This is a genomic window from Acidaminobacter hydrogenoformans DSM 2784, assembly GCF_900103005.1.
GTDB lineage: Bacteria > Bacillota > Clostridia > Peptostreptococcales > Acidaminobacteraceae > Acidaminobacter > Acidaminobacter hydrogenoformans.
This window is the reverse complement of the sequence record NZ_FMWL01000004.1, coordinates 173,015-218,935: the sequence shown is the minus strand read 5'-3', so window position 1 is coordinate 218,935 and position 45,921 is coordinate 173,015. Positions and strand designations below refer to the sequence as shown.

The 45,921-nt window shown below is 49.3% G+C and carries 39 protein-coding genes and 1 pseudogene (1 of these 40 running past the window's edge); all 40 read right to left on the bottom strand.

Annotated features, from left to right (window positions below):
* Positions 1-254: 254 nt before the first annotated feature.
* Positions 255-1,625: a GlmL-related ornithine degradation protein gene (locus tag BLP63_RS06165; RefSeq protein WP_092590032.1), complete on the bottom strand. Its 1,371-nt coding sequence runs from the start codon at positions 1,623-1,625 to the stop codon at positions 255-257.
* A gap of 226 nt (positions 1,626-1,851) precedes the next feature.
* Complete coding sequence (gene oraE / locus BLP63_RS06160) at positions 1,852-4,059, bottom strand: D-ornithine 4,5-aminomutase subunit OraE (RefSeq protein WP_092590031.1); 2,208 nt, start codon at positions 4,057-4,059, stop codon at positions 1,852-1,854.
* A complete protein-coding gene (locus BLP63_RS06155) occupies positions 4,059-4,436 on the bottom strand; it encodes an ornithine aminomutase subunit alpha (RefSeq protein ID WP_092590030.1) in 378 nt (125 codons plus the stop codon). Before BLP63_RS06155 ends, oraE begins: the two co-directional genes overlap by 1 nt.
* Before the next feature lie 153 nt (positions 4,437-4,589).
* Positions 4,590-6,032, bottom strand: a complete 1,443-nt coding sequence (gene ortB / locus BLP63_RS06150) for a 2-amino-4-oxopentanoate thiolase subunit OrtB (protein ID WP_092590029.1) — start codon at positions 6,030-6,032, stop codon at positions 4,590-4,592.
* Complete coding sequence (gene ortA / locus BLP63_RS06145) at positions 6,025-6,333, bottom strand: 2-amino-4-oxopentanoate thiolase subunit OrtA (RefSeq protein ID WP_092590028.1); 309 nt, start codon at positions 6,331-6,333, stop codon at positions 6,025-6,027. Before ortA ends, ortB begins: the two co-directional genes overlap by 8 nt.
* 50 nt (positions 6,334-6,383) lie before the next feature.
* Positions 6,384-6,605: a hypothetical protein gene (locus BLP63_RS16670; RefSeq protein ID WP_139159785.1), complete on the bottom strand. Its 222-nt coding sequence runs from the start codon at positions 6,603-6,605 to the stop codon at positions 6,384-6,386.
* Between the two features lie 33 nt (positions 6,606-6,638).
* Positions 6,639-7,688 (bottom strand): 2,4-diaminopentanoate dehydrogenase, encoded by a 1,050-nt coding sequence (ord, locus tag BLP63_RS06140; protein WP_092590027.1) that lies wholly within the window; start codon positions 7,686-7,688, stop codon positions 6,639-6,641.
* Positions 7,689-8,189: 501 nt separating this feature from the next.
* Positions 8,190-9,671, bottom strand: a complete 1,482-nt coding sequence (locus BLP63_RS06135) for a sigma-54 interaction domain-containing protein (protein ID WP_139159784.1) — start codon at positions 9,669-9,671, stop codon at positions 8,190-8,192.
* A 149-nt stretch (positions 9,672-9,820) separates the two neighbouring features.
* On the bottom strand, positions 9,821-11,053 hold the full coding sequence (locus BLP63_RS06130) for a serine hydroxymethyltransferase (RefSeq protein ID WP_092590026.1): 1,233 nt from the start codon (positions 11,051-11,053) through the stop codon (positions 9,821-9,823).
* Positions 11,035-11,391 (bottom strand): annotated as a pseudogene (locus BLP63_RS06125) (SoxR reducing system RseC family protein); the annotation flags it as partial. The pseudogene BLP63_RS06125 and the gene BLP63_RS06130, both read right to left, overlap by 19 nt.
* A 213-nt stretch (positions 11,392-11,604) precedes the next feature.
* Positions 11,605-13,398, bottom strand: coding sequence for an aspartate--tRNA ligase (aspS, locus tag BLP63_RS06120; protein WP_408605863.1), 1,794 nt, complete (start codon positions 13,396-13,398; stop codon positions 11,605-11,607).
* Positions 13,399-13,885: 487 nt separating this feature from the next.
* A complete protein-coding gene (gene hemZ / locus BLP63_RS06115) occupies positions 13,886-15,493 on the bottom strand; it encodes a coproporphyrinogen dehydrogenase HemZ (protein WP_092590023.1) in 1,608 nt (535 codons plus the stop codon).
* Positions 15,490-16,122, bottom strand: a complete 633-nt coding sequence (locus BLP63_RS06110) for an MBL fold metallo-hydrolase (protein ID WP_092590022.1) — start codon at positions 16,120-16,122, stop codon at positions 15,490-15,492. Before BLP63_RS06110 ends, hemZ begins: the two co-directional genes overlap by 4 nt.
* A gap of 330 nt (positions 16,123-16,452) precedes the next feature.
* Positions 16,453-16,902 carry a D-aminoacyl-tRNA deacylase gene (gene dtd / locus BLP63_RS06105; RefSeq protein ID WP_092590021.1) on the bottom strand — a complete coding sequence of 150 codons (450 nt, stop codon included), beginning with the start codon at positions 16,900-16,902 and terminating at the stop codon, positions 16,453-16,455.
* Between the two features lie 131 nt (positions 16,903-17,033).
* The gene (locus tag BLP63_RS06100; protein WP_092590020.1) at positions 17,034-19,229 is read right to left on the bottom strand and encodes a RelA/SpoT family protein; all 2,196 of its coding nucleotides are present in this window, start codon (positions 19,227-19,229) and stop codon (positions 17,034-17,036) included.
* Between the two features lie 179 nt (positions 19,230-19,408).
* Positions 19,409-19,921 (bottom strand): adenine phosphoribosyltransferase, encoded by a 513-nt coding sequence (locus BLP63_RS06095; RefSeq protein ID WP_092590019.1) that lies wholly within the window; start codon positions 19,919-19,921, stop codon positions 19,409-19,411.
* A 105-nt stretch (positions 19,922-20,026) separates the two neighbouring features.
* On the bottom strand, positions 20,027-22,318 hold the full coding sequence (recJ, locus tag BLP63_RS06090) for a single-stranded-DNA-specific exonuclease RecJ (RefSeq protein WP_092590018.1): 2,292 nt from the start codon (positions 22,316-22,318) through the stop codon (positions 20,027-20,029).
* 107 nt (positions 22,319-22,425) lie between these two features.
* Entirely contained in the window at positions 22,426-22,848 is a 423-nt protein-coding gene (locus BLP63_RS06085; RefSeq protein ID WP_092590017.1) for a LapA family protein, read from the bottom strand.
* Positions 22,849-23,190: 342 nt separating this feature from the next.
* Complete coding sequence (secF, locus tag BLP63_RS06080) at positions 23,191-24,078, bottom strand: protein translocase subunit SecF (protein WP_092590016.1); 888 nt, start codon at positions 24,076-24,078, stop codon at positions 23,191-23,193.
* A gap of 12 nt (positions 24,079-24,090) precedes the next feature.
* Positions 24,091-25,392: a protein translocase subunit SecD gene (gene secD / locus BLP63_RS06075; protein ID WP_092590015.1), complete on the bottom strand. Its 1,302-nt coding sequence runs from the start codon at positions 25,390-25,392 to the stop codon at positions 24,091-24,093.
* A complete protein-coding gene (locus BLP63_RS06070; protein ID WP_092590014.1) occupies positions 25,382-25,915 on the bottom strand; it encodes a gamma carbonic anhydrase family protein in 534 nt (177 codons plus the stop codon). Before BLP63_RS06070 ends, secD begins: the two co-directional genes overlap by 11 nt.
* Positions 25,912-27,294 (bottom strand): thioether cross-link-forming SCIFF peptide maturase, encoded by a 1,383-nt coding sequence (scfB, locus tag BLP63_RS06065; RefSeq protein WP_092590013.1) that lies wholly within the window; start codon positions 27,292-27,294, stop codon positions 25,912-25,914. The genes BLP63_RS06070 and scfB overlap by 4 nt, the downstream gene beginning before the upstream one ends.
* Positions 27,295-27,503: 209 nt before the next feature.
* Entirely contained in the window at positions 27,504-27,644 is a 141-nt protein-coding gene (gene scfA, locus BLP63_RS06060) for a six-cysteine ranthipeptide SCIFF (protein WP_092590012.1), read from the bottom strand.
* A 124-nt stretch (positions 27,645-27,768) separates the two neighbouring features.
* Positions 27,769-28,038, bottom strand: coding sequence for a preprotein translocase subunit YajC (yajC, locus tag BLP63_RS06055; protein WP_092590011.1), 270 nt, complete (start codon positions 28,036-28,038; stop codon positions 27,769-27,771).
* 36 nt (positions 28,039-28,074) lie between these two features.
* Positions 28,075-29,205, bottom strand: a complete 1,131-nt coding sequence (gene tgt / locus BLP63_RS06050; RefSeq protein ID WP_092590010.1) for a tRNA guanosine(34) transglycosylase Tgt — start codon at positions 29,203-29,205, stop codon at positions 28,075-28,077.
* Between the two features lie 73 nt (positions 29,206-29,278).
* Positions 29,279-30,301 carry a tRNA preQ1(34) S-adenosylmethionine ribosyltransferase-isomerase QueA gene (gene queA / locus BLP63_RS06045; protein WP_092590009.1) on the bottom strand — a complete coding sequence of 341 codons (1,023 nt, stop codon included), beginning with the start codon at positions 30,299-30,301 and terminating at the stop codon, positions 29,279-29,281.
* Positions 30,302-30,333: 32 nt separating this feature from the next.
* A complete protein-coding gene (locus BLP63_RS06040) occupies positions 30,334-32,157 on the bottom strand; it encodes a SpoIID/LytB domain-containing protein (protein WP_170829327.1) in 1,824 nt (607 codons plus the stop codon).
* 13 nt (positions 32,158-32,170) lie between these two features.
* Positions 32,171-33,229 (bottom strand): Holliday junction branch migration DNA helicase RuvB, encoded by a 1,059-nt coding sequence (gene ruvB / locus BLP63_RS06035; protein ID WP_092590007.1) that lies wholly within the window; start codon positions 33,227-33,229, stop codon positions 32,171-32,173.
* Positions 33,230-33,258: 29 nt separating this feature from the next.
* Complete coding sequence (ruvA, locus tag BLP63_RS06030; RefSeq protein WP_092590006.1) at positions 33,259-33,855, bottom strand: Holliday junction branch migration protein RuvA; 597 nt, start codon at positions 33,853-33,855, stop codon at positions 33,259-33,261.
* A 48-nt stretch (positions 33,856-33,903) separates the two neighbouring features.
* Positions 33,904-34,647, bottom strand: a complete 744-nt coding sequence (locus tag BLP63_RS06025) for a radical SAM protein (RefSeq protein WP_170829326.1) — start codon at positions 34,645-34,647, stop codon at positions 33,904-33,906.
* Positions 34,644-35,012, bottom strand: a complete 369-nt coding sequence (locus tag BLP63_RS06020; RefSeq protein WP_170829325.1) for a zinc-ribbon domain-containing protein — start codon at positions 35,010-35,012, stop codon at positions 34,644-34,646. Before BLP63_RS06020 ends, BLP63_RS06025 begins: the two co-directional genes overlap by 4 nt.
* Positions 35,013-35,276: 264 nt before the next feature.
* Complete coding sequence (locus BLP63_RS06015; RefSeq protein WP_092590003.1) at positions 35,277-36,668, bottom strand: DUF4179 domain-containing protein; 1,392 nt, start codon at positions 36,666-36,668, stop codon at positions 35,277-35,279.
* Between the two features lie 3 nt (positions 36,669-36,671).
* Positions 36,672-37,334 (bottom strand): RNA polymerase sigma factor, encoded by a 663-nt coding sequence (locus BLP63_RS06010; protein ID WP_092590002.1) that lies wholly within the window; start codon positions 37,332-37,334, stop codon positions 36,672-36,674.
* A gap of 302 nt (positions 37,335-37,636) precedes the next feature.
* The gene (locus BLP63_RS06005; RefSeq protein WP_092590001.1) at positions 37,637-39,154 is read right to left on the bottom strand and encodes a YjjI family glycine radical enzyme; all 1,518 of its coding nucleotides are present in this window, start codon (positions 39,152-39,154) and stop codon (positions 37,637-37,639) included.
* Positions 39,155-39,485: 331 nt separating this feature from the next.
* Positions 39,486-40,889, bottom strand: coding sequence for a Na+/H+ antiporter NhaC (nhaC, locus tag BLP63_RS06000; protein ID WP_092590000.1), 1,404 nt, complete (start codon positions 40,887-40,889; stop codon positions 39,486-39,488).
* 177 nt (positions 40,890-41,066) lie between these two features.
* A complete protein-coding gene (locus BLP63_RS05995; RefSeq protein WP_092589999.1) occupies positions 41,067-41,921 on the bottom strand; it encodes a response regulator in 855 nt (284 codons plus the stop codon).
* 3 nt (positions 41,922-41,924) lie between these two features.
* Positions 41,925-43,202 carry a sensor histidine kinase gene (locus tag BLP63_RS05990; protein WP_092589998.1) on the bottom strand — a complete coding sequence of 426 codons (1,278 nt, stop codon included), beginning with the start codon at positions 43,200-43,202 and terminating at the stop codon, positions 41,925-41,927.
* Positions 43,203-43,389: 187 nt separating this feature from the next.
* Complete coding sequence (locus BLP63_RS05985) at positions 43,390-43,968, bottom strand: xanthine phosphoribosyltransferase (RefSeq protein WP_092589997.1); 579 nt, start codon at positions 43,966-43,968, stop codon at positions 43,390-43,392.
* Between the two features lie 107 nt (positions 43,969-44,075).
* Complete coding sequence (locus BLP63_RS05980; RefSeq protein ID WP_092589996.1) at positions 44,076-45,902, bottom strand: ABC transporter ATP-binding protein; 1,827 nt, start codon at positions 45,900-45,902, stop codon at positions 44,076-44,078.
* Between the two features lie 5 nt (positions 45,903-45,907).
* Positions 45,908-45,921 carry the final stretch of an ABC transporter ATP-binding protein gene (locus BLP63_RS05975; protein ID WP_092589995.1) on the bottom strand. It continues 1,801 nt past the right edge of the window, so the window shows 14 of its 1,815 coding nt (coding positions 1,802-1,815); its start codon lies off the right edge, out of view; it ends in the stop codon at positions 45,908-45,910.

Genomic DNA, 45,921 nt, shown 5'->3' with positions numbered 1-45,921 from the left:
GGGGTCAGACCTCGAAAGAAATCAAATTATTTCAATCAAAGTCTGACCCTTTATCCGCAACGTAGTGTGATGATGGCTGGATTTGTCGCGAATCCTTTTACAGGGGGTCAGACCTTGATAGAAATCTATATATTTCAATCAAAGTCTGACCCTATACCCACGACGTAATGTGATGATGGCTGGATTTGTCGCGAATCCTATTTAACACGTGGGTCAGACCTTGAAGGAAATCAAAATACATCTAAAATCTGATGTTATATCAATTTCATACTTTTCTTTAAAAGCTTTAGTGCTGCTTCTGGATATTCTTTTGATAAAACACCAAGTGATGCCATAATATAATCATTATCTACCAGAATTTTTGCCTCAGGTGTTGGCAATAGTTTATTTCCTTTATTACTTTTAGCAACTTCCTGCATGATCTCCACTCGATTAGGAAGACGCGTTAAGGCACCACCCGTTCCAATAATATATTGGATGCTTGTAAGGTCCTTTCCTTCTGCCATGCGAGTTTTTCCTGATCCTCCAAATAGATCCCTAAAAGCACCTGCATGGCGATGCGCCGACTGAACAACTGCTTCTAATGTCAAACGTTCAACAAATTTGATCTGAAGAGCTGTTTTTGGTATTGGCGGATGAGTTTCAATTAATTTTTCAAGTGTTTCAGCATCAATTTGAAGATCCTGTATTAGTTTATCCCTGCCAATTTGCTCTACAATATTCAGCATATTGACATAAACACCCAGATCTCCTTCAACTGTTCTTTTTGCAGTAGGTTCAGGGTTGATGAGAATTCGGTTGATTTCTTCACTGCCATCTGTTACTGAATGGAGATCTGTAGTAGCACCACCAACATCAAATACAATGAGATCACCAAGCTCTTCTTTGAGTAACTTTGCTGCTTCCATTACAGCACCTGGTGTTGGGATAATTGGTCCATTAACCAAATCCCTTACATGGCTCATTCCAGGTGCATGAATTATGTGTTCTTCGAACACATCCTGAATGACTTTCCTGGTTGGTTCGACATTCAACACATCTATCTTAGGATACACGTTATCAACAAGATATAATAGACTTGACTTTTCGTTTTCCTCAAAAACTTCTTGGACATCATCATGGTTTTGTACGTTACCGGCATAAATGACGGGAACTTTTGTTTCCAGACCTGCAATCATTTCTGCATTGTGCATTGCAGTGTCTCTTTCACCATAATCAACTCCACCTGCTACTAAAATAATATTCGGCATTATGTTCTCTATATGTTTTAGATCGCTTCGTCGAAGTCTACCAGCTGTAACAAGGTGAATATTAGCACCCGCTCCTAATGCGGCTTCCCTGGCAGCTTTAGCCGTCATGTCATAAACAAGTCCATGCACTGTCATCTTTAATCCACCTGCTGCCGAGCTTGTGGCAAGCAGTTCATTGTAATCAATTGAATCAACGCCAAGATTCGAACGAAGATCGTCAATCGCATTGCTGAGGCCAATGTTGACATCACCATCAAGCACGGTTGTTGGCGCTTGTCCTTGTCCAACAAAAGTCGGATCTATACTTAAATTTGTAAATGCATTAACTACTGTAGTTGTACTTCCTATTTCTGCAACTAGCACATCAAACTTCATAATTATCCCGCCTTTACAACATTGGGGGTCAGACCCGCTTTTAACAAGTCACATAAACAGATTATAACCTATAGGCAATTTAAAGCCTACAACTATTTTTCAATTTTGTATTTTCATTATTAACAAAATTAACAGCGGGGGTCAGACCTGCGAAAACCAAAGCACCGTGTCCACACACCAGTACCGGCTGCCTGGGTCTGACCCCCGCTGTACTCATCTTAAATCCCTATTTCTGCTTCTCTTCCCTGCACTTCACAAGGAACGTCGCCAGGTGGACACCTTTCGTGCCACGGCCGAAGCCCTCGTCCATGCCGTTCTTACGCGCGATCTCTGGCGTAACCTGCGTGCCGCCTGCCGCGAGGCAAAGCTTGTCGCGCACGCCCTTCTCGATTGCGTACTCGTGGAGCTTCTTCATGTTCTTGTAGTGAATGTCGTCGTGTGAGATGATCGTTGACGCGAGGATGCCATCAGCGTTCAGCTCGATCGCCGCATCCACAAGCTTCTCGACCGGTACGGAAGTACCGAGGTACTCGACCTCTATGCCGTACTTCTCAATCCCACCGTGCTTGATGTCAATGATCTCGCGCATGCCAACAGAGTGCTCATCTTCGCCGACCGTTGCAGCGACAAGGAGCATCGGCTTTTCATCAACAATCGCACGGATTTCTTCATCTGTCAGGATCTCAGGCTCAGCAGGAATCTCCAGCTTATCGAGGTCGATCTCAAAGCCTACGACACCCTTGACCTGAACCCGTGTGCCTTCCGCTGGATGCATGATCTCAAGGTGGATGACCTCCACGTCTGTGAGGTTCATCTTCTTCGCGAATTCAATCGCCGCGAATTCTGCTTTGCGCTTGGAGGTTGGGAGGAAGAGGTCGATGGTCACGACACCATCGGCAAGCCATTGTACTTCAGGTTTGATGACATTGGTGTCATAATACTTCGCCACTTCTTCAATGCGCTTCTCAACGTTATCGTTCTCGTCGAGCTCGTTGATATAAACAATCTTGGAGCGATCTTCCAGCGTACACCCGTCAATCAGCTTCGCCGGATCCGCCGCAAACGCCTCGCCGTACTGAGCCACATTATTGTAGCCATAGTGCGCCGTAACCGGCGCCATGTAGTCGTCCTCGCGCTTGAACACCGCGCCTGCGCCCACGCCGCCGTCGATTTTGCGGGCAATGCCGTCACCGTTACGCTCAGGATATTTTGCCGAGTCAACGAAGAAGCCCTTTTCGACCGCCTCAAAATAGCCGCCAACCTCAAGGATTTCCTCCATGTAAAGCACCGCGCGCTCTTTCAGCTCACGAGCGGTCTCCCGCAGGAAGCCCTCTTTTTTAAGCTCGACCATTTCCATGAGCGCGTCCATGCCCACGAACGTCTGCTTCGCCGTATCGCACGCCTCAATGTTATACACGTGCCAAGGCACGTTTCTGCCCTCGTCCGGCGTGATCGTGGACTGGATGTCCGCGCTGGTGAGCTTGGAAATCATCATGTTGAGGACGTGTGTGACCGTCGCTTCCCTCGAGGAGGATGTGATGTACTTCGTGTTCATCTGGGCGCGCATCCTGTAGCCTTCGAAGAAGTCACGAAGCGCAACCGCGTATGGCAGGTCAAATTTAAGTGCAGGTGCAGGGCTTGCCGATGGTGGCACCGTCGACAAACAAATATTTTCCCGCTTCATCCCGACCTTTTCCGAATATTTTGAGTTGATTGCGTGCTGGACAATGAGCTCCGGCATGACTTTCCAGGCCTCGCGCGCCGTCGCATTGGCATTGTGGGCGCCGTCAATCTGGGCCATATCCGCCCACGCCATGAGTGCCTTGGACTCAGCGGCATCGATGAAGGAACGAACCATGTTGACGTTTCTGTAAAGGACGTTGTACTGCGGGTCCTGGTGGGCGCCGTTAACGCCTTCCTCGGCGAACATGACAGCAACATCCGGACCTGCGACGCCTGAAACGTAAGAATGGTAATTGATCGGTCTGCCAACTTCTTCCTCAATAATATCGAGGGCTTTTCTGTGGGCTCTGACTTGCTTTCTCGTAATTGGAATGCCGCCAATGCCCTGTGGGGAGCCTTCAATCAAGCCGTCAAAGTGGGACTGGCCAGCGGTTCTGATAACCATGATGTGGTCAGCGCCATGCCATGCTGCCATGCGCATGCGGCGGATGTCGTCCTCAAAACGGCCGGACGCGATCTCTGTGGTGATCGTGTTGAGGGGCTGGGGATCGAGGTTTCCAAAGTATTGAATGTCGCAAGGAATACCTATGCCGTTTTCGAGCGGCTCACTGCAGTCTGAGAATTCAAATGGTCCAAGCTTCAGGCCTGGTGCAGGCTTTCTCCAAGTCCAGCCGCGACGCTTTGGCGCGTAGCTTTCAAGGTCGCTGATAATGGCGCGGATATCAAGTTTGTCAGTGTATTGAGTCGTCATTATCGTTTACCCCCTTTAAAAATTGCTACAGCGTCGTCCCAGTACTTGCCTTCTACCAAGGCAAGGCCAGCTTCGCGTACAGAAACATTTTTTTCTTTGGCAATGCGGTAGACGACGTTGCCCGTACCATGGCCAATCAGGCCGCGGTCGATGGCGCCCTCAACAATCGGCTTAGCTTCGAGGCTGGAGAAGCCCATGCGAAGCAGTACAGATCTTTCGACAGAAGGCGTTGTATGTGTGCGTGCCAGCTCCAGAAGCGGATCAACCACCTTTTCTGTCAACTGCCAAAAATAATCCTTTAGTTGCTCGTCGCTCATGTTTTTTAGATGCTCGCGTCTTGCTTCGAAATCATCTGCTCTTCTTTCAGAACCTTTCATTTGAAACCTCCTCTTAATTTTGTGGGATTTTCGCGGGTCTGACCCCGTTTTGTGGAGCCAACACCATTTTTGCGGGTCTGACCCCGACAGTCTATTTTTTTAGGCCCGACCCCGTCAGATTTTTGGCGGGTCCGACCCCATTCACATTTTTTCCTAAAACAATTCCTTCAGTGCCGTCCGGACAAATGCCTCATCCGTCTTGGTCTCAGCCGCGAGGAACGCCACGTCAGCATCACTGACGCCTTCAAGCTTTTCAATTTTATTATTGGCAATCGCATTCTTGATCAAAGACTTACGAAGCTTTGTCATATCCATATCCACTGCCTTAATCATGCCAGGGTTCTCAGGAATTACAATCGTCTTCCCAGCGACCTCTGTCTTAGGCTCACCAAAAACAATCTCAATGCCGTTGTTCCGAGCAAAAGAAAGCTGCGACGCATGATGCTTGCCCGCGCCCGTGTACTCCGTCTCCTGAACCACAATAATTTGATCCTGATCCATCTCCTGAGCCAGCGAGAACGCTGCCGCAAGGGCCGTATTCCCCGCCGGACCACGCTCAAGACCTTCAATTTGCGCCATGGCTTCCGTGATGTAGAACACCTCGCCCTGATTGACCAGCAAATAACGGTCCATGTAGCGAAGCGGACGCGCTGCGGAACGCGGTACGTCAGAACGGTCCGGCCAGGTCGAGAACGGAACGCCAAAGCCCGTGTGCCCCGTTGTGAAGGATTTCTTGTTGAACATGGTGTCACTCGCCATGTGCAGCCCAGCAAGGTTGACACTCGCCGCTACGACCTTTGTATTGACCGCCCCAGCCTTAATCAGGCCCCGCGCCGTCCCCGTCAGGTTGCCGCCGCCAGCATTCGTGGCAATGACCACATCCGGGTCTTTGCCTACGCGCTCGCGCATCTGCATGATGAGCTCATAGCCAAGGGTTTCAACACCCGCAATACCGAATGGCGTATACAAAGAAGCGTTAAAGTAACCCGTTTCTTCCAGCAGTCTCAGGAACGTGTAAAACAGCTCCGGTCCAACGGAAAGCTGAACGACCTCAGCCCCATGGGCCTCGCACTTACGGGCCTTCTCGACGATCTCCGGCTGACCCACGCCTCTGGAATCGAAGCACTCCTGAACCACAATACACTTCAAGCCCTGCATAGCTGCCTGCGAAGCCACCGCCGCGCCATAGTTTCCGCTGGTCGCCGCAATGACGCCCTTGTAGCCAAGTCGCTTCGCGTGATAAACCGCCGTTGCTGCCCTGCGCTCTTTAAAGCTGCCAGACGGATTCCCTGCCTCATCCTTGACAAAAATCCTTGCACCCTTGCCCGGCGCCGCATACTTCCTGGCGAGCGCCGTTATATTTTTAAGTTCAAAAATCGGCGTATTCCCAACACTCGTTTGACTCTGGATCTTCTGAATCTCCTCGAGGGTATAGCCGGTTTCCTTCATCATTTTTTCGTAGTCAAACGCGATCGCGCCGCTCTCAAAATCCGCGTAGTCAATGCCGACCGCTTTTTTCATAATTTCATTGCGACGGCTCATGACCGCCTCATACGAATTGTCCACAATCGCTGGATTACTTACTGCATTACTCATTATCGTCACCTCCGAACAAAATGCTTCGAAGCTGGCATGAAATCACATGAAGCTCCGGCACATAATCCCCAAATGAATGGGAATAGGTCGGGAACACCTCGACCAGCTCACCGGAAACCTTCCTTCCAGTCAGCGTCACGACCTCAACCGTTTCGCCAATCTCCGCGTCGCTCTCCGCAATCCCCTTGACCCAAAGCTCAAGCGGCACGGCCTTCGTATCATCAGGCACCTGCGGCGCACGCTGCGCCGGCGTCAACACTGTATCGTGGACGCGCACCCAATCCCCTTTTTTCGCTGCCATAGTGAACACCATCCTTTTCATCTCAACCTCAGTGAACTGGAGATCCTCAACTATGCCCTGATCCCCAAAATTCTAAATTCAACACCAGTACATTTTTCTGCCGATGGTCCCCCATCCCCCCAACCCCCACCCCGCCAGCACTTCGAAAAAGCGGCTTGGTGATTTTTGGTGGATTTATGACCATCGGCGGAAAAAGTTACTGCACTGGCGCAGCCCACCAAAACACTGGCAGGCCCCCAGACGCAGTTTATATTCAAGATTTCTTTGCGCACTTCCAAGAACCGCCTTCGCGGCAGAAACGCTTACTACTTAATAAAATCTCTGAAATCGCCCATGATCGCGCGTGGCACTGGAAGGTCAATCATGGTTTGAAGGCCCGGCGCCGCGTTGATGACGTGAGGGATCATGTTGACGCACATAGCGTAAGTGCCAATGCCGCCCTCTACCTCAGGCGTGTTCGCCATGTTGATCGCCGGTGAGCCTTTGATGGTGATGTAGTCGCCCGTCTGAACGCCAACCATTTCAGGTTCAATTTGCTGTGGGTGATACATGAGGATTTTCGCTTCGCCATCGACATGGCCCTGGCCAGTCATGTTGACACCAGCAACGTCGCCAGCAGCTGCAAAGCCGTAAGGAGACTTTCTGTCCACTTGTGTAACGATTGGGCTCATTTGCTGCTCGAACTTGTCGACCTTCCAGCCAATCGCGTCAGCGATCATATGAATGGACTCTGAAAAGCCTACGTGACCAGCGAGTGTACCGTCCTGGAGGCCCTTATCGAAGGCTTCAACCGTGATGCCGACGCCTTGCTCATGCATAACGGCAGGACCAAATGGAGAAAGGCTGTTGACGCGCTTTGCGACAATGCTCTCAACATCTTCCATGCACCCTGTCATACAGACGACGAGAAGGTCCATCATAAGACCTGGGTTGATGCCTGTGCCGAGGATGGAAACGCCGTTTTCCTTAGCAATGCGGTCGAGCTCAGCTGCGAGCTCAGGGCTTTGCGCCTGCGGGTAAGCCATTTCTTCAGCAGTGGAGATGACGTTGATTTTCTTTTCGAGGCAAGCCTTGAGTCTTGGGAACGCCTCTTTTGTATAGGAATCAGTAGCCGTCATGATGACGTCGCAGCACTTTTCAGTGATCGTCGCGTCAAAATCATTGCTGATGATGACAGGCTTACGGTCGCCGCGCTCGACGCCCAGAACTTCGTACATGTCTTTGCCAACACGTGCTGCATTGCGGTCGACTACAGCGACGATCTCAATGCCTTTTTTCTTGAGAATCATTCTTGCCATACCGCTGCCCATTGCACCGAAGCCCCAGATTGCTACTTTAACATTTGCTCTTTCCATTATAATTGCCACCTCCGAAAATTTACCCAACGCTCGTGGGTCTTGCCAATTATATAAGCAAGCTTCGTGCCAAAAAGCTTATGTTATGTTAAAATTCGAGTCGATTTCCAAAAAACAAAAAATTTCTGCCGATGGTCCCTTCATCCCACACTCAACCGCCACACAATGAATCAAATTATGCAAAGCGCACTCAAAGCCTCATTATAACCACAATTAATGAAGGTAATGCTGCATTTTTTCACATTCCTTATTTCCCTTACCCGATTTTCTTGCCAATATTGAATATATAGTCAAAATTAATTGTTTTTTTATATTAAAATTCTCTAAAAAGAGCATAACTATTCATAATTTTCAGACATTAATGATATTTTTTGAGTATGTTATAATCAAATCATTTTAAACAACGAAAAAAGCAAAATATTTTGCGGTAATAGCGCAAAATATTTTGCTTTTTCTCTTGTAAGTCCCTGTCCCCCGCTGCGAAGCTCCGGAGGATTGGGACTATTCCACCATACGCTCTGATAATTGCTTCAATTTGTATTGTAAATTCTGCCTCGAAAGCCCCAAACTCTGCGCCGCCTTCGAAATATTCCCTTCAAAATGAACCATTGCAGCTTCGATTTCCCCATGCTCAATGCTTTTCAAATAATCGTTCAGGGTCTCGTCGCCACGCTGAAGAACTGCGCAGGTCCGACCCCCTGCATCTTCCTCGACAACATCCGAGGAGGTCTGACCCCCTGCATCTGTTTCTCGAACTTCCGCGCGGGTCTGACCCCGAAGAAGCTCCGCCACATGGGACGGCAAATGCTCTCGCCCAATGACATGCTCATCCGTCACCATATTCATGGCGGACTCAATAAAATTTTGCAGCTCCCGCACGTTGCCCGGCCACATGTAGTCCCGGAACCACTGAGCCACCTCACCGGAAAGCATCCACACATCTTTTCCAAGACTCTCATTATACTGTCGGATAAAATGATCCACCAGCAGCCCAATATCCTCCTGCCGTTCATAAAGCAGCGGCAGCTTAATATAAATGACATTCAACCGGTAAAACAAATCCTTCCTGAACTTGCCGGACTGCATCAGCTCAAATGGATCCTCATTCGTGGCCGCAATGATCCTGACGTTGATTTTAACGTCACTTTGACCACCCACCCTGCGGACATAGCTTTCCTGAAGTACCCGCAGCAGCTTGGCCTGCAGTTCCTCACTCATGGAGTTGATCTCGTCGAGAAAAAGCGTGCCGCCATTGGCTTGTTCGAAAAGCCCCGGCCGGTCCAGCGCCCCGGTAAAGCTCCCTTTGACCGAACCAAAGAGAATACTCTCCAGCAGTGTATCCGGGATTGCCGCGCAGTTCTGAGCTATAAACGGCTTGTCCCAGCGCACGCTGGCACTATGGATACTCTGGGCAAACAGCTCCTTGCCGGTTCCCGTGTCTCCGTGGATCAACACGCTGGAAGTCGTGTCCGCAGCCCTTCGGGCGATCCGAATCGCCTCCATAAATGACGGACTGCGCCCAATCAAATGATCAAAGGTAAAATGCGTGCGCACCTGAAACTTGTACTTTTCAGGATTTATCAGCTTAGCCTGAAGGTCGAGGATCTTTTCGGACATGTTTGTGACATCCGTAAAGTTTTTCGAAATCTCCACAGCCCCAATCATCTCTTCCCCATCGAAAATTGGAAAAGTCGTATTCACCGTGGTGATCCGCTTCCCCTTCAGGTTCAGATAGCTCTGCATCTTCTGCTGCACTGGTTTTCGGTGAGACATTGCCATCAGCAGCGTGCTGTTCTCTTGAGTCCAGTTCGGAAAAACCTCCAGCAAATGCCGCCCTATGACCGTTTCCGCTGACAACCCCTCAATTTTTTCCATAGCTTCGTTGTACGCCACGGTGACACCCTCACGGTTAACAATGTGAATGCCTTCCTCAATTTCCCGCAAAATATTTTGCGCTGCATAAATCAACAATTTTTGGTCCAAGGGTATTCCTCCCGACCAGAGTATTTATTCATGATCATAAACGACCAACCCGTCACCTAAAAATAGGTTTGCCGATGGTCCCATGTCCCACCCCGTTTCCTAAGGGCAGACCAAGAACCATCGGCAGTCTTATGCTTTAAAACTATTTACTACTCGTAAATTCTAAACTTCGCGCACAGTGCATTGACGTCGGCTGCAATTTCCTCATTGGATCTCTTGCCTTCGAGGTTATCTGCGATCAGCGTCGCGACTATTTTCATTTCAGCAGTGCCCATGCCCCTTGAAGTCACTGCCGCTGTACCAATACGAATACCGCTCGTGACAAACGGGCTCTCTGTCTCAAAAGGCACCGTGTTCTTATTGACCGTAATGTGAACTTCGCCGAGCATTTTCTCAGCAGCTTTGCCAGTAAGGCCCTTATTTCTGAGGTCGACGAGCATGAGATGGTTATCCGTGCCGCCGGAAACAAGCTTGAAGCCGCGCTCATTGAGACCTTCAGCGAGAGCTTGGCAGTTTTCGACCACTTTTTTCTGATAGTCTTTGAATTCGTCTGTCAAAGCTTCCTTAAAGCTGACAGCCTTTGCAGCGATCACATGCATCAAAGGGCCGCCCTGGATGCCAGGGAAGATAGCCTTATCAATTGCCTTTGCGTACTCCGCTTTACAGAGGATCGCGCCGCCGCGAGGGCCACGAAGGGTTTTGTGGGTCGTGGTAGTGACGAAATCAGCGTAATCGCAAGGATTCTCGTGGAGTCCAGCCGTAACGAGGCCAGCGATGTGCGCCATATCTACCATAAGGAGAGCGCCTACTTCATCTGCGATCTCTTTAAATTTCTTGAAATCTATCTTTCTTGGATAAGCACTTGCGCCAGCGACAATCATTTTAGGCTTGTGCTCAATCGCTTTTGCGCGGACTTCATCATAGTCAATAGTCTCAGTCTCTTTGCTGACACCATAGTCTACGAAGTTGAAATAGACGCCGGAAATATTGACCGGGGAACCGTGAGTCAAGTGACCACCATGGGAGAGGTTCATGCCAAGAACCGTGTCACCAGGCTTCAGCATGGCAAAATAGACACCGAGGTTGGCGTTTGCGCCAGAGTGCGGCTGTACGTTAGCGTGCTCTGCATTGAAGAGCTTCTTCAGGCGGTCAATAGCGAGGTTCTCGACGACGTCGACAAATTCACAGCCACCGTAGTAACGCTTTGCAGGATAACCTTCCGCGTACTTGTTCGTAAAGGCGCTGCCCATAGCCTCCATGACAGCTGTGCTGACGTTGTTCTCTGAAGCGATCAGCTCGAGACCCATTTCCTGACGTTTGTTTTCGTTTTGCAGTGCTTCAAAAACCTCATAATCTACATCTTTTAAGTTCGTATTGAGCATGTGTTCTCATCCTCCTCCAAAATTTTTGATATTTCCATTTCATATTTTCCGCCTTCTCGTCTCGCCTTGTCATTTCTGCGAATGATGAGAAAGGTAAGAACCATCAAACTTATACCCGCAATCGCGCTCAACACTTCAACATTTTTAAGTTGACTGAACACCAGCTGTACAAGACCGATCCCTGCGAATAAAGCGATCATTGGGATCACATAAACAATGAACGCTGCAGTTAAAACCTTTTCGTCCGCCAGTTCGATCTCCACCTTGGTGCCAACCTCAGCCCCAATGGGATTCATGACCTCCACTGACATCTCCATATTTTCCTCGCCCAACTGGCAAGCACCGCAGTCGCCTCAAGCCGCGTGCCTCGTCAGCTGCACCACGGCGCGCTCGCCGCCGGCCTCAACCACGATCCCATGTCTAATCATTTTTTCACCTCATCTGACCCCGTTAGAGCCATCTCCGTTTGTTGCATCACCATTTGAGGGAGGTCTCATTTAATGGAGGTCTGACCCCAACAAAACAACCTCACCCAAGCGAAAAAACACCAACTAAACTTCTGTCTCTTCTGCGACAACTGCCTCAGTCAGTTTCACCTGAACTGAAAGCTCTTCCAACTGATCCTCGTCCACCCAGGATGGCGCTTCTGACATCAAGCAGCTTGCGTTTTGGGTTTTAGGGAAAGCAATAACTTCACGAATATTGTCGCTGCCTGTAATCAGCATGACGAGCCTATCAAGACCAAAGGCTATACCGCCATGAGGTGGCGTACCATATTTAAACGCTTCGAGCAAGAAACCAAACTTTTCTTGTGCTTTTTCATCCGAGAAGCCAAGCGCCCTAAACATTTTTCTTTGGACCTCCGGCTTGTGAATCCGGATGCTTCCCCCGCCAATTTCAAAACCATTCAGGACAATATCATAGGCTTTTGCCCTGGCAGCACCAGGGTCTGACCCCAGCAGCTCAATATCCTCATCTCTTGGCGATGTAAATGGATGGTGCTTCGCGACAAAACGTCCAGTCTCCTCATCATACTCAAAGAGAGGGAAATCAGTGACCCAGAGGAAATTATATACGTCCTTAGGAATTAGATTCAATTTCTTCGCGACTTCTTGTCTCAAGGCTCCAAGACTGTCGAATACCACCTGAGGTTTATCCGCCACGAAGACCAAAATGTCCCCCATTTCACCCTGCATTTTTTCTAACAGAGCTGCCATTTGATCCTCGGTAAAAAACTTGGCAATTGGTGAATTGATACCTTCAGCGGTTAATCTGATCCAAGCAAGACCCTTAGCGCCATAAGTCTTGACGAACTCACCCAGCTTATCGATTTCTTTTCTGCTGATGTGATCAGACGCACCCTTTAAATTGATGCCTCGAACGTCACCCTCTTTTGAAACTGCGTCAGTAAATACTTTGAACCCGCAGTCCGCGACGATTTCATTTAAATAAACGAGCTCAAGTTCGTACCTCGTATCAGGCTTATCGCTGCCGTACCGGGTCATCGCTTCATCAAAGGACAGTCGAGGGAACGGCAACGCAGGTCTGACCCCCAAAGTCTCCTCAAAAACCTTCGCCAACATCCTTTCGTTGACCTCCATGACATCCTCCGGCTCGACGAAGGACATCTCAATATCAATTTGAGTAAACTCAGGCTGCCTGTCTGCCCTCAAATCCTCATCCCTGAAACATTTAGTGATCTGATAATACTTATCGAAGCCAGATACCATCAAAATTTGCTTGAACAGCTGTGGGGACTGCGGCAAAGCGTAAAACTTGCCAGGATTGACCCGGCTTGGCACCAAATAATCCCGTGCGCCTTCTGGCGTTGGTTTTGTAAGCATTGGCGTTTCAAAGTCAATAAAGCCTTCCTGCTCAAGAAAATTCCTGACGACTTGCGTCACCTTGCTTCTCAATCGAAGCTTCTGTTGCATCTTTGGTTTTCTAAGGTCGAGATATCGATATTTCAGTCTCAGCCGTTCACCAGCGTCGTCGTCATCCTGAACGTGAATCGGTGGAATCTCAGATTCATTAATGACAACCAATTGGTCAGCGAATACTTCAATTCTCCCCGTTGGAATCGTCGTGTTGATAGATTCTCTGAGTCGCACAACGCCCTCAACTTCAATAACGAATTCACCCCGCAAAGTTTCAGCCAAGTCAAACGCCTCTTGAGAGACAGCCGTATCAAAAACGATCTGCGCAATGCCTTCCCGGTCACGCAAATCCACGAAAATTAATCCGCCAAGATTTCGTTTCCTCTGGACCCAACCTTTTAGTACAACTCTCGAACCAATGTGCTCATCTCTCAGAACACCACAATAATGTGTGCGTTTCACAGCCATTCCCTCCATGTGTTATGATTTTTCTTATATTAGAGAAAAACAGCGCCTTGAACCTTGAAATAGTTTTAGTATTTGAAAAACATTTTAACTCATATTTCAATCTACTTCAAGATAAATTTTGCGGGTCTGACCCCGAAAGCTCAAGGCAGCTAACAAACCATTGTTACATTCTAACGAAAGCAAAAAAACAATAAAAAAAACAATAAAGCAGTCAAAAAAACTTCAGCAGCAACCCCCAAACACGCACCTTTTAAACCAAATAAAAAAACCCGTCACTAAGCAATGCTTAGGGACGAGTCTGAAATACCCGCGGTGCCACCCTAATTGGAATAATCCCTCTTAATTTCACTCAGGGCCAATATCACCGGTTGTCCTTCGCAAGACGCGCCATGGATCACCAGGCTCCCACCACCCCTGGTTCGCTGAAGATATAACGCCGCTACTACGTTCCGAGCCCCGACTATCAAGTTATGTTAATTATAGAGAATCACTCAAAGCGTGTCAACCACTCAATTTTATGATCTATCAACAGATCAATCCGGTTGATATAATCCTCAACACCCTTCGCGTTCGCGAGCCGCTCGACTCCGCCATCCAAACGGGACACCAGCTTCGTCACCGAACCTGCCCCAATAGCCACAATAGAATGCCGGTCCCCCATCATCCTGATATTGTAAAGGCACTTATGACCCGGCAGGGTCAGACCCACGTTTTCTAAATTCCCCACCATATTCTTCTGCCGGTAAAGGTAGTAGGCCTCATACCCCGCCTCGCCAAAGACCTCAAGCGCCGCCTCATACATAGCGTCCACCTGAAGCGCAGACGCCTCAAGCCCCCGTTCATATACACCCCGCTCCTCATTCAGCCGGGAGGCCCGCTTCACCGCCAAAGTATGCACCGTAATATTCTCAGGCCGCAGCGTCCTAATAGCCTCAGCAGTGTGCACCACGTCCTCGACCGCCTCCCCCGGCAGCCCCACAATCAAGTCCGCGTTGATCACCTCAAACCCAATCTCACGCGCCAGCTCAAACGCTTCGACCACTGCCCCGGCATCATGGCTGCGCCCAATCCGCCGCAGCGTCGCGTCCGACATGGTCTGCGGATTGATGCACACCCGGCTGACCCCATACCGCTTCATGTCCCGCAGCTTTTTCTCAGTAATTGTATCCGGCCGCCCCGCCTCGACAGTGTACTCCCGCAGCCCACCAGCCGCCGCGCTCAGCGGCTGCACCAGAAGCCTGTCCACCGCCCCCAGCAGCATCTCGAACTCAGACTCGTTTAAACTCGTCGGTGTCCCGCCCCCAATGTAAACGCAGTCTACCACACGCCCACTTTCCTCAAGGTATTTGCCGATGGTCCCTATCTCCCGCACCATCGCCTCCAAATACGCCGGGACCAAATGTCCCTTTTGCTTCATAGGATTCGACGGAAAGCTGCAATACAAACACCGGGTCGCACAAAATGGAATGCACAAATACACCGAAACCCGCTCATGCTCTCGTCTCAAAATCTCATTTTCATGCCCCGCCACCTTCATAGCCAGCTGAATCTTTTCCTCCGACACCCTATAATGCCTTTTCAAATAGTCGCGAATTTCCACAGAATCCTCAAATCCGGCATCCATCAAATCATGCACAAGCTTCACCGGCCTGATCCCCGTCAAAATTCCCCAGCTCGTCTTCACTTCAAACCGGCGACCCATCAAATCAAAAAATGCCGCCTTCACCATATTCTTTGCTAAATTCTTCCCAACAAAATCCTGATGCGCCTCAAAGCTTAACTGAACGACTTTTTCCTCTGTACTGTCCGCATCTGCAAATCGTCCTTCAATCCCTGCTTCATCCATTTTAAATACAAGGAAAACCGCGCGGGTCTGTCCCCCATCGTCATTCAAACATTCCACGCAGGTCTGACCCCCAACATCACCCCCACCATCCATTCCTTCAACCACCTCTGCCTCCAAAACAAACAGACCTGCGAGTACTCGCAGGTCTTGCAGGCAGCTGCTATGATCAAAGTTTGTCTTCAAGCCTTTAGAATCCTGAAAATCCAGTAAACCATCAAAACCCTCAAACTTTACAATAATCCGAATCAAGTCCAGCGCCCCCTCAAAAACGGGTTTCCAAACCGCTCTTTTCCGATCGTGCTCGCAGGCCCATGCCCCGGCAATACCACCAAATCATCAGATAGCGACAATAATTTATTGGCAATTGAGTCAATCAGCGTGTCATAATCCCCACCAGTCAAATCCGTTCGTCCTATCGACCCTGCAAAAAGAGTATCTCCTGTAATCACATAATCCCCAATAACAAAACAAACACCACCCAAAGAATGACCAGGTGTATGAATGACCTCAAACTTCAAATCCCCGGCTGTCAGTACGTCCCCATCCTCAAAGGTAAAATCCGGCTCAATTCCAACCGTTGGTCCCGTCATTTGGCTGGACAAATTAACAGACGCATTGGCAAGCATCTCAAGATCGCCCTTGTGAACTCCAAGTTTTACCGGATAATACTGTTTAAGCTCAGGCACCCCCATGATGTGGTCACCGTGGGCATGAGTCAACAGAATCATGACAGGCTCAATTCCATTTTCCTCTAAATAACCAGAAATTTTATCAACACTCCCGCCAGGATCCACAATAACCCCTTTTTGCGTCTCCTCTGACGAAATCACATAACAATTGGCTGCATAAACACCAGCTGGAATTCTTTCGATTTTCAAGACAACCCACTCCTCATCACTATAAAAGCTCAAGATAGTTCAAACAAATCCTAATAAATCCAAAAGGACCACTACATAAAATAAGCGCCAAAAGGCGCTTATCATTTTTGCACTCAGCTTATAATTTTAGAACTGCGGAACGCTTACGACCTATCGACACAATACAACATTCATCCGTCATAAGTCATTGGTCAAAAGACACTCATCCACATATTCCATCCCTCAGCAGCCGTGCAGCCCTGAAATTTTTATACCCAACTGTCACCAAGGTGCATCATATTTCAATAAAAATCAATAATTTAATCCTGCTAAATCGCTTAAATCCAGCCATTAAAACAACTTATGACTGTCCAGCAGAATTGTTACCGGCCCATCATTTAGGATATCCACCATCATATGCGCCTGAAACTGACCCGTCTCCACTTTGACCCCAAGCGACGCAATCCGCTCGACCAGCGTCTCATACATGGCATTAGCCTTCTCAGGCCGCGCCGCGTCTGTAAATCCTGGACGGCGACCCTTCCTGGCATCCCCAAGCAGCGTAAACTGAGAGACAACAAGCAGCTCCCCGCCCACGTCCATCAGCGACAGATTCATCTTCCCATCCGGATCTTCAAAAATCCGCAAATTCGGAATCTTGTCCACCATATAATCCAGGTCTTTTTCCGTATCTTTATCTTCAACACCCAAAAGCACCATCAGGCCATGACCAATCTCACCAGTCACCCTGTCATCCACTGTAACAGACGACCGCCTGACGCGCTGAATCACTGCGCGCATAATAAACCTCCGCAAACTATATTTACCACAATATTTCTATTAACAGCCGTGAATCACTAAAAATTGAAGCCACAGTGCTGTGTGGTCAGCTATTCAACTGATCCAGCCAAGCTCCGCCAAACCAGCCCCGCCTAAGACGTCACCCGCTTGACCTCAATGATCTCCGGCATATTCTGAATCTTCTTGATCAGCTTCACCAGCTGCTCCGAATCATTAATCTCCACCTGCAGGTTGATGATCGCCATGTTGTTCTTCGTCAGCTTGGCGTTGACGCCCGTTACAATGAGATTAAACTCCGAAATCAGCACCGTAATCTCCCCGAGCAGCCCCTTGCGGTCCGGCGCAATAATCTGAATCTCAGACGCGTACGCCACCTGTTTTCCGCGGTTGTCCCAGGACACTTCAATAAACCGGTTGTTCGCGTCCTCCGTCTTCTCGAAATTCGTACAGTCCGCCCGGTGAATCGTCACACCCCGCCCGCGGGTGATGTATCCAATAATGTCGTCCCCCGGCACCGGGTTGCAGCACTTCGCGAAACGCACCAAAATGTCGTCGTACCCCTCCAAAATGATCCCTGTTGCCGATGGTTTCGACTTCCGCTCCTTGCCTTCATGAATCTCACTCGATACATGTCCACCTGCCGGAATATCAGTCGGCATAGCCGGTACCTTCACCGTCGCCTTATATTTCTCCCGCAGCTTCGGCACAATCTGGTTCAGCATGATCCCGCCATAACCCAGCGCCGCATACATATCATCCACAGAATGCAGACTCAGCCGCGAAAGGATAGGCTCCAGCCACTCATTCTTCATGAGCTCCTTCACCTGAAGACCATTGCGCTTCACCTCGCGCTCAAACATCTCACGACCCTTGTCAATGTTCTCCTCGCGCCGTTCCTTCTTAAACCACTGCTTGATTTTATTTTTCGCTTGAGTGCTCACCACGAACTTCAGCCAGTCCCGACTTGGCCCCTGAGAAGCATTCGACGTCAGGATCTCAACAATCTGACCGTTCGCAAGCTTATAGTTCAGCGGCACAATCCGACCGCTGACCTTCGCTCCCACACACTTATTCCCGACCGCGGAGTGAATCTTGTAAGCAAAGTCCACCGGGGTCGAACCCACAGGCAGTTCAATGACCTCGCCATTTGGCGTGAACACGAAAACCTGGTTCGTGAACAAATCAATCTTCAGAGATTCCATGAATTCCCGCGGATCGTTCAAGTCCCGCTGCCACTCCATCATCTGGCGCAGCCAGGCGAGCCGCTTCTCCATGTCATCCTGAGTTGCGTTCTCAATACCTTCTTTATACTTCCAGTGGGCCGCAATACCAAATTCCGCGATCCGGTGCATCTCAGCGGTCCGGATCTGAATCTCAAAAGGCTCCCCTTGTGACCCAATCACAGTCGTATGCAGGGACTGGTACATATTCGGCTTAGGCATGGCAATATAATCCTTGAAACGCCCGGGAATAGGCTTCCAAAGATTGTGAACGATCCCCAGCACCCCATAACAGTCCTTGATGGAATCCACCAAGACCCTGATAGCTGTAAGATCGTATATTTCTTCAAAGTTTTTATTCTGATAAATCATTTTCTTGTAAATGCTATAAAAATTCTTAGGCCGCCCAACGATCTCGCAGTCGATCTGCACTTCCTTCAGCGCCTCACGAATGTCCTTGATGACACTGTTGATATAACTCTCCCGCTCCTCACGCTTACGATTGACCTTCGTCACCAGATCATAATACCCTTCCGGATCCAGGTACAAGAAGCTCAGATCTTCCAGCTCCCATTTCAAACGGGAAATACCAAGCCTGTGCGCTATTGGCGCATAAATCTCCAGCGTCTCCTGAGCCTTCTCACGCTTTTTGGAATCCGTCATATACTTCAGCGTCCGCATGTTGTGCAGCCGGTCCGCCAGCTTGATCAAGATGACCCGGATGTCCTTAGCCATAGCCAGAAACATCTTTCTAAGATTTTCCGCCTGGGCCTCCTCCTTGGTCTCGTACTGAATCTGACCGAGCTTTGTCACCCCGTCCACCAGAAGTGCCACCTGACGTCCGAACTCCTTTTCAAGCTCCCCGAACGTATAACGCGTGTCCTCAATGACGTCGTGAAGCAGCCCCGCAATAATGGTGTCCTCGTCGAGCTCCAGCTCCGCGAGAATAAGCGAGACCTGGACCGGGTGCGTAAAATAAGACTCCCCCGACTTCCTGAATTGCCCGCTATGGGCAGATTCCCCAAACTGATACGCTTTGATGATGCGATCCATGTTGAGGTAAGGATTAAATTGTTCCAGCTTCATGATAAAACTTTCCAGGCTCATCTCGCTCACCACACCCTCTGTGCCATGCTAATTCCGTCCGTTGACACAAGTTCATAAAAATTTGCCCATAGTTCCAGTTCACAAATCCCGCGTTCGAAAAAGGCCCGCAAAAATAACCTTCCTGCGGGCTCCAGGGACAACGTCTCGCGTTTAGACCCTGAGGTTCTTAAATTCTGAAATTAATAATACACCAGGGATTCCGCCCTGCATCCGCCAAGCTTCTCCCTGCCGTTCAAAAACGACAACTCTATAAGGAAAACGCAGCCGACCACTTCAGCGCCAAATTCTTCGACCATCCGTATAATCGACTCCACCGTACCTCCTGTAGCCAGCAAGTCATCCGCAATCAACACCCGTGCACCAGGCTTGATCGCGTCCTTGTGAATTTCAAGCACATCTGTGCCATATTCCAGCTCATACTCAAAGCGATAAGTTTCATAAGGCAGCTTCCCCGGTTTCCTGACTGGAACAAACGCCTTTCTCGCCGCATAAGCGATAGGTGCGCCAATCAGAAACCCCCTGGCTTCAGGTCCGAGCACGACGTCAAACTCAACGTCCTCAACGGATGCCAGCATCTTATCAATCGCGTAAGCGTAGGCCTCTCCATCCGCAAGCAGCGTCGTGACATCCTTAAAACTGATGCCTTCTTTTGGGAAATCCTGAATTTCTCTGATCTTGCCTTTCAGGTCCATGAGAATCCTCCTGAGTTACGATAAAATTAGACTATATTAGTTTATCAAAATTTCGACAAATGTCAAAGTCTTTGTATAGTCGAAGCCATTATTCATAGAATTCAATCACTTTACCCATGACATAAGGGCTGAAAATAGAGGTGATGCCGTTAAATCCACCTTTCCGGAAACCTCACAAATCTGATACGTTTCCTGACCGGTTTTACGTATCAGACCTGCGGATTCCAAAATCCTGAGAGCCAGGATTGTCGGAAGCGTTTTAGGTGTCTCAAGAGCTTCTCCACTGCGAATAGCCAGATAAAGGCGCTTAAGCTGATCCCTGTTAGGCACTAAACCAGAGGCCTCCGACTTCAGCGCATACCCTTCCGGATCGAGACAAATTCCACCCTCTGGCTCCGTCAGAGGACACAAGTGGAGTTCTCCAGCCCCTGAAGACCGCCCAGCCATCTCATCAAGCCATCTGTGGCAATAAGATAACCATCCCTGCAGCGAATAAGCAAAAAAACAATGTCCCTCTTGCACCCTATCCGTCCCAACCGACACCTTTTTATCAAGCAGGTCCGACCCCATCTGTTCGTTTCGGGTTCTAACCGGCACCTTCTGAAATCTGTACGCCTTGTGAATGATCGTCTCAGCCTTCAACTGATTGAATGCCTGAACATCCTCAGCCTCGAAAAACATCAAGGGTTCATGAATTCGAATATCCCTGGTATCAAACTGAATCGATTTGACACCTCTGAATTCATTTTCCTCCACTGTGACAAGAGCGTCGAAACGCATTTTTGTCTTAAGGGGTTCAAAAATCTCTGAATTTCTAAAATTAACTAAATCAAAGTTTCGAAGCCCATCTGACGCCACCACTTTGAGATAAGTCTTTACCCTCCCAATCGTCATGACCTTCTCCGTCATGAGATTATTCACCCGAAACAAAGGTTTGGGATTCCCTATACCAAAAGGTTCCAGTTTCTTAAGAAGCTCTGTCAGTTCAAAGCGGATCGCCTCTTTTCCGAGTGTTGCCTCGACGCGGTATAAAGGTTTAAAATCCTCAGAGGTCAATCGCAGTCCGGCATATAGGTTTAGCTTCGCCTCAAGCTCCGGCAGCGCCACAGCTTCAAGCGTCATGCCTGCAGCTTGCTCATGTCCTCCAAATTTACTGAACAGTTCACCGACACTCTGCAGTGCCTCAAACAAGTTAAACCCTTCAATACTGCGTCCACTTCCCTTGGCGATTCCATTCTCAACGCCAAAGACAATGACGGGTCTGTGGTAACGTTCAACAATCCTGGACGCTACAATTCCAATAACACCACCGTGCCAGCCTTCACCACTGACCACCAGAAACGGCGGCAATGGCTGCTCCACATTCGACGGATCGCGTTTCAACTCGACCTGCTCAAGCGCTGCTTCAACAATCTCTCTCTCGATTGCCTGACGCTGCTCATTCATCTCCACCAGCTGCTTTGAAATATCTGCCGCCTCAAGCGGATCCAGAGTTGTCAGCAGCCTGACGCCCAGCATAGCATCTGAGATCCGTCCAGCAGCATTCAGCTTAGGTGCCAAGATAAATCCAATATGGCCTGCAGTTATCTTTTTTCCTGTCATTTCTGTAGCTTCGATCAAAGCCCTGAGCCCAACCTGTACGGTATCTGACATGGTCGAAAGTCCATGATGAACAATAATACGATTCTCGCCAAGAAGAGGCGCCACATCCGCGACGGTACCAAACGCGGCGAGCTCCAAAAGCTCCGTTTTAACCGCTTCAAACCGTTCTTCCAGCAGCGCCTCTGCCACACGAAGCGCAATCCCTGCTCCCGCCAAATGTTTGTAGCCATAAATGCATCCAGGCTGCTTGGGATTTAAGATTGCAAACGCCCCCGGCAGCACCGCGTGTGGCTCATGATGATCCGTAATGATGAGATCCACATCATTTGCCCTACAAATATCTGCCTCCACAGTAGAAGTAATCCCACAATCCACGGTGATAATGACATTGGCCCCATCATCGATCAAAGCCTTAATCGCCTCAGCATTCAGACCGTAACCTTCATCATGACGATCCGGTATGTAATATACCACAGGATAATCCATCTCCCTGAATGCTCTCACCAAAATTGAAATACTCGTCATGCCGTCTACATCATAATCCCCGTAAACAACAATCTTCTCCCCATCCGCCATAGCCTTCTTAACCCTATGAACAGCGGGGGTCAGACCCAGCATTTTCTCCGGCGCCTCCAAATCCCCAAAATCAGGATTCAAAAAAGCTGTCTTCTCAGAAAGCTTTACACCTCTGGCAATCAACAGTTCATCCGTTAAAAGCTCCAAATCAACAAGATCTTGTGAAGCCGTCCCTATTCCATTTTGCTTCGAAATCCAGCGTGCTTTATTAGACAGCATTTTATCGTTCCTTTTTACTCAATTTTTTTCTCTTAAGAACCAAGCAGGTCTGACCCCATTCATTTCATCCATCAAGGTCTGACCCCGTTCATTTCTCCATTAGCTTTCTATTCAGGTCTGACCCCGTCAACTTCTTCAGCAGGCATTTCAACTTCTGGTGTCTCAGTAACGACAGGCTCAACAACCGGCGCCGATGGTTCCACAACCGCCGGCACTGCCTGTTCCTCCGCTGCCGCTGAAGCTTCTTCTTCGAACATGGCTATGCGCTCTTTCATAGCAGCAATTTCCATTTCGCTTTGCTTTAATTTTTTGTTCAAATCCTTCACTTTAAGGGAGGTCTTAACTTTGTTGACCAAATTCATCATATAAACGGAGATCGCACCAAGGATTGCTGCAATTAAAATAACCAAAGCCTGAGAAATTTGGAACTTTTGAAAAAGCAAATTGATCGTGACGACTTCACCATTTAAGATTGCGAAAACTGCGACAAGAACTGCAAAAACGAGTGCGACGATAAAAGTAGATTGCATGATAAGTTCCTCCTTTTGATCCTCGATTGACTATCGCCGGTCTTCTATGCCTATTTACATAAAGCGCCAGATAGCCTATTAATCATATTATACCTTCAATCCATCCAATCAGGACACCAATTTCCATTTTATCTTCAAAAAACTTGAAACTGTTAAAAAATAGAAATATCCATTCAGTCGCGATACAGTCTAAACAGCCTAAACAGTCGAATCTAACAAACAAGTCAAACTAATCAAACCAATCAAACCCATCCATCGTCTTTTCTTTTCAACCACAAAATAAAGGGAAGGCGATGCTCCACCGCCTTCCCCTCCAGGTCACACCTAAATCACAAAGAAATCCTACTCATTCTTCCCTACGGTCTTATCCTTCCAAAATGCCCAGATTGGGCTGGCAATAAAAATTGAGGAATACGTCCCCACCAAAATCCCCAGCATCAACGGCAGGGCAAAATCCTTAATGGAAGCAACGCCCAACACATACAGTGAACCTATTACCAATACCGTTGTCAATGAAGTATTGATTGTTCTGACAATAGTCTGCCTAATACTCTCATTTGCAATTTTCGCATGGGTCGTTTTCTTCATTAACTTCACATTTTCCCGGACACGGTCAAACACAACTATGGTGTCGTTTATGGAATAACCCACAATTGTCAGCACTGCCGCTATGAAAGAGCTGTTGACCGGGATCCTGAAAATCGCGTAAATCGAAAACAGAATCAGGACATCATGCAAAAGCGCTATAATCGATGCCGCGCCATATACAAATTCAAACCGCAGCGTAATGTAAAGCAGCATGCCAGCGCCTGCAATTAAAATCGCGAGGACCGCATTATTTCGAGTCTCTGCGCCAAAGCTCGGCCCAAACTGCTCCGCCGCAATCAAGTCTTCCTCCTGAAGATCGTAGCGCTGACCCAGCGCCTCGAAAATGGCTTTTCGCTCCTCATTGCTAAGCGAGACCTTGGTACGCAAAATAACCTCTTCCTTTTCGCTACCAGCACTCACAATCTCTTCGTTGAGCTCAAACGGTGCAAGAATCTCCCGCACCTCATCCGTTACCACAAGCTCTCCCAAATCAATCTGCATCATGGTGCCGCCAGTAAAGTCAAGCCCATAGTTCAGGCCTCTCGCGACCATAAACACACCGCCCAAAACCATAACAGCAAGGGAGATCAACAGCCACAGGCGCATTTTTTCAACAACATTAAAATTAAATTCACGCTTCATGCCGTCACCCCCCTATACCCCATACAGCTTTGTGTTGTTGGCAAATTTAAACGACAGGGAGGATCGGATAAGCACCCGCGTCACCACAATTGCAGTAAACATGCTCGTCACTATACCAATCATCAGTGTCACCGCGAAGCCCTGAACCGGTCCGGATCCAAAATAGTACAGAATCACAGCCGCAATAAAAGTGGTCACATTCGCGTCCACAATGGTATGGATCGCACGGTGAAAGCCTGAGCTGATGGCCGCCCTCAGGGACTTGCCATTTCGCACTTCTTCCTTGACCCGCTCGAAAATGATGACATTCGCGTCCACGGCCATGCCCACAGAAAGCACAATACCCGCAATCCCCGGCAGTGTCAGCGTCGCCTTCAAACCCACGAGGATAAACAGCACCAGGCTCGCATACAAAGCCAGCGCCAGGCTCGCAATGACACCCGGATAGCGGTAATAAAGGCTCATGAACACCACAACTATGGCAAAGCCAATTGCTGCAGCTGTAACACCTGAATTCAGCGCGCCAATCCCCAGGGTTGCCCCTATGATGGACGTCCGCACTTCTTCGAGCTCAATCGGCAGCGCGCCGCCCCGAATCAGAGACGCAAGCAAGCTCGCCTCCTCGAAGCTGAACCGCCCCGTGATGATGGCGTTTCCATCGATAATCTCAACCCGGGTGTACGGCGCGGAAATGACTTCATTATCAAGAAGGATTGCGATCTGTCCGCCTACGACTGGATCCAGATTCTTCGCGATGGCCGTCGCTTCCCGGAACAGCTTGGTACCCTCTGAGTTAAACTCCAGCCCTACCGCCGGATTATTGTATTCGTCCGTTGCCACCGTGGAATCCTTGACCTGAGCCCCAGTGAGGATTGGCGTGTGCACAAACTCCTCGCCAGTCATGCCTTCCTGAGCAATAGAATTCTTGTCCACCAGCACAAACTCAAGCTTTGCTGTCTTACCTATGGATTCAATAGCCTCCGTCGCGTCCGTGACCCCCGGCATCTCAATCCGAATCTGATTTTCGCCCTGACGGGAGATCTTTGGCTCCGTGAGGCCAAGGGAATCCACCCGCTTGGACAAAATGCCAATGGATTGGTTGATCGCCGCGGACAGTGCTTCCCCGGTCAAATCCGTCTTAGCCTCGTAAACTATCGCCACGCCGCCTTCAATATCCAGCCCCAGCTTAATGCGTTCACTGATGGGCTTCACTTCAAGTGCGCCAATCGCAAAACCGCTGACCGCCGTATACACCGTCAGCGCGATCACTATCAGGATCGCGAAAAACGTGATGCGCTGTGAATTAGAATTCATCCTCTGTCGCCTCCTGTTCCATCTGGGCGTATTCCCGAGCGTGCTCGACATAATTCTGCGCCGTGAGCGTCAGCTGCGCCAGCTCCTTTTCGTTTAGCGCCCGCGACACCCGCCCCGGATTTCCAATCACCAGCGACCCGGATGGAATCCGTTTTCCAGGCGCCACGAGAGCCCCGGCGCCTATAACGACGTCATCTTCGACAACAGCGCCACTCAGAACGATCGCGCCCATCCCCACCAGAACCCGGTTGCCGATGGTCGCCCCATGCACAATCGCGCCATGGCCCACTGTGACGTCCTCCCCCAAAACGCAAGTGTTATGGCTGTCAACATGCAGCACCGCATTATCCTGGACATTGGTCCGCTCGCCAATTCTGATCTCGTTGATGTCCCCCCGGATGGCCACGCCAAACCAGACACTGGCATCCGCCGCTATGACGACCTTGCCTATGACGTCCGCCGTCTCCGCCACCCAGGCACTGGCGTCCACCTGAGGAAGAATATTTTTATATCTCCTGATCATAAACTCGCCTCCGACATTTCTTTGGCTTTAATGTAAATCGCGCATTCAATGCGTTTCTTTTCCATGTCGCAGCCTATTTCGTAAGGCACCCGGATGTCATGGTTGAAGTTGAACGCGTTGGCATGACAGCCGCCACTGCAGTAAAACTTTGCCCAGCAGGCCCGGCAGGCTTCCTTTTCGTAGACGTGTACCTTTGAAAAATCATCGGCTAAACGCGTTTCAAAAGTCCCGTCATCCACATTGCCCATTTTGAAATCCGTATTGCCCACGAACTGATGGCAAGGATAAATGTCGCCCTCCGGCGTCACGGCTATATATTCGCTGCCGGCGCCGCAGCCCGACACACGCTTGATGACACACGGGCCCTGAGTCAGATCAATCATGAAATGGAAGAACTTGAAGTCCCGCTCGGTACCGGCGCGTTCAATCAGCGCCTCTGAAAGGGTATCATACTGCTCAAAGACAGTCTTCATGTCGGCTTCGGTCAGCGTATAGTCATGATGGGGCTCGGACACCACCGGCTCAACAGAAGTAAGCTTGAAGCCCTGATCTGCGAGATGCAGGACATCCTTGGCAAAGTCCGTATTGAAGTGCGTAAAGGTGCCGCGGACATAATAGGTCTTTTCCCCACGGCGCTCTACAAGCTTCTTGAATTTTGGCATGATGATCTCATAAGTGCCCTGACCATTGATGGTTGGCCGCATGAAGTCGTTGACCTCAGGCCGTCCGTCCACGGACAAAACCACATTGTCCATGTGTTCATTGATAAAGTCTATGATCTCGTCATTCAGAAGCATACCGTTCGTGGTAATTGTAAATCTGAAATGCTTGTTGTTCTCAGCTTCCAGGGAACGGCCATAAGCTACCAGCGCTTTAACGACCTCAAAGTTCATCAGTGGCTCACCGCCAAAGAAGTCGACCTCCAGGTTGCGCCGGTTGCCGGAATGGGCCACTAAAAAGTCAAAGGCCCGTTTCCCCGTTTCAAGGGGCATCAGCAGGCGCTCGCCATGAAAGTCCCCCTGAGAGGCAAAGCAATATTTGCAGCGGATGTTGCAGTCGTGGGCCACGTGCAGGCACAGGGCCTTGATCACGGGTTGCTTCTTAAAAACTGAGCCGTCCAGATAGTCATCCGGGCTGAACAGCTGCCCCATCCCGATCAGGGCCTCAATTTCCTCAAGACCTTCTCGTACGGTTTCTTCAGGATAGACTTCCTGATTCCCCTCAGCTGAAACAGCCGTTAAAGCCGCCACAGCTCTTTCTTTGTCCGGATCTGGATAAAAATCCAGCAATCTATAAATCATGGGGTCGACCACATGAATGGCGCCGCTGTGAACGTCCAGTACAATGTGCATGCCGCCCTGTTCATACTTATGAATCATTTTGTTTTGCCTCCGCTCTCACTTCAGGCATAAACACAGAAAAAGCAGCTTTCGCTGCTCTGACTGTATGTATGCGGTCAAATTGCAGTGCTGACGACCTGAAAACGCGCTTTTGTACCGCGTTTGCCAAAAAGAAGCCCCGCGCCGGTTGCCGGATTCTCGCCCGGCTAAAGGCGTTCAGGTGCCATGCCCTTCCTATGTAGAAGGTCTTATTTGTTCTCGCACTCCTGGTTGCCAACGGTGCAAGACGTTTTGCAGGCCGACTGGCAGGATGTCTGGCATTCGCCGCAGCCGCCGTGAGAAGCGCTTTCCTTCAGCGTACCTTGGCTCAGCGTTTTAATGTGCTTCATGAGATGACCTCCCTTCAATTAACGAATCATGCCCTATTATAGCATAAACCCTTTCAAGTAAAAAGGCTGAAGCGGCGGATTCCACACGAATCCACCGCATTCATAGCACTGATCATTTTTCGTTTTACTTTTGAACGACTATGCTGCCAATTGCCCATTTCTTGAAGGTCATTTCCGTACCGCTTGGACGCAGGCGAAGGACAACATCCTCATCCACGACTGAAACGACTTGACCAATAACGCCGCCGATGGTCACGACTTCATCACCCGTCGAAATATTGTCTCTCATGTTTTTCAGCTCTTTGTTTTTCTTTTGTTGCGGTCTAATGAGCATGAAGTAAAAAATCCCGAAAAACACCAAGACATAAAGCAGCGTTCCGTAAGTACCACTCATTGTGTAAGCCTCCCATTCTTTGCTTTTGTAACGATGTTACTCGCTCTCTTTTACAGTATAACCGTATTTCTCAAAAAATTCATCCTTAAAATCAAGAAGTCTGTCCTCCATGATCGCTTTTCTTACATTTTTCATGAGCTCGATCAGGAAATAGAGGTTATGATAGGACATCAGTCTCGAGGACAGGATCTCATCTGCCTTGTAAAGATGCCGCAGGTAGGCCTTTGTATAATTGCGACAGGTGTAACAGTCACAGTTTGGATCCAGCGGCGTAAAGTCGTCAAAGTGCTTCGCGTTCTTGATGACAACCTTACCCACTGAGGTCATGGCTGTGCCGTTTCTGGCAATCCTTGTAGGCAAGACGCAGTCGAACATGTCAACACCCCTCAGAACGCCTTCCAGCAGATCATCCGGGCTTCCAACGCCCATGAGATACCTCGGTTTATCTTCAGGCAGATATGGGATCGTCTGCTCCAAGACTTCGTACATCATTGGTTTAGGCTCGCCAACAGACAGTCCGCCAATGGCATAGCCCGGGAAGCCAATTTCCGTGATTTCCTCAGCGCTTTGCTTTCGCAGATCCGGATACATACCGCCTTGTACTATGCCAAAGAGTGCCTGCTGCTCCGGTTTCTTATGGGCTGCTTTGCAGCGCGCCGCCCAGCGTGTAGTGCGCTCCAGGGATTTCTTCACATATTCTTTGTCCGCCGGATAAGGCGCGCATTCGTCAAACGCCATGATGATGTCCGCGCCAAGGGCATTTTCAATTTCAATGGCTCGCTCCGGGCTTAGGAAATGCTTGGCACCGTCCAGATGAGACCGGAATTCAACGCCTTCCTCAGTGATCTTTCTGAGGTCGCCCAGGCTAAAGACTTGAAAACCACCGCTGTCCGTGAGGATGGGATGTTTCCAGTTCATGAATTTGTGGAGGCCTCCGGCCTTTTCGACCAGCTCATGGCCTGGCCTTAAAAATAAGTGGTAGGTATTGGAGAGTATGATCTGTGCCTCCATGTCCTCAAGCTCTTCCGGCGTCATTGCTTTAACCGTGGCTTGGGTCCCCACTGGCATAAAGATAGGCGTATCGATCACGCCGTGAGGCGTATGCAGACGACCAAGCCGGGCGCCGCTTTGCTTACAGGTTTTGATGAGTTCAAATTGTATGGCCATTGTTGCCTCCTAAATAAAATCTGGACTTGTAAACGATCCTGTAACTGATATTGCAAATAATCTTTAACTGGCGCTAAAGGATCAGCATGGCATCCCCAAAGCTGAAAAAACGGTAGCGCTGGGAGACGGCTTCCTTGTACGCCGCAAGGACATTGTCCCTGCCCGCTAAGGCGCTGACCAGCATGATGAGGGTCGACTCCGGCAGATGGAAGTTGGTGACGAGACCGTCCACCACTTTAAAAGCATAACCTGGATAGATAAAGATATCTGTCCAGCCGGAGCAGGCCTGAAGGGTCTCGTGACGGCCGGCAGCGCTTTCAAGGGTTCTCACCGAGGTGGTGCCCACCGCAATCACCCGGCCACCGCCCTGCTTTGCCCGCTGAATCTTCTGGACCGCTTCCGGTCCAATTTCAAAATATTCCGCGTGCATGACGTGATCCTGAAGGGACTCCGCCTTGACTGGCCTGAAGGTACCCAGTCCCACGTGAAGGGTAATACGGGCGATTTCAATGCCTTTTTTTTCTATGGCGTCAAGAAGCGCGTCATCAAAGTGCAGTCCAGCGGTAGGTGCGGCTGCAGAGCCATATTTGTTGGAATAAACCGTTTGGTAGCGCTCTGAATCCTCAAGAGTCTCACGAATGTAAGGCGGCAGCGGCATAGTGCCCAGGCGGTCCAGGACCTCCTCAAAGATCCCTTCATAAGCAAAGCGCACCAGCCGGGTGCCTTCCTCAGAGAGCCCTTCAACGACCGCCCGCAGAGAGCCATCCCCAAATTCAAAGGTATCTCCCGGTCGTGCTTTTTTGCCTGGTTTGACCAAGGTCTGCCAGACGTCCCCTTCCACCCGTTTAAGAAGCAGAAATTCCACAGCAGCGCCGGAGCTCCTGCGGCCAAAAAGTCTGGCAGGCAGAACCCGTGTGTCATTGATGACAAGGCAGTCTCCTACTTTCAGATGCTTCAATAGATCCCGGAAGGATTCATGATGGGTCTGTCCGGTTTCCTTGTCCAGGCAGAGCAGCCTTGACGCTGCCCTGTCTTTCAGCGGCGTCTGGGCAATCAGTTCTTCTGGTAAATTAAAATAAAAATCACTGGTTTTCATAATTTGTATGTGACTCCTTATAAAAGCTAATATTATTGAACCCGGGTATTGGCATAATAGTGGGTTAAAATCTCAATATAATTCATGCCCTGATCTGCCATGGCCTTCGCGCCCCACTGGCTCATGCCCACGCCGTGACCAAAGCCGAAACCGTTGAAGACTAAAATCTCACTGCTGTCCACCGTGACATTGTCACGAACGATTGACGTCACTGGCTGAGTATTTTCAGCGGGTTCAATCGTGGACAGGCTTGAAGCGGACAGTACGACGAGCGCTTCAGCGTCACCCAGCGTTACCTTACCTGAGCCACCTTGAATAACCAAGCCTCCCAATGGAACCGAGCTCTTCCCGCTGGAAGAAATTACGGTTAACGTTGTGGCTTCGCCATTCTCCGTTGTGCCGCCATCGTTGCCGGCACCTCCGGATTCACCAGGGTCATAGTCTCCCCCGCCCTCAATGGTAAACCAAGTACTCCGTATGTCATAAGACCCTAACAGATACCGGACCTTCTCCTTTGAGGTGACATAATCGCCGTCCCGGCCTACGAAAACGGTTTCAAGGACCCGCCCGTTTGGAGACGTTTTAGTGACATAAACGCCAATGAGAGGACCTATATTGATGCCTTTACTTTTGAGAATCTCATCTATTTGCGCTTTTGTATAAGTCTTTGTCCAAGTGGCAGAGGGCTGTCCAACGGAATAGGGATCCGCAACAGACCTAAGATAAGGCACCGCCTCTGACCATATGTACTCTGAGCTTTCCGTACGCCCGCCGCTGTTTGAATGATAAAACGCGGTGATGGGTTTCCCGTCGTAAAGCAGAAGCTTTGCCAAGGTTTCATCCACGGCGTCATTGGAACGCGGCCGTTCGACACTGGCACCGCCATAAACCTGACAATCCTGAAGGTTGCAAAGGTCAAAGCTCCATTTTTCATGCTTGCCCATTGAAGCGTAGGCATAGTTCCTGGCCGCGACAGCCTGTGCCTTGAGCGCCTCCAGTGGCCAGTCACCGGACATTTCCCTTGGGAGAACACCGTAAAGATAAGGCTCAACCCCAATATAATTGATGACGGTAGGATCGCTGTCCACATAACGGCGTATGCCTATGGCGCCCCGGTATTTGCGGCTTTCGAAGCCGGTCAGGTCACCATTGGCCTGAGGCATGAAACCAAATACCTCATCCAGCGTATCATAATAGAGGTGGACCGCTGTGCCGTCGACAACCATGACGGCCTGATCATTCAGCGGTGCCAGGGACAGCACGAGCTCCGGCAGAACCTCTTCAATCTGCGCCTTCTTCGTATTCCGCTCGGCCTCAGACAGGTATGTGCCCACATAAATCCGCCAGCCATCATCATAGGCTGGGAAAAGGCCCTGTAGCTGAAGCGCGGTCTCGTCGAGCACCTGTCTCATTTCAAGGTAGCTGTCAAACTCCGGTCCCACCTGGAGATGATAGGGCCCAAAATAAGCACTGCTGCTCCCCCCGCTTGGGCTGCCGATGGTTTCGCCAACCAACCTCGTATTCTTGATGACATAAAGGGTATTTAGCGGCAATACCGCCCCGGTATCTGTAAAGGTCCCCTCACCGTCAATAGTACCAAGCTTAAAGCCGCTGGTGGAGGTCAGTACCGTTGTGGCATCCGTGACGCTGCCAAATTTCACCCCAATCCGGATTTGCTTATCCGGGGTGGCTTCAAGGGCATAAGCGGGTAAAGCAGCCTGAAGCCCAATACCCAGAAGGCATCCAGCCAGGCAAGCGGCAGTCACCAGAGGCCGCCACTTGACTGGTGTTAAAGCGCTCAATTGAGATCTTTTCTTCTCGATTTTCACGAAAAATGGATTTAATAATTTCACCATCTCTGCTGCCACCTCATTCTTCCAAACTGAGTTCCAGCTGATTAAACGGCACATCAGCCGCAATCTGACCCTGTGGGTCCAGATTGAGATAACGGTAGCCGTTTCGTGTGATGACGCGGCCTCGCGGTGTCCTGTTGATGAGACCCATCTGCAGGAGAAAAGGCTCAATGACGTCTTCAATGGTGCCCCGTTCCTCGCCGGTAGCCGCAGCCAAAGTGTCTACACCAACCGGACCACCGTCGAATTTTTCAGCGATGGCCATGAGGAGCCTGCGATCTGCCTTATCCAGCCCGGAGTCGTCTATGTCCAGCATTTTAAGCGCATAGCGCGCGATTTCAATGTCTATGGTGTCACTGCCGCCCACTTGGGCAAAGTCACGGACACGTCTCAGGATGCGGTTTACAATCCGCGGTGTGCCACGGCTTCTGCGGGCGATTTCCCAGGCGGCGTCATCATGAATGCCAATGCCAAGGATATCCGCGGAGCGCCGTACAATAAGATGAAGCTCCCGTTCGCTGTATAGGTCTAACTGCAGCATCACGCCAAAGCGGTCCCTCAGCGGCGAGGTCAGAAGTCCTGCCCGGGTGGTGGCGCCCACCAGGGTGAACCTTGGGAGCTGAAGCCGGATGGATCTCGCCTCAGAACCTTTGCCTATGATAATGTCCAGGGCGTAATCCTCCATGGCGGGGTAAAGCACTTCTTCCACAGCCCGGCTAAGGCGGTGGATCTCGTCAATGAACAGGACGTCCTTGTCTCGCAACGTGTTCAGAATGGCTGCCAGATCTCCGGGCCGCTCTATGGCAGGACCGGAAGTGATCCGGATATTGACGCCAAGCTCGTTGGCAATGATGTTTGAAAGCGTCGTTTTGCCGAGGCCCGGCGGTCCGTAAAGCAGGACGTGGTCCAGGGCTTCCGCCCTGTATTTGGCAGCTTCAATAAAAACGCTGAGCTTTTCCTTGTTGCGTTCCTGTCCAATGTATTCCCTGAGGTTTTTTGGGCGAAGGCTGCCTTCCTGCAGCACGTCCTCCTCGATCAGCTCCGGGGTGATAAAACGGTCAAGACCTGTGTCCAAGGGCAGTACCTCCTTTCTGCGGACCGCACCTACAGGACGGCCATCAGGCTCAGTGCCTGGCGGATGACCTCTTCAACTGTAAGGTCACGGCTGTCAATGCGGGAAATGATTTTTTCAACGTCATTTTTTCTGTAGCCCAGGGCCATCATGGCTTCAATGGCGTCAGAGACGACGCTGACATTTTTAGGCATAGAAAATCCGTCTGCCTCCGGCAGCGCGGACAGAGTTTTCGAGAATTTGTCCCTGAGCTCCAGCACAATGCGCTGTGCGGTTTTTTTTCCGACACCGGGTGCTTTCATGAGACCATCGGCATCCCCAAGGATAATCATGCGGGAAAGTTCAAGGTAATGGATGCCCGACAGGGCGGCTATGGCGACCTTTGCGCCTATGCCTGACACGGTGGTCAGCAGGCGGAAGACCTTAAGCTCCTCCTCCGTGGAAAAGCCCACCAGGGTCATGCTGTCCTCCCGGACGATCAGAGAGGTGAAAAAAGTGGCTGCGTCGCCCACCTTGCAGGCCATGGCGCTGGTGGCGGAGGTCAGGATGCTGTAGCCAATATTGCCAACCTCAAGGATGACCTTGTCAGGGTGTATGACGGCGACTGTGCCGCGAAAGTATTCGTACATAATGTGAAAGCCTCCTAAATAGAAACAGCTTGGCGCTTGTTGCCTGGGCTAAACCAGAATAACCTGGGAAAGGCCGGCATCAGACGCGATTTTTTTGAGGTTCTCCATTTCGGTTTCCTTTGGCATAGGCAGCGCCTTATAAAGACCCACGACGCCATGAGGTCTGAAACGGATCAATTTGTAGCGGGTGCTCGGAGACTTCTCCGCCAACACTTTGCTGACGCTGGTGACGGTGGCCGTGTTGTCTGGCCAGTCCGGCACAATAACTGTGCGCACTTCGTATAAGGTCCTGTCACCAGCCATGCGGTGAAGGTTTTCAATGACCTTTTGGTTGTCCTCGCCAGCGAGCTTTTTATGGGCCTCTGGATCAATGGATTTCACGTCCAGCATAAAGCCGTCGACCCAAGGACGCAGGCGCTCGTAATAAGCCTGGTCGAAGTCGCCGTTGGTGTCGATCAGGATGTGGAAAGCTTCTTTTTTTAGCGCCTTGACAAGCGCCAGGAGAAACTCGGGCTGAAGGGTACACTCTCCGCCGGAGATTGTGACCCCGGAGATAAAGCTTTTGTATTTCAGCACCTCCTGGACGACGTCGTCAGGGGTTCTGAGACGTATCTCGCCCGTTGTGACAGCGCTGCCGAGGGCAATGGTCTCCGGATTATGGCAATAGCCGCACCGGAAGCTGCAGCCCTGAAGAAAGATTATGGACCGGTTGCCCGGCCCGTCCACTGAGCTGAAGGGCAATATTTTTTTAACGTAGCCTTTGAAGGCTTCGTCGCTCACTGTTTTGCTCACTGTTTCGCTCCGCAATTTGGACAAAAGGTGTGGGTCTTGTCTACCTGGGCGCCGCAGACTTTGCAAAATCTGAGAGGCTTGCCCTTCTTGACGGTTTTTAGATCCCAATAGGTCAATTCCTCATTGGGGTTTTCCTCGTAGGCCTGTCCCTTTTCTTTTTTGATTTCAAAAACGCTCTTGCAGGAAGGGCATGCGCAAAAGTAATTCAAATTCCAGCGGACCGTTGGAATGAAAAAAACATGAAAAGTGTTGTACCGCTTGATGACTTTTTTCGGCAGCAGACTGTTGCACTCTTTGCATTCCACCTGGCTGTCTCTGAGCAATTTGTCTTTGCTTGTGATCCCGAATACGCCGATAAAAAACATGTCGTCATCTCCCATAAACATCATGAAGTTAAACTTAGCAATCATTCACCATTATAGCATATTTGTTCGCTTCTGTGACTTTTTTAGAGGTCTGACCCCGTTGTTTGTCGCAGGACTTTTTTGGAGGTCTGACCCCCTCGGTTCGTCGGAAGACTTTTTGCGGGTCTGACCCCATAGTCTTCACCCCATAGTCTTCAACAGAAAAACGCCACCCACAGCGAATAGTTACAACTTCACCGGCAGGTGGCATTCAAAAAATATTTTTTAATCGACAAGTTCCAGGGCCATTGGTTTTAGTTCAAGATCATACAATGGCTCAAACAAAGAAAGATAAACGCGTTCTACCTTTGCAGCTTCAGGAATTCCAATATTGAAAGCCATCCCTTCCTCAGTTTGCCACATGCCTCTGGACATTTCAGACGGATCAGGTTCCATCTTATTTGCGCCAAACTCATGTCCGCTGTGCTCAGGGTCTTCATCCATCAAGCCCGGTCTGAGAAATTCATAATCAATCCATGGTTTTGCAGGTTGATTGCCTGACATGTCTTTCATTTCAGAAACTTTTTTACCCATATACAAAATGACATCATTTTGATTTGAAAGCTCAGAATGGATTGTTTCTGTGGTGACATCAAAATATACAGTGTTCAAACCATCCGACTGCCAAGCTGTTCTTAAAGGATCAACGCCAATATACAATGTCCCTTCAAGATCAAATCGACTGATGCTTACTTTAAATTCCATAGTTTGGTCTTTAACTTCAGCATCAGAATTCTGTCTGCTCATGCTGTCAAAATATAGTTTTTTGTTATTTTGATCCATCAGATATAAACCAATATTGAGATCGCGAACGCCCTCAGCAGGATGCAGTCGCGCCTTAACGCTGGCATTAATCTCACCTATGCTTATATCAATAATTTCCAAAGTTCCAAATTCACCTATCTTAAGGGGCTGAGACAATTTATATTGAACAGTCTCAAGTGTCATAGCCTTGTCCAGTTCAACCGGAAAACGGAATTCTTTTCCATCTAAGTTGAATTCCAGCGTAAATTTATCAGGAATCTCGTGACCGTAAGTTTTTATCTCTGAAAGCCTGACTTCCTCGCCAATCCCAGAAAAATCTATACTTATTGAAGATTTGAAATCAGGGATCTCCAGCGACAGCTCAACAAATTTCTCAGCTTTGTCACCTGCGACCGAATAATAAACCGCCAGTGTTTGTTGGTCCGCTACAATACCATTGAGCGTTATTTCAGTACTGTCTATCTTAATGGATGAATTGATTGGCTGATAACGTTCGTGTTCAATGGCAGCCTGCAGACCTGGCTTGCCAACCAGATATTCAACCCACCTTCCTACCAGTGGCCAGTTCATCATGTTCTCAGCCAGGGATGGGTTAAATTTGGCGCCAAGCATAAGGCCGCCAAAGCCTATGATCAGACTTGCAGCAACAGTCAAAATACTTCTAAGAAAATATTGCTTGGTTTTAGATCGTTTTGGCGAAGTCACGGCATATTTTTCAAGGTCTGACCCCAATGTTTCCGACATCATCTGAATAGTTTCCTCTGCCCATGTTTCAGAACCCACAGGCAAAGTCTGTTCTCCAAGCACTTTCATAATTTTTTGGTCTAATTGATCTGAGTGTCGTTCATCCATGACTTACACCTCCTTCCCTTTAGCCTTTGTGGGCGTATCCATAGAAAAACCTTGAGCCATTAAAGCATTTTTAACTTTTTCACGTCCCCGGAACAGCCGACTCTTCACAGTAGGAATTTCAATTCCCAGATTCTCAGAAATCATTTTCAAATCAAAATCCAAAAAATAAAATAAAACAAGCGGAATACGGTAATGCTCTGGAAGCTTTTGAAGCGACATTTCTATAGCTGCTCTTTCTTCTTCCAGAATGATTATCTCCAGCGGCTCTGGACCATGATCTGAAATCACTTCTATCTTGAGGGGCTTTGAATTATCCTCTGCATATTGAGGCTCTATCACATTTAGCCAGCGCTTTTCCTTGGCATATTGATCCCTGTAAAGATTGAGACAAATAGTATAGAGCCAGTTGGCAGCCGCCTTTTCTTCACCGGACTGCTTTGGTGATAACAGTGCCGCGTTTTCAGGCAGTATCAGGTGCTCCATAGCCTTTAGAAAAGTCTGCTGATACAAATCCCTGGACGCTTCAACGTCCAAAGTTAACTTGTAGCTCAGCTTCCGGATCATTTCATCATGTGTTTTTACAAAATCAGCAAGCAAGTCTTTAACCCCTTGTCTTGGATCAGGCGCGCCTCGCTGATTATTTCTTTGCCTTAGAAAATTCTCCACCTCTTTGCCCCCTTCAGGACGACCTCTTGTTTACTGCTTCTATAATACCTAAACGCGCGAGCTTAAAAAAGGTTCCCAAAGAATTTCAAGGTCTGACCCCCTGACACCCCCTGACCCAATCACTTCTGCATGGGTCCGACCCCCTACAGAAACAAGCGGGTCTGACCCCGTCCTCATTCCCTTCAACACCGTGCGCCCCCAACACTTCAAATAAAAAATCCGCGAAAGGCAGGTTATGGCACCCCACAACCTGCTTCCCGCGGATTTCACCTTTTTAAATTCTCCGAAAACCATCAAACACCCTACAACCCATCCCTCAACCGTACCCGCCGCTCCAGCACATGCTGATTGTCCACAGCACCCTTTCCAAGGGCCACCGTGTCCTGGAGCACCGACTCACCGCGTCTGAGCTTCTCGATCTCCGAGCGCTTGACCAGGTACCCGGTGATGCGGATGACATCCGCGTCAGAGGCATAGGAAGAAAAATAGCGCATACCAGCGTCAAAAGCGCCCTTCACAATATCCACAACAACCTGCGGATTAGCCTTCACAGTTTCATCAAAACTAAATATATCGCCAATCCCAGACGGGAAGTATTTATGAAAACGGGCCGACTGCAGCAAATGCTCATGAATTGGTGGCTCGTCCCCAATTGGGATCCTGCAGCCCGGGCTGGTACCGGCATCCGAATCAATGCCCACCTGGGCGTGCAGCAAATAATGCCCGCCTGTCGCCAGCAGCGGATTGAAATGAGCCTCAGCGACTGAACGCATGACTTCAATGATGCGCACGCCAAGGTCATCTGCCTCCTGACTGTGACCAAAGCGTCCACTTAGGCCATCCAGCTTCACGAGATGATTCACCGCCTCCGCGAGCCCAACTTCACCCAGCATGGCCGTAAAACGCTTTGGATCCACCAGGCCCTCGCGGACCAGAAAGCTGGATTCAAAGAAATTGCTCTCCTCCACCAGGAACCGGACGCGCTCATCCATGTAAGCCATGGCGAGCTGAACCGCTTCCGGAAGAAGACGCTCGAGATAGTCCCCGGAATCCTTCGCTTCGAACGACAGCTTGTCGAGCTTCAGTCTTGAAAGCGTGTAGCTGCCCCCGCCAACAGGCAGGCCATTGTAGCAGCTGACGATGGCGTAACCATCGGCAAATGCCTCGAATTCTTTCGAGAACATGGCATGGTTGGCAAAGCTCGGCTTAGCCGTGATAAGGGAAGTCGCAGCCGCGTCCCTCAAGAAATCCTCAGGGGTCTCAGCGCCCACCTTCAGCGTGATATTCGGAATAGCGTCCTGCAGCGCCCGCTCCGCCCGGAGGATCAGCGTGCCCGCGCGAGTCGGCTTAGGGCCCAGATTCGCGTGGCAGAAAGAGTCCGTAATCGTCCGGTCAATGTGCTTGAGAAACAGTTTGATCGTTTTGAACGCCCGCTCCTCGTCCTCCAAAAGTGGCCCCACAAACGGCTCCAGCAGTGTATCCAGATTTCCAATATACACCGGAAACGAAGAAATGGACGGGATGTGCTTATACAGGATGAGCAGCGCATGCACCGCCTCCTCCAGGTCCTGAGGCGGGTCAAGCTCAAGGAATTTGCTGCCCTGTTTCATAAACTTCTCAAAATCCACGACCACATACCGCGGCCTGTAAGGCGCATGGCCCTCAAACAGGTCGCATAGGATATCCCGGTCACGCAGGGACTGCACGGCCGGTGAAATATCCAGCACATCAATTGAGTCCTCAGCGGCCCTCGCCAGCGAAATCACTTTTTGCTCATAGGTCAACACAGGGTCTTTAACAATTTCAAGTACGTTACTCATCTATATCATCCTCCAACTGCCCGGATGGGCTGTGCCATTTCCAGTTTAAACCACAAAAATCGCAGCACGTAAGCCTGCCTTTGTTTCTATTTTAGTCCAAAGCAAGGCTACTTTCAACGGTGCAAGAGGACACACCACAATTATTGGGACATTTGTCCCTTAGCTTTCACAAACTCAAAGACGGTTTGCCGATGGTCTCACTTCCCCCACACCCTCCCCCCCAGCACACTTCAAGCTTACAGCAATCTTCCAAAAAAAGAGACACCCCAAAGCCTCATCCAAGACTCCAGGGTGTCTTACCTTACTATTAAATTATGTAGCTTTCAAATTGCTAAGCAACCGTCTCTTCAGGCGGGAGCTTCTCCATGGTGATGCCCGTGAAACCATAGAAAATTGAAATCAGCGGGTTGATCAGGTTGAGGAAGCAATATGGCAGGTAAACCAGCGTCGCGACGCCCAAAGTCCCTGACATAAACAGGCCGCAGGAGTTCCACGGGACCAGAGGAGATGTTAAAGTACCGGCATCTTCCAGGACACGGGAAAGGTTCTTAGGATGGAGACCGCGGTCAGCATAAACTTGTCTGTACATACGGCCAGGGATAACGATTGCAAGGTACTGGTCGCCAGCCATCATGTTCATGGCAATGATCGTGATGATCGTTGCGAGAACGAGGCTGCCAGTGCCATGTGCCAGCTTCAGGATCGATGAGGCAATGGCTTCCAGCATGCCGGATTTTTCCATAACGCCACCAAAGCTCATAGCACACAGAATTAGGGAAACCGTCCACATCATACTGTCAAGACCGCCCCGGGAAAGAAGGTCATCAATGACCGTAACGCCAGTCTCTGAGTAATAGCCGTAGTGCGCGGCTTCGACGATTGCGCTCATGCCAGCACCCTGGAACAGGAACGCGAAGAGTGCGCCAAGAACCGTGCCGCCAATCAGGCCAGGCATAGCAGGCACTTTAAATATTACCATGACTATGACGAGAACAGGTGCCAACAGGAGGATCAAGGAAATATTGAAGTTGGCTTCAATGCCCATGAGGATTTCGTTGATTGCGCCTGTGTCGAGCTCGTTGCCCGCGTAGCGCATCCCTATGATCCCGTAGAGAATGAGGGCGATAATCAGCGAAGGACCTGTGGTGTAAATCATGTGGCGGATGTGATCAAACAGTGTGGAACCTGCCATAGCTGGCGCAAGGTTCGTCGTGTCTGAGAGCGGAGACATTTTGTCGCCAAAATACGCGCCGGAGATGATAGCACCAGCAACGATACCTGGGTTCATACCGAGACCAATACCGACACCAATGAGTGCGATACCAACGGTTCCAGCTGTTGTCCAGGAGCTGCCTGTCGCGAGTGAAACGATGCTGCAGAGAATGCATGTCGCTACCAGGAAGATACCAGGCGACAAAATCTTGAGGCCGTAGTAGATCATGGTTGGAACAATGCCGCCGAGAATCCAGGTACCAATAATCATACCAATGATCATCAGGATCAGGATTGCCTGCATGGACATCTTGATGGTGTCTACGATGCCGTCCTCAAGCTCTTTCCAGGTATAACCGAGCCCAAAGATCGCAACGATAGCCGCGACGACAGCCGAGAAGAGGATTGGCAGGTGCGGATCGCCGCCCCAGAACTGCATGGTGACGATCAAAGCCACGATGATAAAAACCATAGGAATGAGTGCGTGACCAAGTGTGGCTTTTTTCTTCATCTTTGTTTCCATTTACGAATTCCTCCTTTGCATAAGATAGCTCATTATACATTGGAGGTTACAAAAAAAATCAAAAACGTTCAGCAGAGGTTACGAAAATACGACAAATATTTTGAATTCATAAAATAATTGAACAAATGCATGCAAAAACAAGCGGAATGCAAACAAGTCCTAAAACCCATTTAAAGATCAGGCTGTCTCCAAAATCATCAATATGAGGTTATCGATAAACTTTCGAACGGAGATCTTCCCACCGCTGTCCCTTTTGCCCCGGATGTAATCCATTTCAGCTTTGACACTTTCAAAATCATAGAGCGTGCCGGAAAAACGGATGAAATTTTCATTCATGTAATCCTCAATTCCTAAATTGGCTAAATTGATGAGGCCTCTGTTGATTGCCCGCCTGAGCCGTTGCTCCATAGCCTTCGGATTGTCGCAGAGCTCGTCACAGATGTCCCGTACCCTGAAGTCAAAAGTCTTTAAGTTGTTCTTCAGCATATAGGCACAGATCTGGAGCAAATCTTCTCCACCTTTTTCACCCAGAATGCCCAGCTTCGAAAAAACCATCCGGATTTTCCTGATCTGCTCCTGCAGCTCATCTCCGTTGTCCAAATTCGCGGAAGGCACCTTAACACCTTTATTGAACATCCCTTCAATGAGCTTAAACGTACGCTCCATTTCAAGCTTCTCTTTAATATTTCCGAGAACATTTCTGATTTCAATCTGATTGACAGGCTTGCTGATGAAAAACTCAACACCGCAGTCGTAAGCTTTAGAGATTATATTTTTGCTGGAAACCTGGGAGAGCATGACGAAGCGCGTATCCGGCAGGTCGTCCTTCAGGGTTTTGACCAGCGCGCAGCCGTCTATGGCAGGCATCAGCATATCCACGACGACAATGGCAGGTTTAAGGCTTAAAATCTGTCCCAGGGCCTTCTCTGAATCTGTCGCTTTTCCAACAACTTCTCCAAGGTCATACTCTTCAATAATATTTTCGAGGACTCTTAAAACAGATGAATCATCATCCACCAAATAAAAAGTCATGGGCTACCTCTCTTCCAAGGAAAATTTGTCTAACGCCGCTACGATTTCTGTGCCATTTCCCAAAGTGGAATTTACATAAATACTGCCGTTAAATTTTGTTTCAATGATGTCCTTGACGAGGGTCAGACCCAGTCCCCTGTAAATATCCCCCGTACTCGGATTAAACTTTGTCGAAAACCCCGCTTCAAAGATCGCTTCCACATCCTTTTTGCGTATGCCGGGCCCATTGTCCCTAACCGTCAGAATCAAATTATCAGAATCCTCAGTGAGAATAACTGAGATGGCACCTTCCTTCTTCGAATCCCGGATGGCTTCAATGCTGTTGGAAATCAGATTTCTTATCACTGAAACGAACAGCAAGTGCTCACTCACGACGTGATCCCCTTTAAGCATATCCACGACGTTCAGCTCAATCTTAGCGCTGACGCTTTCATGCCTGAAAAACTTCACCACAATCTCAAGCAGCTCCCGCACCTTAAAAGCGCCATAGGGATTTTGAGTCACGCCAATTTTGTCGATCCCTTCAATAACTTTCGAGTAATTTTTCTTGATTTCATGTACATCCTTGGCAATTTTCAGCGACAAATTCCTGGAACTCGGATCCGAGGCCTCCGCCAGCTGCTCATAAAGCGTATAGGCTTCCCCCATGACCTGCTCAATGTATTCCATGTTGTTCTGCATGAAATATATTTCGCTTTTCAAGTCACTGAGGACGGTATACATGCTCTTATAGCGCTCATACTTTTCATCCTTCATCAGGATGATATTGTAGTATTTCAATATGAACACAAGCGCCGTGGCCATGGCTGCCCGAGCCAGGGCTACAGTAATCAATGTATCCACCAGCCTGATTTTATCCCCTACAAGCGGCCCTATCCGCAGCACCAACTCAAAGAGGTTCGAGCTGAAATCCGCGAGTGAAATGGCTAAAATCCACCGGGACAGCGTCCTCTCTTTTGCCCGGTAGAAAAGGAAATAATACAATACCCCATAGGAAATGTCGAAGACAAAAATAGGAAAATCTGCCAACATAGCCGCCATGAAGCTGCCAAATACACCAATCCCTATGATGCCCCTAAAGACCAAACCAAAAAGACCTATGCCGATGGAAGTGATCACCGGATTCAGCGTCGGATTAAAATAGTAATACACCGGCAGTATAATCACCGACATGGAAATTCTGAAGCCATTCAAATCGTAGCCAATATAAATCTGCGAGGTAATGGCATCGATCAAGGCAATGATCGAAATCTTGACCAGTAGCGTTCTCAGCTGTCTCATGCTTCACTTCCCTGCCATCTGGAATTGGAACACATCAATTGACCCTCAGTAATCCCTTCCATTATACCAAATCCCCTATGAAACGGAAGGTCAATTAGCATTTGATGCACAAAGCCGCATAACAAAAAAACTGCCGCAAAACCAGCGCCATCTGGTTTTACGGCAGCTCAGCACAACTATTCCTGATCTATACCTCTTCAAAAATTGGTGTTCCATCAATAAAAGCTCTGATCCGCGCCAGGGAATGGACATCGACACCCAAGCTGCTGACATAGGTCTTACCATCCTGAAAGGACTTCTCAATGACAATGCCTACACCGTGAACCTCACCGCCACCCTGTCGTACCAAATCTATCAATCCAGCTGCCGCACGGCCTTGAGCAAGAAAATCATCCAGGATCAGGACGCGGTCACCTTGGTGTATAAATTTCTTGGAAACCCTCACGCTATAATCCCTGTTCTTCGTAAAGCTGTAAACGTTGGTCTCGTAACTATCCGGGTCCGCGTTGACAGAGTCAAACTTCTTAGCAAACACCACCGGCACATTATCGAAATACTGGGCGGTGATGGCGGCAATAGCAATGCCGGATGCCTCAATAGTCAGGATCTTGTTGATGCCATGGTCTTTAAAATAAGCATAAAACGCTTTGCCAATTTCATTCAACAACGCTACATCTACCTGGTGATTCAAAAATCGGTCTACCTTAAGTATATCCTTACCCAGGACATAGCCATCCTTCAATATTCGTTCTTCCAATATCTTCAAAAATCGCACCTCTTTCTTTGCTTGACAGAGTTTTATCCATCTTAAAGCAAACTGTGGAAAAAGGCAAGACCAGCGACACATTTTTCACCGTAAATTCACAAAACCGCTCAAGCCAGCAAAGCCTGTTCCTTTTCCTCAATAAATTGATTTGTATAAAGCTTCCAGTAATGACCCTTCAGCTTCATCAGTGAATGATGGGTACCATCTTCTATGATATGGCCATCCTCTATGACTAAAATTCGGTCACAAGCCCGAATGGTGGAGAGACGGTGTGCTATGATCAAACTGGTCCTGTTTTCGAGAACCTTGATCAAGGCGTTCTGAATGAGTTGTTCCGCTTCGGTATCTATGGCACTGGTCGCTTCGTCGAGAATAAAGATTGAAGGCTCAGCAATAACCGCTCGGGCAAAAGAAATCAGCTGCTTCTGGCCTGTCGAGAGCATAGCTCCACCCTCACCAACCTGAGTGTCATACCCATCTGAAAGCTGTGAGATAAAAGTATCCGCACCTACCAATACCGCGGCTTTTTGAATTTCCTCCTGGGTCGCGTCCAGTCTTCCATAGCGTATATTGTCGCTGATCGTTCCGCTGAACAGGTGCGGTGTCTGGAGAACGTAGCCAATCCCGTTATGCAGCCAGGATTGGGAGCGCGCTTTCAGCGGCGTGCCATCCAGCAAGATCTCCCCTGCGGTTGGCTCGTAGAATCTGCAAATCAGGTTAACTAATGAACTTTTACCGGAGCCCGTAGGACCAACAAGGGCCACCGACGTCCCCGCTTCAATCTCGAGGGTCAGACCTTCAAAAATAGGCTCTTCAGGTTTGTAACTGAAGTAAACTGACCGGAATTCTATGTCGCCCTTCATAGCTTCATAAGCTTCTCTTTTCGGTGATAAAATTGTGCCATAACGGGCTTTGACCGCTTCAGAGTCTTCAATTTCCGTCTTTTGATCGAGGAGCATAAAGATTCGCTCCGCAGAGACCTGTGCCGACTGCATTTCAGAAAGGATGCGGGCCATTTCCCGGACAGGCTCAAAGAACTGGATTGAATAATTGATGAATAGCACCAGTGTCCCATAGGTAATGGCACCAGACATGACTTCCCGTCCCCCGAACTGAATCGCGAGTACGGTGCCGACAGCGGCAATGTTAATGACCATAGGCTGATAAAGGGCACTGTAGAAAGCGGACTTGATGCTCTGATCCCGCATATTTCCGCTCAGCACCCTGAAATCGTTCATGACCTTCTCCTCAACCACCAGGGTTTTGGTGGTGCGGGCGCCAGTGATGCCTTCATTGATGGCACCGGTGATCCGGGAATTCAGCTTACGGACAACCCGCTGCAGCGCCACAATTCTGCTCTGGAAATACCAGCTGACCAGAACCAGCGCGGGCATGACGGACAGAGTGATCAAGGCCAGTTTGAAATTAACGGCCAGCATAACCGCCATAATGCCAAGCATCATGGTCATGCCCCAGACCATGTCTACGAGACCCCAGGAAATAAATTCCCCCAGCTTGGTCACGTCTGAAGTCAGCCTGGCGAGGATCCACCCCGCGGCATTCTTATCGAAATAGCTCATGGACAGCTGCTGTAGCTTTTCAAAGCCCGCTTTTCGAATATCGTGTGACAATCCGGCCTCAATGACACCTGCAGTCTGAATAAACTTATAGACGACCAGAGCAATGACAAGTACAATGCCTGCATAAGCCGCTATAAAACGACTAAGGCCTTCCAGCTCCTTTGGCGTGATATAGGCGTCAATCAGATGCTTCGTTAAATATGTCATCAAAACATCCATGGCCCCAAGTATGGCCAGACAGATCACAACGACCGTCAATTCTTTTTTAAAGTTTTTCATATAGGGCAGCAGCCGCAGCCAAAGGCCCCGGTCAATTTTCTTGCGCTTTGTTTCTTCTGAAATAATAGTTTCCATAATCCTTACACCTCATCCT

Excerpts from the sequence above, each read along its gene's own strand:
- BLP63_RS05995 (WP_092589999.1), bottom strand. The coding sequence starts at position 41,921 with ATGACTTTTTATTTGGTGGATGATGATTCATCTGTTTTAAGAGTCCTC.
- oraE (WP_092590031.1), bottom strand. The coding sequence starts at position 4,059 with ATGACGACTCAATACACTGACAAACTTGATATCCGCGCCATTATCAGC.
- ord (WP_092590027.1), bottom strand. The coding sequence starts at position 7,688 with ATGGAAAGAGCAAATGTTAAAGTAGCAATCTGGGGCTTCGGTGCAATG.
- BLP63_RS06020 (WP_170829325.1), bottom strand. The coding sequence starts at position 35,012 with ATGTTTTTTATCGGCGTATTCGGGATCACAAGCAAAGACAAATTGCTC.
- secF (WP_092590016.1), bottom strand. The coding sequence starts at position 24,078 with ATGAAGCGTGAATTTAATTTTAATGTTGTTGAAAAAATGCGCCTGTGG.
- secD (WP_092590015.1), bottom strand. The coding sequence starts at position 25,392 with ATGAATTCTAATTCACAGCGCATCACGTTTTTCGCGATCCTGATAGTG.
- scfA (WP_092590012.1), bottom strand. The coding sequence starts at position 27,644 with ATGAAGCACATTAAAACGCTGAGCCAAGGTACGCTGAAGGAAAGCGCT.
- recJ (WP_092590018.1), bottom strand. The coding sequence starts at position 22,318 with ATGCTGTCTAATAAAGCACGCTGGATTTCGAAGCAAAATGGAATAGGG.
- BLP63_RS06095 (WP_092590019.1), bottom strand. The coding sequence starts at position 19,921 with ATGGACCTGAAAGGCAAGATCAGAGAAATTCAGGATTTCCCAAAAGAA.
- BLP63_RS06130 (WP_092590026.1), bottom strand. The coding sequence starts at position 11,053 with ATGCTCAATACGAACTTAAAAGATGTAGATTATGAGGTTTTTGAAGCA.
- BLP63_RS06015 (WP_092590003.1), bottom strand. The coding sequence starts at position 36,668 with ATGGATGAACGACACTCAGATCAATTAGACCAAAAAATTATGAAAGTG.
- dtd (WP_092590021.1), bottom strand. The coding sequence starts at position 16,902 with ATGCGCGCAGTGATTCAGCGCGTCAGGCGGTCGTCTGTTACAGTGGAT.
- aspS (WP_408605863.1), bottom strand. The coding sequence starts at position 13,398 with ATGGCTGTGAAACGCACACATTATTGTGGTGTTCTGAGAGATGAGCAC.
- ruvA (WP_092590006.1), bottom strand. The coding sequence starts at position 33,855 with ATGTACGAATACTTTCGCGGCACAGTCGCCGTCATACACCCTGACAAG.
- yajC (WP_092590011.1), bottom strand. The coding sequence starts at position 28,038 with ATGAGTGGTACTTACGGAACGCTGCTTTATGTCTTGGTGTTTTTCGGG.
- BLP63_RS06165 (WP_092590032.1), bottom strand. The coding sequence starts at position 1,625 with ATGAAGTTTGATGTGCTAGTTGCAGAAATAGGAAGTACAACTACAGTA.
- tgt (WP_092590010.1), bottom strand. The coding sequence starts at position 29,205 with ATGGCCATACAATTTGAACTCATCAAAACCTGTAAGCAAAGCGGCGCC.
- ortB (WP_092590029.1), bottom strand. The coding sequence starts at position 6,032 with ATGAGTAATGCAGTAAGTAATCCAGCGATTGTGGACAATTCGTATGAG.
- BLP63_RS06070 (WP_092590014.1), bottom strand. The coding sequence starts at position 25,915 with ATGATCAGGAGATATAAAAATATTCTTCCTCAGGTGGACGCCAGTGCC.
- nhaC (WP_092590000.1), bottom strand. The coding sequence starts at position 40,889 with ATGGAAACAAAGATGAAGAAAAAAGCCACACTTGGTCACGCACTCATT.
- BLP63_RS05990 (WP_092589998.1), bottom strand. The coding sequence starts at position 43,202 with ATGAGACAGCTGAGAACGCTACTGGTCAAGATTTCGATCATTGCCTTG.
- BLP63_RS06040 (WP_170829327.1), bottom strand. The coding sequence starts at position 32,157 with ATGGTGAAATTATTAAATCCATTTTTCGTGAAAATCGAGAAGAAAAGA.
- scfB (WP_092590013.1), bottom strand. The coding sequence starts at position 27,294 with ATGATTCATAAGTATGAACAGGGCGGCATGCACATTGTACTGGACGTT.
- BLP63_RS06005 (WP_092590001.1), bottom strand. The coding sequence starts at position 39,154 with ATGAGTAACGTACTTGAAATTGTTAAAGACCCTGTGTTGACCTATGAG.
- BLP63_RS05980 (WP_092589996.1), bottom strand. The coding sequence starts at position 45,902 with ATGGAAACTATTATTTCAGAAGAAACAAAGCGCAAGAAAATTGACCGG.
- ortA (WP_092590028.1), bottom strand. The coding sequence starts at position 6,333 with ATGGCAGCGAAAAAAGGGGATTGGGTGCGCGTCCACGATACAGTGTTG.
- BLP63_RS06100 (WP_092590020.1), bottom strand. The coding sequence starts at position 19,229 with ATGAGCCTGGAAAGTTTTATCATGAAGCTGGAACAATTTAATCCTTAC.
- BLP63_RS06155 (WP_092590030.1), bottom strand. The coding sequence starts at position 4,436 with ATGAAAGGTTCTGAAAGAAGAGCAGATGATTTCGAAGCAAGACGCGAG.
- BLP63_RS06085 (WP_092590017.1), bottom strand. The coding sequence starts at position 22,848 with ATGCAATCTACTTTTATCGTCGCACTCGTTTTTGCAGTTCTTGTCGCA.
- queA (WP_092590009.1), bottom strand. The coding sequence starts at position 30,301 with ATGAAAACCAGTGATTTTTATTTTAATTTACCAGAAGAACTGATTGCC.